Genomic DNA, 55,431 nt, shown 5'->3' with positions numbered 1-55,431 from the left:
CGCTCGAACGGGGCATCGAGATCCTCAGAGCCTTCCGGCCCGGCGTCGACACGCTCGGCAACGGCGAGATCGCGGAGCGATGCGGCTTGCCGCGATCGACGGTCAGCCGTCTGACACGAACGCTGGTCAATTCCGGGATGCTCGACGAAGTCCGTCACCAGCGGGCCTACCGCCTTGCCGCGTCCGTCATCAGCATCGGTCACGCGATGCGGACGGGATCACCCGTGCTCAACGCCATCGGACCGACGATGCGGGCCGAATCGGCCAAGCGCCGGCTCAACGTCGGGTTAGCTACCGCGGATCGAACCATGATGGTTTATCTGGAATCGATCCGCTACAGCCCGCGCGCGGCGCTGCGCAACGTGGTCGCCGGCCAGCAGGTGCCGATGGAATTGACGTCGCTGGGCCGCGCCTACCTCGCCGGCATTGCAGAGACCGAGCGCGAGCGATTGCTGAAGCAGTTTAGGCGGCGCAGCGCAGCAGCCACCAAGGCGCTGCTTGCGGACGTCAGGAGATCGATCAGCTCCGTCGAGCGCGAGGGCTATTGTGCCGTGTCCTGGCAGCCCGCCGTTCTCGCCGTCGCAACGCCGATCGTGCTGGATGGGCTTCCGGTCTACGCACTCAACATGAGCCTGCAGAATGTCGACCGCTCCGATGCGCTGGCGAGCGAGATGGGCGCGTACCTCAACGCCTTTGCGGCCAAGTGCAAGGAGGTGCTGGCGGGCCGTGAACCCGAATGACGCGATGACCGACGAAGTCGGGCGCTACCGCATCTTCGTGGCACCTGCTGCTGTCGAGCGAAACATGAGAAAGCAAACGTCTTTGGTGGTTCTCGTTGCGGCCCTGCCGCTGCTGTCGGGATGCGGACAGCGGGTGCCGGAGGACAAGGCCGCCTTTGTCGGCGAATGGCACGCGCGGGCGATGGACGTCGAGCTGACCAAGGACGGGATCGTGCACTACAAGCGCGTCACGGACGGCACCGCGATCGGCGAGGTCACGACAACGATCAATGCGCCGCTGCGGCGGTTCGAAGGCGATAATTTCGTCGTCGGAATTCCGTTCCTGTCCACGACATTCGAGGTGTCCACGCCGCCTCACCAGGAGGCGGGGACATGGAAGATGGTCGTCGACGGCTTGGAGCTGACCCGCGCTCCCTAGCTTTGTGCTGGCATGCCGACGACCGGGCGCGATGCTTTGTGGTGGCGCCAAACGAGAGGCCTTCGATGGATGTCAGACGAAGGATGCCTCATCCCGCGCTTCGCGGCGTCGCGAAAATTGCCAGAGGCCTTGCCGAGGCGTTCTCTGACGACATGCGCATCCGTCAGGCGGATGAGCAGATCCCTGCGGCTGCCACCCAGATCGAGGTCCACGACTTTCACGGAGACGGCGTGGTGTTCGACGAAGCCGGCGTCAAGGTCACCGCGTTTGCGGTCGACCATGGTGACCTGATCAAGCCATCGGTGGGTTATCGGATCGACTATGGTGCACGATCTGTGACGATTTCAGGCGACACCAAGTTCAACGAAAACCTGATCAGGCATGCGGCGGGAACGGATCTCTTGATCCACGAAGTTTTTGCGATGTCGGAGCAATTGGCAAAATTGCCGCAGCTCAAGCCGGTCGCGGCGCATCACACTTCGCCCGAGGAGGCCGGCACGGTTTTTTCGCGCGTCAAGCCAAAGCTCGCCGCTTATTCGCACATCGTTCTGCTCGGAACGGAATTGCGCGAGCTCTTGTCCAGGACACAAGGCACTTATCAAGGGCCGCTGGAGGCCGGAGAGGACCTCATGCGCTTCACGATCGGTGACCGCGTGGTCGCAACAAGATGGCAAGCTGAGCTTCGCAAGTACCCGGATTAGCTCGCGCTGCGCGACCGGCTTCGTCGGCTCGTGGCCTTGACCGCGCCGAGTGCCCACATTCTGGCCATGCCGAGCGAGCGCGCGCCGTCGCCCGTCACTGCCCCTGATATTCGGCCCAGCAATCCGCCGTCTCATAGACGCGGACCGCCCACAGCTGTGGAAGGCTCGGCTTCAACCGGTCCCAGATCCAGATCGCGATATTCTCGGCGGTCGGGTTCTCGAGCCCTTTGACCTCGTTCAGGCAGTGATGATCCAGCGCGTCCAAGATGTCGGCGAAGCACTTTTCAATATCGAAGAAATCAGCGACGAAACCGGCGTGCGGATCGACCGGCCCGTCCAACTGGACCTCGACCCGGTAGGAATGACCATGCAGCCGGCGGCATCGATGGGTCTCGGGCACGTTCGGCAGCCGATGCGCCGCCTCGAACTTGAACGCCTGCGATATCCTCATCCCGCTCCTCACACGGCGTCGCCATCCGGTCTCGGGCCCGTCTGGCGACCAGATGCTGCTTTGTCCTGACCTGCGTCGAAGAATGGCGCGCCCGGAACGATTCGAACGTCCGACCCTCAGATTCGTAGTCTGATGCTCTATCCAGCTGAGCTACGGGCGCGTGCTTCGCAAACAGCGCGGGCATAGCCCGCGACGCAGCCCCCGGCAAAGCCGGAGGGGGTGCGAAAGAGCGCTCTGACTAACCGCTCTTGTCCCGGTTGGCAAGGTCCGGGATGGGGAGATTTTGCAGGGAAATGACGGCTTGAATGTCATTCCGGGGCGATGCGCAGCATCGAACCCGGAATCTCGCGCCAAACCTCCGGATTCCGGGTTCGGCGCTTTGCGCCGCCCCGGAATGACGGAAAAATCGGCCTCTGGCCGACTAGGCCCTCGCCCGCTCGTTGCGGATGGAGAGGAGCTCCACGGGGCGGTCGGGAATGACGATGCGGAAGGTGGCGCCGATGGTGCCTTCGACGAGGTGGATATCGCCGCCATGGGCGCGGACCAGCTCGGCGGCGATGGCGAGGCCAAGACCGCTGCCGCCGGGACGCCCGGAGGTCTGGAACGCCTCGAACAGATGGTCCCTCGTCTTCTGAGGCACGCCGGGACCAGTGTCGGAGACCTCGATGATCGCGACGGCGCCTTCGCGTTTTCCGGTGATCCGGATCTGCTGCGGGCCGCCGTCGCCGGAGGAATGACTCTCCAGCGCCTGGGCGGCGTTGCGGACGAGGTTGAGCAGCACCCGGAACAGCTGATCAGGATCGGCATCGATCGCCAGCCCGCGCTCGATCGCGGCGACCCAGGCGATCGAGGCATCGGAGGCGAGGCCTGCGGTCTCGCGCACCTCCAGCACGACAGGCTCGATCAGGATCATGCGGCGGTCGGGCGCAGCCTCCTGGGCGCGGCCGTAGGACAGCGTCGACTGGCAGAAGGCGATGGCGCGCTCGAGCGAGCGCACCAGCTTGGGCGCGAAGCGTTGCACCCGCGGATCCGGCACGCTGGCGAGCTGATCCGACAGCAGCTGGGCCGAAGCCAGCAGATTGCGCAGATCGTGGTTGATCTTGGACACCGCGAGACCAAGCGCGGCGAGCCGGCTCTTCTGATGCAGCATCGACATCAGATCGCGCTGCATGTCCGACAATTCACGCTCGGCGACCCCGATCTCGTCGCTGCGCTGGCTCGGCACGATGATTCCCGCCGAGCTTTCGGGGTTCTCGTGGAACCCGACCAGGCTCGCGGTCAGCCGCCGCATCGGGCGCACAAAGAGATAATGAAGCGCGAGATAGACGAGGCCGGCGGTCAGCGCCGCGATGATCAGCGCAACCACCACGACGTTGCGGGAGAAACGATACATCTGCTGCCGCAGCGGCAGCTCGTCGGTCACGATCTCGATGAACTGGGCCGTGCCGACGCCGGGTCCGACGATCCGGATGGCCTGGTTGCCGGTCTCCAGCATCATCCGGAACGAGCCGGTGATCGCCTCCCACGCCGTCATATCGCGCAGGTCGATGTCATGCTCGATGGCGGCCGGAATGTTGTCGCTGGCGAGCAGCCGGCGCTGCTGGCCCATCTTGATGGCGACGGCGCGGGCATTGATGCTCTTCAGGATCTGGCGCGACAGCGAATCGGGAACCATGCCGAGCGGCGCCGCATCCAGCACCAGCGCCGCCGTGTTGGCCGCCGCGACGCGGTCGTTCAGCCGGTTGACCCAGAAGTTGGCGATGGCGGGGACATAGAGCAGGCTGGCCGCGATCATCACCAGGGGAACGGTCAGCAGCAGCAGCTTGCCCGACAGCCCGAGCCCGCGCGTTCCGCGGGAGCGCATCGCCGGCTGGTCCGGCTGATCCTGATCCTGGACCGGCTGGAGGTCTGTCGCTGCCACGGAATTCGCCCTCGCTGCCTTTGGCGTGTGAAGGATTGGCGGTAGGAAGATGCGGCCCGACCCCGTTCCGGTCAAATTACGGATCGCTAATCTGCCGAGGTGGGATGTAGGCGCTGATATCGCTACTCGCCACCTCAAGGGTTAAAAACCTCGCACAAACAGCGATATTCACGAAAATCGCGCGCTTGTGCGGCGTTGACGAAAACAAGGCGCTCGCTTATAAGCCGCGCAAATTGTCCGCGATGACCCGGTGCGACGCCGGGAGCGGCTCTCTAGGGGCCGGAAAGGGCCCGTTTTGGGCCGCATCTTCCGGACTTTATCATCAATTCTACAGGCAAATTGCCCGGTCAGCGGAGAAAAACCCGTGAAGCGGACTTATCAACCCAGCAAACTGGTGCGCAAGCGCCGTCACGGCTTCCGTGCCCGTCTCGCCACTGCCGGCGGCCGCAAGGTTCTCGCCGCCCGCCGCGCCCGCGGTCGTAAGCGTCTGAGCGCCTGAGCCAGACCCCCTTTTTGGGATTTCATCATGGATCGGCTGAGGCAGCGGGCGGATTTCCTCGCCGTTGCCAATGGCGCGCGGGTGAACAGTCCCGCGTTCGTCCTGCAAAGCCATCCCCGCGATGACAGCGGCCCGATCCGGATCGGCTTCACCGTTACCAAAAAGAACGGCAACGCCCCCGAGCGCAATCGCATCCGGCGCCGGCTTCGCGAATTGGTGAAGCGGCTCGATCCGGTGTCGATGCAGCCCCATCATGATTATGTGCTAGTCGGCCGAAGGGACGCGCTCTCGCGCCCCTTCGCCACCATGCTCGACGATCTGCGCATAGCGTTCACGAAGCCCGCGCGGCATATGGCCAAAGGACCCGCGAAGGGACGCGGCCCGAGGACCGACCGTACGAGGTCCAGTCCAGCTCCTGCTGCCAGCCGCAAACCGGATTGATGACGAGACAATAGTGATGACCGACAATCGCAATACCATCCTCGCCGTCATTCTGTCGGGCCTCGTCCTGATCGCCTGGCAGTATTTCTACAACGTGCCGGCGATGGAGAAGCAGCGCGCCCAGCAGCAGACCCAGGCCGAGCTCCAGAAGGGCACGCCGCAGCCGACCGCGTCGGCAACGCCGGGCAGCACGCCGCAGCAGCCAGGCAACGCGGCTCAGCCGGCAACGCCGGGCGCGAGCCAGCAGGCCCAGCCGGTCGTTGCGCGCGACGCCGCGATTGCAGCCAGCCCGCGCGTCAAGATCGAGACGCCGCGGATTGCCGGCAGCATCGCGCTGAAGGGCGGCCGCATCGACGACATCGCGCTGGTTCAACACCGCGAGACGGTCGACCCGAAATCGCCGCCGATCATCCTCTACTCGCCCTCGGGCACTGCCGAGCCTTACTATGCCGAGTTCGGCTGGGTGCCGGCGACGGGCGTGACGGCGAAGCTGCCGGATGCGCAAACCGTCTGGCAGCAGGACGGCAGCGGCAGCCTGACGCCGACGACGCCGGTGCTGCTGAAATGGGACAATGGCGAGGGCCTCGCCTTCCGTCGCACCATCTCGGTCGACGACCATTATCTCTTCACCATCAAGGACGAGGTGAGCAATGTCGGCAATGCGCCCGTTACGCTCTATCCGTTCGCGCTGATCTCGCGCCACGGCGCACCGCAAGTCTCTGGCTACTACATCCTGCATGAAGGCCTGATCGGCTATCTCGATGGCTTGCAGGAATATGCCTACAAGAAGATCGACGAGACCAAGTCGGTGAACTTCAAGACCACCAATGGCTGGCTCGGCATGACCGACAAGTACTGGGCCTCGGCGCTGCTGCCGGACACCAATGCGCAGCTTCAGGCGCGCTTCTCGTCGAACCCGGTCGGCAACGTCCACACCTACCAGACCGATTATCTGCTCGACCCCGTCACCGTCGCCATCGGCGGCTCCGCGACCGCGAATGCGCGCCTGTTTGCCGGCGCCAAGGAAGCCGGCGTGGTCGGCATCAATTTCCCGCTCGCAGGCCACGGCGGCTACAACAAGGAGCTCGGCCTCAACCATTTCGATCTCTTGATCGACTGGGGCTGGTTCTACTTCATCACCAAGCCGATGTTCCTCGGCCTCGACTTCTTCTACCGCCTCTTCGGCAATTTCGGCATCTCGATCCTGCTCGTGACCGTGATCGTGAAGCTCCTGTTCTTCCCGCTGGCGAACAAATCCTACGCCTCGATGGCGAAGATGAAGTCGGTCCAGCCACAGCTGCAGGCGCTGAAGGAGCGCTTCCCCGACGACAAGGTGAAGCAGCAGCAGGAGATGATGGAGATCTACCGCAAGGAGAAGATCAATCCGGTCGCCGGCTGTCTTCCCGTGGTGATCCAGATCCCGGTGTTCTTCTCGCTCTACAAGGTGCTGTTCGTCACCATCGAGATGCGGCAAGCGCATTTCTACGGCTGGATCAAGGACCTCTCGGCGCCGGATCCGACCAATCTGTTCACGCTGTTCGGCCTGATCCCATTCGATCCGACCACGATTCCCGTCTTCGGCCACTACCTCGCGCTCGGCATCTGGCCGATCATCATGGGCATCACGATGTGGTTCCAGATGAAGCTGAACCCGACGCCGCCGGATCCGACCCAGCAGATCATCTTCAACTGGATGCCGCTGATCTTCACCTTCATGCTGGCGGGCTTCCCGGCGGGCCTCGTGATCTACTGGGCCTGGAACAACACCCTCTCGGTGGTCCAGCAGAGCTACATCATGCGCCGCAACGGCGTGAAGGTGGAGCTATTCGACAATCTCAAGGCGACGTTCGCGAGGAAGGCGACGTAATCGTCATTGCGAGGAGCGAAGCGACGAAGCAATCCAGAAATTCTCCGCGGATACATTTCTGGATTGCTTCGCTTCGCTCGCAATGACGCGGGGAAACAGCGAGCCTTCGCATGACCGACGACAAAGATGCGAAGCTGATCGAGGCCGGACGAAAGCTGTTCGCCCGCGACTGGCAGTTCATCTGGGCCTCGCCTTCGATCCAGACGCTGCCGCCGATGGCGGGGCTGGAGGTCGCCTTTGCCGGACGCTCCAATGTCGGCAAGTCGAGCCTGATCAACGCGCTCACGGGGCGCAACGCGCTGGCGCGCACCTCGCACACGCCGGGCCGCACCCAGGAGCTGATCTTCTTCGAGGTCCCAGGGAAGACCGACCTGCGTCTCGTCGACATGCCCGGTTACGGCTATGCCAAGGCGCCGAAGAGCCAGGTCGCGTCCTGGACCGAGCTGATCCACAAATTCCTGCTCGGACGCGCCTCGCTCGCCCGCGTCTACGTGCTGATCGACGCGCGTCATGGACTCAAGGACGTCGATCTCGAAGTCCTGGGGACGCTCGATCGCTCCGCCGTCAGCTACCAGATCGTGCTGACCAAGGCCGATCAGGTGAAGGCGTCCGAGTTGCAAGCGCGCATCGCCGAGACCGAGGCTGCCCTCGCCAAACATCCGGCCGCATTCCCGAACGTGCTTGCGACATCGTCGCGCAGCTCGACCGGCATGGAGAGCCTGCGCGCCGCGATGGCGAAGCTGCTGGAAGAGCGGAGCAAGTAATGGTGGCCCATCGCCTCTTGGTAGGGCTTGCCGGATTGATGGGCGCCGCCGGCGTCGCGCTGGCCGCGGCCTCCGCCCACGGCGCGGATGCGAGCCGGCTTGCCACGGCGAGCGCCATGCTGCTGTTTCATGCAACGGCCATACTTGCGACCACTGCCCTGCTCGCACGCGGCCTTCTGCATGGCGGAATTGGCCTCAACGCCGCGTTCGGCTTCGTGATCGGCGCCGCGCTGTTCGCGGGCGACCTCACCGTGCGGCAATATGCCGGGCATTCGCTGTTTCCCTACGCGGCGCCGACGGGTGGAACGGTGATGATTTTGGGATGGCTGGCGGTGACGTTGGCCGCGGTGGTGGCGCGGAAATAGGTCTCGTGCCCCGGACGCAGCGCTTCAGCGGTGCGCTGCCGAGCCGGGGCCCATGCGCCTTTCTGGGTCCCGGTTCAGCGGCGCGTCACCATAGCGCGTCGAAGACGCGCGTGAACGCGCTTTTGGTGCCGCACCGCGTCCGGGACACAGAATCGAATATCAGCCACACTTTGCGCCCCGCCCGCCAATCGGATAGAACGCGCACCGACCGTCCCGCCAGCGAGACCGCGACATGACCGACATCTCTCCGCTCGACCAGGCCCGCATCCTGTCCGAAGCGCTGCCGCACATGCAGCAATATGACGAGGAAACCATCGTCATCAAGTATGGCGGCCATGCCATGGGCGACGAGGAGACCGCCAAGAACTTTGCCCGCGATATCGTGCTGCTCGAGCAGACCGCCATCAATCCCGTCGTGGTGCATGGCGGCGGACCTCAGATCGCGACCATGCTCAAGCGTCTCGGCATTCAATCGGAGTTCGCCGCCGGCCTGCGCATCACCGATGCCGCGACCATCGAGATCGTCGAGATGGTGCTCGCTGGTTCCGTCAACAAGCAGATCGTCGGCTACATCAACGAGGCCGGCGGCAAGGCCGTCGGGCTGTCGGGCAAGGACGGCAACATGGTGAAGGCGTCGAAGACGACGCGCACCATCATCGATCCGGGCTCGAACATCGAGAAGGCGATCGACCTCGGCTTCGTCGGCGACCCCGAGAAGGTCGATCTCACGCTGCTCAATCAGCTGATCGGCTACGAGCTGATCCCGGTGCTCGCGCCGCTCGCAACCTCCAAGGAAGGCCAGACGCTGAACGTCAACGCCGACACCTTTGCCGGTGCGGTCGCCGGCGCGCTGAAGGCCAAGCGCCTGTTGCTGCTCACCGACGTGCCGGGCGTGCTCGACAAGTCGAAGAAGCTGATCCCGCAATTGTCCGTCAAGGACGCGCGCAAGCTGATCGCCGACGGTACCATTTCCGGCGGCATGATCCCGAAGGTCGAGACCTGCATCTACGCGCTGGAGCAGGGCGTCGAAGGCGTCGTCATCATCGACGGCAAGATGCAGCACGCCGTGCTGCTCGAGCTCTTCACCAATCAGGGCACGGGAACGCTGATCCACAAGTGAAGCGCGAACGCGAGCAGCGGAAAAAGGTCGTCATGCCCGGACTTGTTCCGGGCATCCGCGATCTTTCCACTGGGGGCAAAGACGTGGATGGCCGGGACAAGCCCGGCCATGACGGGCGGAGAAAGCCGAGGCATCGTCGCTCCCTCCTCACCCGCTTTCTGATGACGCTGCCGGCGGCCGTCGTGTCGTTCGTGTTCTCCGCCGCCCCCGCCTTCGCCGACCTCAAGATCTGCAACCGCATGTCCTATGTGGTCGAGGCCGCGATCGGCATCGACGACAAGGCGGCGACCGCGACGCGCGGCTGGTTCAGGATCGATCCAGCGACCTGCCGCGTGGTGGTGCAGGGCACGCTGATCGCCGACCGCATTTTGCTCAACGCCCGCGCGCTCGGCGTCTACGGCGCGTCCCCGATCCCGCAGAGCGGCAGCGACATGCTCTGTGTCGCGCAGGACAATTTTGTCATTGCGGCGGCCCGGCAATGCCGCAGCGGCCAGGCCCAGGCCGCGTTCACGCAAGTGACGCCGACGCAAGGCGCGGACGGCAACCTCGTTGCCTATCTCGCCGAAGATTCCGAATATGACGACGAGCAGGCACGGCTTGCCGGCATCCAGCGGCTCTTGGTGATCGCAGGCTATGACGCAGCGCCGATCGACGGCGTCGACGGGCCGAAGACGCAAGCCGCGCTGGCCGCGTTCCTGAAAAGCCGCGGCTTGTCGCCGGACATCGTGGGCTCGCAAAACTTCTTCAAGAGCATGGTCGATGCGGTCCAAACGCCGTCTGCGACCGGCCTCACCTGGTGCAACGACACGCCGCACAAGGTGATGGCGGCGATCGCGACCGACGACGGCAAATCCGTGACCAGCCGCGGCTGGTATCGCATCGATCCCAAGACCTGCCTGCACCCCGATGTGACCGGCCAGCCGAAGCAGATCTTCAGCTTCGCGGAAGCGGTCGACGCCGACAACCGGACGGTCAAACTGAAGGATCGGCCACTGAATTGGGGCGGCGACAGGCAGCTGTGCACGCGCGAGACCAAGTTCGAGACCAATGAGCAGACCGATTGCGGCGCGCGCGGATTTTCGGCAACGGGCTTTGGCGCGGTCGACATGTCGAGCGGCGGCAAGACGCTGCGGTTTGCCGTGCCGTGATGGTGTTTGGGTGATTGAAGCGCTGGCGCAAAGAACTCCGCTGTCGTCCCTGCGAACGCAGGGACCCATAACCCCAGGGAGCAGTCGTGGCGCGAGGTGGCAACTCCGAGTCTTCGCCAAACCACTTCCTGTGGTTATGGGTCCCGGATCGGCGCTCCGCCCTGGACAACGCTACGCGTTGCCAAGAGCTGCGCTTGTCCGGGACGACAGCGGAGAGTGGGCAACGCTTGCGTGTAACCAGTAGAGACCTGCAATGACCCCACCCCGCAGCTTCAGCCACGTCGACACCTGGGTGTTCGACCTCGACAACACGCTTTATCCGCATCACGTCAATCTGTGGCAGCAGGTCGATGCGCGGATCGGGGAGTTCGTCTGCAACTGGCTGAATGTCGGCCCGGAGGAAGCGCGTAATATCCAGAAGGATTACTACCGGCGCTTCGGCACCACCATGCGCGGCATGATGACCCTGCATGGCGTTTCCGCCGACGACTATCTCGCCTACGTCCACAAGATCGATCACTCGCCGCTGGAGCCGAACCCGGCGCTCGGCGAAGCCATCGCTAAATTGTCGGGCCGCAAGCTGATCCTGACCAACGGCTCGGTCGACCACGTCGATGCGGTGCTGGCGCGTCTTGGCCTCGGCTCGCATTTCGACGGCGTGTTCGACATCATCGCCGCCGAGTTCGAACCGAAGCCGGCGGAGCAGACCTACCGGAAATTCCTCTCCGACCATTCGGTCGACCCGACCCGCGCCACGATGTTCGAGGACCTCGCCCGCAACCTCACCGTCCCGCATGAGCTCGGCATGACCACGGTGCTGGTGGTGCCGGATGGAACGAAGGAGGTGGTGCGGGAAGACTGGGAACTGGAGGGCCGGGACGCCGCCCATGTCGACTACGTCACCGATGATCTGACGGGGTTTTTGGCTGGGTTGTCCCACCCAACGTAGCCGTCATACCCCGCGAAGGCGGCTATCCAGTAATCACCAGCATCTCGATTCATCACGACGGCTGCGGCGTACTGGATCACCCGCTTTCGCGGGTGACGATACCGAACCAAGCTTGACTCTCCCGGCTCAAATCCCGAAAAAGCGCTCCAATTCACGCGAAACCACGCCCGCCCAGAGGAAGTCCCGATGTCCCTTGCAGCCCTCGAATCCACCATCAACAGCGCCTTCGAGGCGCGCGAGACCCTCTCGACGTCGACCAAGGGCGAGATGCGCGAGGCCGTGAACCAGGCGCTGGAGACCTTGGACAAGGGTGAGGCGCGCGTTGCCGAGCGCGGCGCTGACGGCAAGTGGAAGGTCAATCAATGGCTGAAGAAGGCCGTGCTGCTCTCGTTCCGCCTCAACGACATGGGCGTCATTCCCGGTGGCCCCGGCCAAGCGACCTGGTGGGACAAGGTGCCCTCGAAGTTCGAAGGCTGGGGCGAGAACCGTTTTCGCGACGCCGGCTTTCGCGCGGTGCCGGGCGCGGTCGTTCGCCGCTCGGCCTTCATCGCCAAGAACGTCGTGCTGATGCCGTCCTTCGTCAATCTCGGCGCCTACGTCGATGAGAGCACCATGGTCGACACCTGGGCCACCGTCGGCTCCTGCGCGCAGATCGGCAAGCGCGTGCACATCTCCGGCGGCGCCGGCATCGGCGGCGTGCTCGAGCCGCTGCAGGCCGAGCCCGTGATCATCGAGGACGATTGCTTCATCGGCGCGCGCAGCGAAGTCGCCGAGGGCGTGATCGTGCGCAAGGGCGCGGTGCTGGCGATGGGCGTGTTCCTGGGAGCCTCGACCAAGGTCGTCGACCGCGAGACCGGCGAAGTCTTCATGGGCGAAGTCCCCGAATATTCGGTGGTGGTGCCCGGCGCCCTGCCCGGCAAGCCGATGAAGAACGGCCAGATCGGACCCAGCACCGCCTGCGCCGTCATCGTCAAGCGCGTCGACGAGCGCACGCGCTCGAAGACCAGCATCAACGAGCTGCTGCGGGATTGAGACTCTCTCCCCCTCTCTCCGTTCTTACGGGGTGAGGGGCCTCTCTCCACATGCGAGATCGTCGAGAGACCTGTACCCCCTCACCCGGATTGCTTCGCAATCCGACCTCTCCCCGCAAGCGGGGCGAGGTGAAGAGAACCCGTTCGAACCCCCTCTCCCCCCATCGCGACCAATCTTCGGGCGGCCCGCGCCGCCCGGAGCTTCTCGCATGGACTGGACCTGGTACCTCTTCCGCTTCGACGGCCGCATCAACCGCGCTTTGCTGTGGCAGGCGCTGCTGATTGTCGCACTCCTGGCGGGCTTGCTCGAGATCGCAGGTCAAGTCATCGGGATCGTCGGAGGAACCAGATCCACCCTGAAGCTCGGCATCGAGCTGGATTTCGACTTCGGTCTCGACGACCTCTTCAAGCTGGTCGATCCGCGCGCCTCCCACTCACGGGCATCCACCGACCTCGCGACCGCAATCCTCAAGACGTCCGGCATGGCCCTGTTCTTCTGGATTTATCTCGCGACGGCGGTCAAGCGACTGCACGATCGCAACAGAAGCGGCTGGTGGATCAGCCCGTTCTTCTTCATACCCGGCCTATTCAACCAGTTCTCCGATCTCCTGCCCAAATCAAGCTGGATGCTTTCGCTCAACCTAGCCGCCGCGCTCCTATGGCTGTGGGGCCTCTTCGAAATGTTCTGCCGGTCGGGCACCTCGGGCCACAACCGGTTCGGCCCCGATCCGCTCCTTGAGATCGACGACAGCGCGGCATCGCCCGCGCCCCCTGCGAAAAGTTGGGACCAGAGCCGCGAGATCGAAATTGTCCCGCCCAGTGCTAGCCCACCCGGCGGCATGCATGTTAAGCGGGGCGCATGACTGATGCTCTTTCCATTGCCCGCGATCTCATCCGCTGCCCCTCGGTAACCCCGGCCGACGCCGGTGCACTCGGGGTGCTCGAAAAAACCCTCGGTGCCGCAGGCTTCATTTGCCACCGCGTGACGTTTTCCGAAGCCGGTACCGCCGATGTCGACAACCTCTATGCGCGGATCGGCACCGAAGGTCCGCACATCACCTTTGCCGGCCATACCGACGTGGTGCCGCCGGGCGACGAGAGCGCCTGGAGCGTCGGCGCGTTCTCGGGCGAAGTGAAGGACGGCGTCCTGCACGGCCGCGGCGCGGTCGACATGAAGGGCGGCATCGCCTGCTCGGTCGCGGCGGTGCTGGAGCATCTCGCCGCCAACGGCGGCAAGCCGCGCAGCGACGGCAAGGGCTCGATCTCGTTCCTGATTACCGGCGATGAAGAAGATGTCTCGATCAACGGCACCATCAAGCTGTTGCAATGGGCCGCCGAGCGCGGCGAGAAGTTCGATCATTGCGTGCTCGGCGAGCCCTCCAATGTCGAGACGCTCGGCGACACCATCAAGGTCGGCCGCCGCGGCTCGCAATCCGGCACGCTTTTCGTCGACGGCGTGCAGGGCCATGTCGCCTATCCGCACCGCGCCTCCAATCCGGTGCCTGACATCTCGCGGTTGATCGTGGCGATCTCCGACGAGCCGCTCGACCATGGCAGCGCGCAATTCCAGGCCTCCAATCTCGAATTCACCTCGGTCGACGTCGGCAACAAGGCGAGCAACGTCATCCCCGGCGAGGCCCGCGCCAAATTCAACATCCGCTACAACGACAACCACACCCAGGCGTCCTTGCGCGAATTGGTCGAGACGCGCCTCGCCAAAGCCTGCGGCAACCGCATCAAGGCCCGCATCGTCTGGGAGCCCTCGAACTCCAACGTATTCGTCACCAAGCCCGGCCCGTTCACCGATCTCGCGGTCTCCGCGATCGAGGAGGTGACGGGGCGCAAGCCGGAGCTGTCGACATCAGGTGGCACGTCGGATGCGCGCTTCATCTCCAGCTATTGCCCGGTGATCGAGTTCGGCCTGGTCGGGCAGACCATGCACCAAGTCGACGAGCGCGTGCCGGTGACCGATCTGGAGAAGCTGACGAAGGTCTATCGCGGGATTTTGACGCGGTATTTTGGGTAGGTCCCCATCGGCACCCAGATCTCCGCCGTCATGCCCGGGACAAGCCCGGCCATGACGCCAGAGATGGCATCAGGCGCTAATAATCCACCTTCATCAGATACAGCCCCTCCGGCGGCGCCACGATGCCGCACGCGGCGCGGTTGCGTGCGGCGAGCGCTGCGGAGAGATCGTCGGCGGTCCAGCGGCCTTCGCCGACCCAGACCAGCGAGCCCACCATCGAGCGGACCTGGCTGTGCAGGAACGAGCGCGCCGAGGTGACAATCGTGATCTCGCGGCCATCGCGCATCACGTCGAGCTGATCGAGCGTCTTCTCCGGCGACTTGGCCTGACACTCGGTGTCGCGGAAGGTGGTGAAATCGTGCTTGCCGAGCAGGCGCTGCGCGGCCGCATGCATCGCCTCGGCATCGAGCTTACGCGGCACGCGCCAGGCGTGGCCGGCGTCGAGGGCGAGATTGGCGCGGGTGTTGATGAGGCGATAGCGGTAGTGCCGCTTCACGGCCGAGAAGCGCGCCTCGAAACTATCGGGCACGATGTCGGCTTCGAGCACCGCGATCGGGTGCGGGCGCAAATGCGCGTTGAGCCCGTCGCGAAACCGGCCCGGCGGAAACTGCTTGTCGACGTCGACATGCGCGACCTGGCCGCGCGCATGCACGCCGGCATCGGTGCGCCCCGCGCCATGGACCCGAGCGTCGACACCGATCATTGCTTTCACGGCCGCTTCCAGCGCGCCCTGCACCGAGGGCAGCGTCTCCTGCACCTGCCAGCCGAAAAACGGTGCGCCGTCATATTCGATGGTGAGCTTGTAGCGGGGCATCAACCGAACCGCATAGGCGGCTTGACGGGCACACCGCGTAAAAAGTCCGCGGCCTGCATTCGGGCCTTGCCTTCGCGCTGCAGTTCGAGAATGCGGATCGCGCCGTCACCGCAAGCAATGGTGAGATGCTCGTCGAGCACTTCGCCGGGAGCGCCCGAACCTTTCGCCAATTCGCAGCGCAGGATTTTCACGCGTGCATTCTCGCTGACGCCGGCGAGCTCGGCCCAGGCACCAGGAAACGGCGACAGGCCGTGGACGTGACGCAGCACGGCATGCGCGGGCTTGGTCCAGTCGATCCGTGCCTCGGCCTTGTCGATCTTGGCGGCATAGGTGACACCGTCCTCGCTCTGCTTCTTGAGTTGAAGACCGCCGCGAGCGAGCGCGGCCATCGCGCGCACCATCAAATCGGCACCGAGTCGGGACAGGCGATCATGCAGATCGACCGCAGTCATGGTGTCGGTGATCGCGAGGCGCTCGGCCATGGCGACGTCGCCGGTATCGAGACCGACATCCATCTTCATCACCATCACGCCGCTCTCGGCATCGCCTGCCATGATCGCGCGGTTGATCGGCGCAGCGCCGCGCCAGCGCGGCAGCAGCGAAGCGTGCAAATTGTAGCAACCGAGCTTTGGCGCATCGAGGATCGCCTGCGGCAGGATCATGCCGTAGGCGACGACGACGGCTGCATCGGCGTCGAACGCACGAAACTCGTCAAGCGCTTCGGGAGTCTTCAGCGTCTTCGGCGTCAACACGGGCACGCCGAGTCGTCGCGCGGCCTCCTCGACCGGGGTCGGTTGCAATTGCAGACCGCGCCGCCCGCCCGGCTTCGGCGCGCGGGTATAGACGGCTGCGATCTCGTGGCCATGCGCGACCAGCTCAAGCAGCGTCGGCACGGAGAAATCAGGCGTGCCCATGAAGATCAGGCGAAGGGACATGTGGCAGCGTTCGGTTAAGAGTTCCGGTTCTCCGTCATGCCCGGGCTTGTCCCGGGCATCCACGTTCTTGGCGGTACAGGAAGCAAGGCGTGGATGGCCGGGTCAAGCCCGGCCATGACGGCTGGGAAAAATGACGCCCTACTCCGCGCGCTTGGCGGCTTTCTCGAATTTCTTCATCACGCGGTCGCGCTTGAGCTTCGACAGATAGTCGACGAACAAGACGCCGTTGAGATGGTCGATCTCGTGCTGGATGCAGGTGGCGTAAAGGCCTTCGGCGTCCTCTTCGTGCACCTTGCCATCGAGATCGGTGAAGCGCACGCGCACTTTCGCAGGGCGCTCGACCTCCTCGTAATATTCGGGGATCGAGAGGCAGCCTTCCTCGTAAACGGACAGTTCCTCGGAGGAGGCGATGATCTCGGGGTTGATGAACACGCGCGGCAGCGGCTTGGTCTCGCCGTTCTCGTCGCGTTTGGCGAGGTCCATGGTGATCAGCCGCAGCGGCTGCGCGACCTGGATCGCGGCGAGGCCGATGCCGGGCGCGTCGTACATGGTTTCAAACATGTCGTCGGCAAGCTTGCGGATCTCGGCCGTGACCTTCTCGATCGGCTTGGAGACCAGACGCAGCTGCTTGTCGGGCAGGATGATGATTTCTCTGAGGGCCATGGCCGCGATTTAAGCCCCATGCCGGATGCGGTCAATGCGGCGAGGAACCCCGTTAACTCCTCGCTAACCATAAAACTTCAGCTTTCGTTAACCATAAAGATTAGGGGGCGGTCGACCCACAGGCGTTCGCTATTCGTTCGTGCCCCCCGGCGAATCGGCTAGAACGGTCGGCATGAACGAGATCATTTTCACGTTGGGCGACTGGCCGGTGCGCACGATCGACGCGCTGATCGGCTTCGGTGCGCTCGTCCTCATCCTGCTGGTGGTAATTGCGGTGGCGATCGCGCGATCCGGGCGGCGCGGCGCGGAACTCGCGATGGCGCACGCGATCCGGGCCGACGAGCTCGAGGAGCGCCTGAGTGAGGTGCTGCGGGCCCAGAGCGAATCCTCCGGCCGGGTCGATGCGATGACCCAGGCGCTGGCGGGACGTCAGGCCGAGATGGCGCGGGCGGTCAATGAGCGGCTGGATTCGGTGACCCATCGCGTCGGCCAGTCCATGGAACACTCCACCCGCAACACCATGGAGAGCCTGCGCGCGCTGCATGAGCGGCTCGGCATCATCGACAGCGCGCACAAGAACCTCACCGATCTCACCACCCAGGTGACGACCTTGCGGGATGTGCTCGCCAACAAGCAGTCGCGCGGCGCCTTCGGCCAGGCGCGGATGGAGGCGATCGTCCAGGACGGGCTGCCGAAGGGATCCTACGAGTTCCAGTTCACGCTCTCGACCGGCAAGCGGCCGGATTGCGTCGTGTTCCTGCCGGACCAGCGCCCGCTCTGCATCGACGCCAAGTTTCCGCTGGAGGCGATGACGGCGCTGCACGACGCCCGCAGCGACGAGGAGCGGCGCGTGGCCACGCAGCGGCTGCGCGGCGACGTGATGAAGCATGTCAGCGACATCGCCGAAAAATATCTCGTCACCGGCGAGACCCAGGAGATGGCGCTGATGTTCGTGCCGTCGGAATCGGTCTACGCCGAGATCCACGACGGTTTCGACGACGTGATCCAGAAGGCCTATCGCGCCCGCGTCGTGCTGGTGTCGCCCTCGCTTTTGATGCTGGCGATCCAGGTGATGCAGCAGATCATGAAGGACGCGCGCATGCGCGATGCCGCCGACCAGATCCAAACCGAGGTCATCAAGCTCGGCGACGATCTCGGCCGCCTGCGCGAGCGCGTGGTCAAACTGCAGAAACATTTTTCCGATGCGAACGAGGACGTCCGCCAGATCCTGATCTCCGCCGACAAGATCGAGAAGCGCGCAGGACGCATCGAGGAGCTCGATTTCAGCAAGGCGGATGCGCCGGAGGGACCGCGGCTGGTGGCGGCGGCTCCGGGCGAGCTGTTTCCGCGGAAGCTCCAGGCGGGGGAGTGAATTTAAGGCACACTGTCGTCGCCCGGCTTGACCGGGCGACCCAGTATCCCAGAGACGGCAGATGGGCGCACGCGGCTACTACGCTTACATCCTCGCCAGCACGATCGGCGGCACGCTTTACATCGGCGTGACGAACGATCTCATCCGCCGTGTGGCGGAACACAAATTGCAGCTGATTGAGAGCTTCACGAAAGAATACGGCGTCGTGAAGCTGGTCTATTTCCGGGCAATTCGACGATCCCGAGAATGCGATCAAGCGAGAGAAGCGGCTAAAGAGTGGAAGCGCGACTGGAAGATCGCGCTGATCGAGAAAGACAATCCAGACTGGAACGACCTCTATCCGGGGATCGCGGGTCCTCCATAACTTCGGCCTCTGGGATACTGGGTCGCCCGGTCAAGCCGGGCGACGACAGCTCACCTGTAGGGCCAGAATCTGCTAACACCACCCCATGACCGCCCCTGACGCGACCTCCTCCGCCGCGACCGATGCTCCCGCCGCCTCCTGGCGCGACAGCCTTGCCGTGTACCTGCAGCCGCGGGTGCTGATCGTGCTGTTCCTCGGCTTCTCCTCCGGCCTGCCGCTGGCGTTGTCGGGCTCGACGCTGCTGGTGTGGATGCGCGAGGCCGGGGTCGACCTGAAGACCATTGGGCTGTTCGCGCTGGTCGGCACGCCCTACACACTGAAATTCCTGTGGGCGCCGCTGGTCGACGCGCTGCATGTGCCGCTGTTCACCCGCGCGTTCGGGCGGCGGCGCGGCTGGCTGCTGTTCTCGCAAGCCCTGCTGATCGTCGCGATCCTGCTGCTGGCAATGACCGACCCCGGGCGCTCGCCGTTCTATGTCGCGCTCGGCGCGCTGCTGGTGGCGACGACGTCGTCGACGCAGGACATCGTGGTCGATGCCTTCCGCGTCGAGAGCCTGCCCGAGAGCGAGCAGGCCGCCGGCATGGCGGCTTACGTCGCCGCCTACCGCATCGGCATGCTGGTCTCGACCGCAGGCGCGCTGTTCATCGTCTCGGGCTTCGAGAGCACGGGCATCACGCGCACATCGGCCTGGATGTGGGGCTATATCGTGATGGCGGCGATGGTGCTGATCGGGACGATCACCGCACTGGTCGCGACCGAGCCCGAGCAATCGGTCCAGGCTGAAGCTGCGACGAAAACAGAGACCGCGTTCACGCGGGTGCTGCACGCGGCGATCGGGGCTTTCTCGGAGTTCCTGTCGAGGAAAGACGCGCTCGCCGCGCTTTCCTTCGTCGTGCTGTTCAAGTTCACCGACGCCTTTTCCGGAACGATGACCGCGCCGTTCGTGATCGACCTCGGTTTCACCCGCAACGACTATGCGGCAATCGTGAAGGGCGTCGGCCTCGCCGCCACGCTGATCGGCGGCTTTGCCGGCGGCTTCGTCGCACGGCGTTACTCATTGGCGACATCGCTCTGGATCGGCGGCGTGGTGCAGGCGCTGGCCAATCTCTCCTTCTCCTGGCTCGCCATCGTCGGCACCAATCAATGGGCGCTGGCGTTCGCCATCTGCGCAGAGAATTTCACCAGCGCCGTCGGCACCGTGATCTTCGTGGCCTACCTTTCGGCGCTGTGCCAGAACCCGCTGCACACGGCGACGCAATATGCGCTGCTCACCGCGCTCGCGGCGGTGGGGCGGACCTATCTGTCGTCAGGCGCCGGCTTCGTCGCGGAGACGACCGGCTGGCCGCTGTTCTTCGTGATCTGTGTGCTGGTGGCGATCCCGAGCCTGATGCTGCTGGCCTGGTTGCAGAAGCGTGGGCATTTCGAGGCGCTGGGGCCGGTGAGGGTGTAGGCTCCCGTCTCTCCTTCGTCATTGCGAGCGAAGCGAAGCAATCCAGAATAGCTCCCCGGAAATAGTCTGGATTGCTTCGTCGCAAGGGCTCCTCGCAATGACGGCGGAGAGAGTTGCGCGGACCGCCCCCCCTACTGCTTCCTGATCAGGCTCCACTTCGTGATCACGGCCTCGCTCATCTGGCCGGCATCGCTGGCGCAGGCGATCTCGTCTACCTTGACGGAGATTTCCTTGCCGACGAACGATTTCAACTGCGTGGCCTGCGCGTCGCTGGAAGTGACGAGCTGGAAGGTCTCAGGGCCGGTCTCGAGATTGCACAGCCCGTTCGGCGCCGGCAGGCGGCGCGGTTCGGAGGTGATCTGATACATCGGAACCCGCTTGCCGTTCTTGCCGTCGCGCACCTTCATCGCGTTCAGCTCGCCCGACAGCACGTCGCCATTGTTGATCGGCTTGCCGGGTTTCGACGGCAGCGGAGCCTCGTCGCCCTGCTGCGCGGAGATGGCCGGGCTCACCAGCATCGCCATCGTCGCGACCAAAGCCAATCGTGTGGCGAAAAGTTTCGTCATGTCGTTCCGTTCCGTGAGATCTTTGGATTGCTAGAACAGGGTGCGCTGCCGCATCGCTGCCGATAGCGTACCTTCGTCGAGATAATCAAGCTCGCCGCCAACGGGAACTCCGTGGGCGAGCCGCGTCACCTTCACATTGGCGTCCTGAAGCAGGTCGGTGATGTAATGCGCCGTGGTCTGACCGTCGACCGTCGCATTCAGCGCCAGGATGATTTCGTGCACCTGCGCATCGTGGGCGCGCGCAACCAGCGCGTCGATGGTCAGATCCTGCGGGCCGACGCCGTCGAGCGGCGACAATGTCGCGCCCAGCACATGATAGCGCCCTTGAGTCGCATTGGCGCGTTCCAGCGCCCAGAGATCGGCGACGTCGGCCACGACGACAATGATGGCAGGATCGCGCTTCGGATCGGTGCAGACGGTGCAGGGGTTTTGCGTGTCGATGTTGCCGCAGGTCTTGCAAACCTGGACCTTGTCCAGCGCCACTTGCATGGCCGAGGCCAGCGGCATCATCAGCGCTTCGCGCTTCTTGATCAGGTGCAGCGCCGCGCGCCGCGCCGAGCGCGGACCGAGGCCCGGCAGCCGTGCGAGCAGCTGGACCAGCCGTTCGATTTCGGGACCTGCAACAGCGCCCATATTATTGGCCGAACAACCCCGGCGGCAGGCCGAGCCCACCAGTGAGAGTTTGCATCTTCTCCTGCATGGCGGCCTCCGCCTTGCGGCGCGCATCGCCCATGGCGGTGACCAGCAGGTCTTCCAGCACCTCGCGCTCTTCCGGCTTCATCAGCGACGGATCGATCTTGACGGCCTTGACGTCCATCTTCGCGGTCATGCGCACGGCAACGAGGCCGCCGCCGGAGATGCCCTCGACTTCCACGTTGGCGAGTTGCTCCTGCATCTCCTGCATCTTGGATTGCAGCTGCGCCGCCTGCTTCATCATGCCGAGAAAATCAGCCATCGGTGTCTGTCCTTGAAAGCTTGGCTCAGAGATCGTCGCCGTCGAAATCCTCTAGCGGATCGTCGCTGCCATAGTCGGTGTTTATATTGGACTCCGGCGTCTCGGGGGCAAGCCTGCGGACCTCGACGACCTTCGCGCCGGGGAAACGCGACAGCACCTCCCGCACGCGCGGATCGGCCTCCGCGGTACGCGCATGCTCCTGTTTGGCCGCCTGGTTCACCGAGCGCAGCGTCGGCTGGCCCTGCTCGTTGGAGACGATGATGGTCCAGCGCCGGCCGGTCCACAGCTCGAACTTCTTCGCAAGCTCCGAGATCATGGTCTTGGAGGCGTTGGGTTCGAGCGCGACTTCCAGCCGGCCCTCCTCGAAACGGACGAGGCGCATGTCGCCTTCGAGCGCGCCCTTGGTCATGAGATCGCGCTTCTGCCCGGCCAGCGCAACGAGCTGGGTGAAGCTCGTGACGCGCAGCTGGGGCGCGGCGCCTTGCGGATCCGGTGCGGACGCGGCCATCTGCGGCCGGGCGCCGCCGCCGAACGCGGTCGGCGGCGATGTCGGCATGCGCACGGGCGCAGCCGACACCGGCGCGGCGGAGGCCACCGGGGCGGCCGGCACGCTGCTGCGCGCAGCTCCGCCGCCGCTCACGACCGGCGATCCGCCCCCGTTCTGCTCCAGCATCCTGATCGCTTCGTCCGGCGTCGGCAGGTCGGCGACATAGGCGATGCGCACCAGCACCATCTCGGCGGCCGCGGCGGGGCGCGTCGCGGCCTGCACCTCGGTGATGCCCTTGAGCAGCATCTGCCACATCCGCGACAGCACGCGCATCGAGATCTTCGAGGCGAATTCCCTCGCGCGCACGCGCTCTGTCTCGCCATAGGCGACGTTGTCGGCAGTCGCCGGCACGATCTTCACGCGGGTGACGAAATTGACGAACTCGGCCAGATCCGAGAGCACCACGATCGGGTCGGCGCCGACATCGTACTGGTCGCGGAACTCCTTGAAAGCCGCCGCGATGTCGCCGCGCGCCAGCGAATCGAAGAGGTCGATGACGCGGGTGCGGTCGGCAAGACCCAGCATCTGCCTGACGGCGTCGGCCTTCACAGTGCCCGCCGCATGCGCGATCGCCTGGTCCAGCAACGACAGCGAATCGCGCACCGAGCCTTCGGCGGCGCGCGCGACGATGCCGAGCGCCTCCGGCTCGATCTCGACGTTTTCCTTCGCCGCGATATTGGCGAGGTGCTTCATCAGCACGTCGGCCTCGACGCGGCGAAGATCAAACCGCTGGCAGCGCGACAGCACCGTGACCGGAACCTTGCGGATCTCAGTGGTCGCGAACACGAATTTGGCGTGCTCCGGCGGCTCCTCGAGCGTCTTCAGGAAGGCGTTGAACGCCGCCGTCGACAGCATGTGGACTTCGTCGATGATGTAGACCTTGTAGCGCGCGCTGGCCGGCGCATAGCGCACGCTGTCGTTGATCTGACGGACGTCGTCGACGCCGGTATGCGAGGCCGCGTCCATCTCCAGCACGTCCATGTGCCGGCTTTCCATGATCGCCTGGCAATGCACGCCCAGTGTCGGCATGTGGATGGTCGGGCCCTTCACCGAGCCATCCGGCATCTCGTAGTTGAGCGCACGGGCCAGGATGCGCGCGGTGGTGGTCTTGCCGACACCGCGGACGCCGGTGAGGATCCAGGCCTGCGGAATGCGCCCGGTTTCGAACGCATTGGAGACGGTTCGGACCACGGCCTCCTGGCCGATCAGATCGTCGAATGAGGAGGGACGGTATTTGCGCGCCAGCACCCGGTAAGGCGCGTTGCCGGCCGGGCCGGCGCTGTCGGGATTGGGAGGGGCGCCAGCGTCGGTCATCGGTCGATCCGCAATGAAATGTCTCTTGGCCGGCTTTTGCGGAAAGGAGCGCGCTGGCGGCAGGTGCCGCCGGCGCTGGTTCGCTCGAAAAACAGGTAGGAGACTGACGAGCGACCCGATCCGGACCTCGTTAGGGCTGCTTCCTTCCGGACCTGACCCGGTTGGCGAGTGGCTCGTCCACCGCCAATCTCCCGATCCCTATTTGGGGCCAAAAGGGGCGGAAAGCAAGCGGGGTCTGGGGCTGTTCCCACGGCCGCTGGGGGCTTCCGGCCCGAATCGCTCCGCTCCGCCCCTTCGGGCCTGTTTCTCAGCGACGGAAGCGCGTGGTTTACCCGACCTGGCGCATACGGACCACGACGCATACGCATGTTGTCTGGGGGCGTGGTCTCTGCGACGGTAAGAATCAATCCAGAGAAGCCTTCATGCCCGAACCCGCCTGGTCGCTGCACTCCCGCCTGAAAGAGGACACCATCGATATCGGCGATTTGCCGCTGTCCAAGGTCCTGGTCATCAAGGACGCGCATTACCCCTGGCTGCTGCTGGTGCCGCGGCGGCCCGATACGGTCGAGATCATCGATCTCGACGAGGTGCAGCAGGCGCAGCTGATGACCGAGATCTCCCGCGTCTCGCGCGCGCTGAAGGAGATCACCAAATGCGACAAGCTCAATATCGCGGCGCTCGGCAACCTCGTGCCGCAGCTTCACGTCCACATCATCGCGCGCCGCACCAGTGACGCCGCCTGGCCGCGGCCGGTCTGGGGCGTGATGCCGCCATTGGCGCACGACGCCGCAGAGGTTCAGAATTTCATCAGCGTGCTTCGCCGCAAGATCTGGTTGGGTTGAAAGAACGATAATGTCAGCATTCGACGCATTTCCGCCGGGGCAGCCGGCCTTCGTCACCAACATCCTCGATCGCGCCGCGCATCTGCGGCGCGACGACGAGAAGCTGTTCGCGATGGAGCAGAAGCCGAGCTCGCGCGCCTATGTCGTCTATCGCGACTCGCTGCTGGTGAAGCGCGAGGGCGACAAGGTGCGCGCGCTGCTCGCGATCGACGAGGCGCTCAAGTGCGGCGCCAATCCCGGCACGATCTTCCTCGGCCTGCGCGACGGCGCCGCGATGTTCGGCATGGGCCTGTCGCAGGCCGCCGCCGAGAAGCTGGTGGGGCGCGAGGACTACACATTGACGGAGCTGCGCGGCATGGCGATGCAGGGCGCGATCCCTCCCGACCAGCTCTCGGCGATCGCGATGGCGAAATCGATGGTGAGCTGGCACCAGCGCCACGGCTATTGCGCCAATTGCGGCACGCGCAGCGCGATGAAGGAAGGCGGCTGGAAGCGCGACTGTCCGGCTTGCAAGGCCGAGCATTTTCCGCGCACCGATCCGGTCGTGATCATGCTGGTCGCCTCCGGCGACAAGTGCCTGCTCGGCCGCCAGAAGCAGTTTCCGGCAGGGATGTATTCGTGCCTCGCCGGCTTCGTCGAGGCCGCCGAGACCATCGAGGACGCGGTGCGCCGCGAGATTCTGGAAGAATCCGGCATTCGCTGCACCGACGTGCAATATTACATGACCCAGCCCTGGCCCTATCCATCGTCGCTGATGATCGGCTGCAGCGCGCGGGCCGTGAGCGAGGACATCGTCGTCGATCGCATGGAGCTGGAAGACGCGCGCTGGTTCACGCGCGAGGAGGCCGCCCTGATGCTGACACGGACGCATCCGGACGGGCTCGCCGGCCCGCATCCCTTCGCCATCGCCCATCACCTGCTCGGCCGCTGGGTCCACGACAAGAGCTGACCACCGATGGCGCACCTTAAGGCCGCGCCGCGCATCCTCTGCATCGGCATTCCCGTGCGCGACCTCACCTTTCGGGTCGAGGCCGTCCCCGCGCGCGGCAGCAAGGCCAACGCCACGCATCTCGCCGAGATCTGCGGCGGCAACGCGCTCAATGCCGCAATCGCCATTGCACGGCTTGGCGGCCGCGTCGCGTTCGCGGGCCCCATGGGCGATGCGCGGGAGATGTCGAGCGGCTTCATTCTCGCGCAGATGGCGCAGGAGGGCATCGACACCACGCACATCGTGCGCATGCCCGATGTGACCACGCCGGTTTCCGCGATCATGATCGACGCGACAGGTGAGCGGACGCTGACGATCTATCGCGATCCCGGTCTGTGGACGATCAAGCTGCCCGACGCCGACGACCTGCTTACGGACTGCCGCGCGGTTCTGGTCGAAAGCCGCTGCGCATCGTTCTGCGTGGACCTTTGCGCCGAGGCACGCCGGCGCGGCATTCCCGTCATCGTCGGCGTGACGGCGGCATCGCACCTGCTGTTCGCCAGCGAGCAGGTGCAGGAGACCGCTGGCATTGCCGACGACGGCGAGGCCTTGAGGCGCTTGGCCGTGCTGACGCCCGCCTTTCTCGCGGCCACCCGCGGCCCGAATGGCACGATCTGGCTGAACGAGACGGGCGAGCTGGAGGAGACCGCGGCCTTTCCGGTCGAGGCGGTCGATACGCTTGGCGCCGGCGACGTCTTCCATGGCGCTTTCGCGCTTCGCCTCGCCGAGGTCGAAGGGGTACGGGAGGCGCTGCGATTCGCCGCGGCCACCGCAGCGCTGAAATGCACCCGCCATGGCGGCGGCCAAGCCGCCCCGCAACGCCTTGAAGTTGAAGAGCTTTTACGCGACGTCCGAATAGCGCCGGCCGGCATTGAGCCGCGATAATGGGCTTGCTATAGAAATATTTTCTCTATATCAGGGAAATAGAACCCTGAAATGGAACAAAGTTCTTCAAATGACCGACCTTGCTGTCCAACCTCCCGAGACCAGCCGCCGCCTCGATGCCATCGACCGTAAGATCCTGATGGTGCTGCAGGAGGATGCCTCGCTGTCCGTCGCCGAGATCGGCGACCGCGTCGGCCTGTCCTCGACCCCCTGCTGGAAGCGCATCCAGCGCCTGGAGGCCGATGGCGTGATCCTCAAGCGGGTCGCCCTCGTCGACCAGAACAAGATCGGGCTCGGCATCTCCGTGTTCGTGTCGGTCGAAAGCTCCGACCATTCCGACGCCTGGCTGAAAAAATTCGCCGAAGCCGTCAGCGCCATGCCCGAGGTGATGGAGTTCTATCGCATGGCCGGCGACGTCGATTACATGCTGCGCGTCGTGGTCGCGGACATGCAGGCCTATGACGTGTTCTACAAGAAGCTGATCAGCGCCGTGCCGCTGAAGAACGTCACCTCGCGCTTCGCGATGGAGAAGATCAAGTCGGTGACGGCGCTGCCGATCCCGGCGGTGGTGGCGGCGTAGGCTCACCGCACGAAAGGTGTCATCGCCCGGTTTAACCGGGCGATCCAGTATTCCAGAGACGTCAGTGATCGAGCCGAGAAGCCGGGGCGTACTGGATGCCCCGGTCAAGCCGGGGCATGACGGCGGAGTTTTACGGCGGTGTTGTGCTCCCCTGACGCTCCTCAAATCTTCTGATTGTACTCGCCGACTTCGGGATGGTTGCGCAGCACGCTGTTCACCATCTCGAACATGTCGTGCATGCGCTGTTCCGAGACCGGGCTCTCCACCACCACGACAAGCTCGGGCTTGTTGGAGGAGGCGCGCACCAGACCCCAGCTGCCGTCCTCCACCGTGATGCGGACGCCGTTGACGGTGACGAGATCGCGGATCGCCTGGCCGCTGATCTTCGCACCCTTGGCCTGCAGGCCTTCGAAGTGCTTCACCACCTTGTCGATGACGCCGTACTTGGTCTCGTCGGCGCAATGCGGCGACATGGTCGGCGACGACCAGGTCTTTGGCAGCGCCTCCTTCAGATCCGCCATCGACTTGCCCGGCGCGCGGTCGAGCATGTCGCAGATCGCGATCGCCGAGACCAGGCCGTCGTCATAGCCGCGGCCGAACGGCTTGTTGAAGAAGAAATGGCCCGACTTCTCGAAGCCGGCGAGCGCGCCCATCTCGTTGGTGCGGCGCTTCATGTAGGAATGGCCGGTCTTCCAATAGGCGACCTTGGCGCCCTGCCTCTGCAGCACGGGATCGGTGACGAACAGGCCGGTCGATTTCACGTCGACGACGAACTGCGCATCCTTGTGGATCGCCGACATGTCGCGTGCCAGCATCACGCCGACCTTGTCGGCGAAGATCTCCTCGCCAGTATTGTCGACGACGCCGCAGCGGTCGCCGTCGCCGTCGAAGCCGAGGCCGACATCGGCCTTGTGGTGCAGCACCGCATCGCGGATCGCGTGCAGCATCTCCATGTCTTCCGGATTCGGATTGTATTTCGGGAAGGTGTGATCGAGCTCGGTGTCGAGCGGGATCACCTCGCAGCCGATCGCCTCCAGCACCTGCGGCGCGAACGCGCCGGCGGTGCCGTTGCCGCAGGCCGCGACCACTTTCAGCTTGCGCGTCAGCCTCGGACGGGAGGTGAGATCGGCGATGTAGCGCGCCGGATAATTCTCGTGGAATTGGTAGGAGCCGCCCGCCTTGTTCTTGAATTCGGCATTGAGCACGATCTCCTTCAGCCGCGTCATCTCGTCGGGGCCGAAGGTGAGCGGACGGTTGGCGCCCATCTTCACGCCGGTCCAGCCGTTGTCGTTGTGCGAGGCCGTCACCATGGCGACGCAGGGCACGTCGAGATCGAACTGCGCGAAATAGGCCATCGGCGTCACCGCGAGCCCGATGTCGTGCACCTTGCAGCCCGCGGCCATCAGGCCGGAGATCAGCGCGTATTTGATCGAGGCCGAATAGCCGCGGAAATCGTGGCCGGTGACGATCTCCTGCTTGACGCCGAGCTCGGCGATCAACGCGCCCAGCCCCATGCCGAGCGCCTGCACACCCATCAGGTTGATTTCCTTCTGGAACAACCAGCGCGCGTCGTATTCACGAAAGCCCGTCGGTTTCACCATCGGCTCGGATTCGAAGGCGTAGGTGTTGGGCAGCAATACGGATTTCGGCTTCGGGAACATTGAGACGGTCTCGTAAATGGGGGGCAGATGCAGCCTTAGCGAATGCCAGGCCACAGCGGAAGGCGGGAATGCAGGCTTATGGCCGATAATTGCGGCAGTTTGGTAACGAAGAAACGTTACCGCGAGGGCGGTCGAGGCAAAGAGATGTCTTTGGAATGAATTGCCGCTGATCGCAACAGGCTCTGCCTATTGCTCCAACACCATCTGGCCGTTGGAATATTCGAAGCGCTTCAGGCGGGACAGGAAGGAGAGGCCGAGCAGGTTCTCCGACAATGCCGCGTCGGGCAGCACCATGGCATCGACGTCGCGCACGATGAGGCCGCCGACATCGAGCATGGCGATGCGGGTGCGCGCGGCCTTGATGATGCCGTTGGCGGTGGAGACGGTGGCATTGTATTCGCTGCGCGAGGGACGCAGGCCGAAGCGGGCCGCCGAGCTCTCATTCAACGCAACCACGGACGCGCCGGTGTCGACCATGAAGCCGATGCGCTGGCCATCGATCCGGCCCTCGGTCTGGAAATGGCCACGGCCATCGCGGGAAATGGCGAGGCTGCGGCCCCCGGCCGGCGCGGTCGCCGCAACGGCGACCGTCGTGCGCGGCGCCGACGTGGCGGAAGCCGAACTCATCTTGTCCGCCATCTGCGCCATGAAGGTGCCGAGGCCGATCATGACGGCTGCGATAATCATTATGTTACGCATCACACCACTTCCGAGCCGAAAGCTCGATTTCACCACGCGAGACGCCCGTCCGCGAGCGGAGCCACGCCGGAGCCCGTGTCATTTTGATGAAAAGGATGAGCGGACGGTTAATGGGCTGGCGCGTTTCTCACGTCCCGCGCGGCTTCGCCCGCCGGGTTGGCACGGCGCTCGCCGGATCGTCCGGCCAGGGATGGCGCGGGTAGCGGCCGCGCAGGTCGGAGCGCACCGCGCTGTAGCTGCCGCGCCAGAAGCCTGGGAGATCACGCGTCACCTGCACCGGGCGCTGTGCCGGCGATAGCAGCTCCAGCACCAGCGGCACCTTGCCGGCGGCGATCGAGGGATGGGTGTTGAGACCGAACAATTCCTGCAGCCGCACCGCGATGGTCGGCCCCTGCTCGGCCTCGTAGTCGATCGCGAGCACGCTTCCGGTCGGCGCCTCGAAATGCGTCGGGGCCTCGCGGTCGAGCCGCGCGCGCATCTCCCAGGGCAGCAGCGCCATCAGCGCATCGGAAAGATCGCCGGGGGAGATCTCCTTCAGCGCGATCTTGTCGTAGAGCGCCGGCACCAGCCAATCGTCGCGCCGCGCGATCAGCCCGTCATCCGACAGGTCGGGCCAGCTGTCGCCCTCGGCCTTGCGCAAGAACATCACGCGGTCGCGCCATTGCTTGGCCGCCTTCGACCACGGCAGCCGGTCGAGACCGGCGGCGATCAATCCATCGGCGAGAATGCGCGCGGTGTCCTCGGACGGCGACAGTGCGAGGGTGGCTTCCGACAGCGTGATGGCATGGAGCGCGCGCTTGCGCCGCGCGCGCAGCGCCATCGCGCCGCGATCGAACGAAATCTCGTCGACGGTCTCGATGTGCTCGGCAAAATGCCGCTCGATCTCGTCCTCGGTGATTTGCGCGGCGAGCAGGATGCGGCCGCTCGCGGCCGTGCCCGTCATCTCGCCGATCGCGATATAGGGCGCGCGGGCGAGCGAGGAGGTCTGCTCGACGGCGGCGCCCCGGCCGTTGGCAAGCACAAAGCTGCCATTGCCGCGATTGCGCGCGACGCGGTCCGGGAACGCATAAGCGAGCATCAAACCGGTTGAGAGATCCTCCTGCGGCCCGGCCTTCTCCGAGGCCGCCACCTGCGATGCCCAGCGCCGCGCCAGGTCGCGCGCGCTCGCAGCGCGCGGCGAGCGGTCACGGCGAAACTGGTCGCGCCGATGCTCGAGATCGACGCTGTCGCCGCCAAGGCCGCGTTCGGTGATAATGGCCGCGATCTCAGCGGCGGCCTCGCCCTCGCCGGCACGATGCGAATCCACGATCATGCGCGCCAGCCGCGGCGGCAGCGCCAGCGCGCGCAGGCTTTTTCCCTCTGCGGTGATGCGGCCGTCGCCATCGAGTGCATTGAGCTCGGCGAGAAGGCTCTTGGCTTCCTTCCAGGCCGGCGCAGGCGGCGGGTCGAGGAACGACAGCGCGGTGGGGTCGCTGACGCCCCATTGCGCGAGATCGAGCACCAGCGATGACAGATCCGCGCTGAGGATTTCCGGCTGGGTGTAGGGCGCCAGCGAGGTCGTCTGCGGCTCGTCCCAGAGCCGATAGCAGACCCCCGGCTCGGTGCGGCCAGCGCGACCTCGGCGCTGGTCCACCGCCGCGCGTGAGGCACGCACGGTCTCGAGTCGAGTCAGGCCGATGTCGGGCTCGTAGCGCGGCACGCGAGCGAGCCCGGAATCGACTACGATGCGGACACCTTCGATCGTCAGCGAGGTCTCCGCGATCGATGTGGCCAGCACCACTTTTCGCGAGCCCTTCGGAGCCGGTGCAATGGCGCGGTCCTGCACGGCGGCATCGAGCGCGCCGAACAGCGGCACGATCTCGATCGAAGCGTCCTGCACGCGCTCACTGAGAAAATTCTGGGTGCGGCGAATTTCGGCGGCGCCCGGCAGGAATGCCAGCACCGAGCCGCTGTCGGCGCGCAGCGCAGAAGCAATCGCTTCCGCCATCTGCCGCTCCACCGGCGCGTCCATCTTGCGGCCGAGATAGCGCGTCTCGACCGGGAAGGCGCGGCCCTCGCTTGCGACGACGGGCGCCTCCCCGAGCAGCTTTGCCACGCGCGCGCCGTCGAGCGTCGCCGACATCACGAGGATGCGTAGATCCTCGCGCAGGCCGGTTTGCGCGTCACGCGCCAGCGCGAGGCCGAGATCGGCATCGAGCGAGCGCTCGTGGAATTCGTCGAACAGGATGGCGGCAATGCCGGACAGTTCGGGATCGTCGAGGATCTGGCGGGTGAAGATGCCCTCGGTCACCACCTCGATCCGCGTGGCGCGCGAGATCTTCGAGCCGAAGCGGACGCGATAGCCGACGGTCTCTCCAGCGCGTTCGCCCAGCGATTTGGCCATGCGGTCGGCGCTGGCGCGCGCCGCGATACGGCGCGGCTCCAGCACGATGATCTTCTTATCCTTCGCCCAGGGCGCATCGAGCAAGGCCAGCGGCACGCGTGTGGTCTTGCCGGCGCCGGGCGGCGCCACCAGCACGGCGGCATTATTGGCCTCCAGCGTGCGCGAGAGCTCCTCGAGCACGGCATCGATCGGGAGGGGCGTGTCGAAACTGCGGGGCAAGGAATCATCCCGTCGTCATGCCCGGCCTTGTCCCGCCTGCGCGGCCGAAGTCGCTTCGGCGGGGCGAAGGCCCGTGCATCCACGTTCTTTCATCTGGCAGTGAACAAGACGTGGATGGCCGGGACAAGCCCGGCCATGACGGCTTCGTTCAAGAAGAATGTGTTACGATCAGCCCTGCACCGGCGGACGACCGATGCTCTCGTACACGAAGCCGGCGGCAGCCATCTCCTCGGGGCGGTAGATATTGCGCAAGTCGACGACGACGGGCTGCGCCATGACACTTTTCAGCCGGTCAAGATCGAGCGCGCGGAACTGCACCCATTCGGTGACGATGACGAGCGCATCGGCACCTTGCGCGCAGGAATAGGCGTCCTCGCAATAGGTGATGTCAGGCAGCTCGCCCTTGGCCTGCTCCATGCCGACGGGGTCGAACGCCTTGACCTTCGCGCCCATGTCGATCAGCCCGGTCACCAGCGGGATCGACGGCGCATCGCGCATGTCGTCGGTGTCGGGCTTGAAGGTGAGGCCGAGCACCGCGATGGCCTTGCCGCGCAGCGAGCCGCCGAGGGCCTGGCTCACCTTGCGTGCCATCGCGCGCTTGCGGTTTTCGTTCACGGCCAACACGGATTCGACGATGCGCAAGGACACGTCATAGTCCTGCGCGATCTTGATCAGCGCCTTGGTGTCCTTCGGGAAGCACGAGCCGCCGAAGCCCGGGCCGGCATGCAGGAACTTGGTGCCGATGCGGTTGTCCAGGCCAATGCCGCGCGCGACCTCCTGCACGTTGGCGCCGGCTTTCTCGGAGAGATCGGCGATCTCGTTGATGAAGGTGATCTTGGTCGCCAGGAAGGCGTTTGCCGCGTATTTGATCATCTCGGCGGTGCGACGTTCCGTGAACATCAGCGGCGCCTGATTCAGCGACAGCGGCCGGTAGATGTCGCCCATCACCTTGCGGCCGCGCTCGTCGGAGGTGCCGACCACGACGCGATCGGGAAACTTGAAGTCGCGGATCGCCGCGCCCTCGCGCAGGAACTCGGGGTTCGAGGCGACCACGACGTCGGCGTTGGGATTGGTCTCGCGGATGATGCGCTCGACCTCGTCGCCGGTGCCCACAGGCACGGTCGACTTCGTCACCACGACGGTGAAGCCGGAAAGCGACTGCGCGATCTCTTTCGCGGCGGCGTAGACGTAGGACAGATCGGCGTGGCCGTCGCCGCGGCGCGAAGGCGTGCCGACCGCGATGAAGACGGCATCGGCGTCGGCGACCGGCTTGGAGAGGTCGGTGGTGAAGTCGAGCCGCTTCGCCCTGACGTTGGTCGCGACCAGCTCGTCGAGCCCGGGCTCGTAGATCGGGATCTCGCCGCGGTGAAGCGCCGCGATCTTCTTCTCGTCCTTGTCGACGCAGGTGACGTCGTGACCGAAATCAGCAAAGCAGGCTCCGGACACCAGTCCCACATAGCCCGTGCCGATCATCGCGATACGCATGGAAATCCCTGTTCTAGATTGGTTAACGAAAACGAAACCCCGACGCGGGGCGGTTTAGCATTTTCCCGCGGGGAAGGAACAGTCCGCATGCAAAAAAGCGGCATGGGAATTGAACGGTAAAGAAGTCGGAAACCGCTGCGGCCCCACACTGCTCCACACCCGGACAGGACGGGCGGAACACGCCTCGAAAAGAGACACCATGGCACCATCAGGCACAATCGCAGGAAGCGTAGGCACCAAAGCCCCTTCCGCCGCCCGTGTCGACTGGGTCGACTACGCCAAAGGCATCTGCATCATCATGGTCGTGATGATGCATTCGGTGCTGGGCGTCGAGCTCGCCGCGGGCGAGACCGGGTTCATGCATGTTGCCGTCGCCTTCGCAAAGCCGTTCCGGATGCCGGACTTCTTCCTGATCTCGGGCCTGTTCCTGGCGCTGGTGATCGACCGGGACTGGCGGACCTATCTCGACCGCAAGGTGGTGCATTTCGCCTATTTCTATGTCGTCTGGGTGACGATCCAGTTCGGCTTCAAGGCGCCTTCTTTCGCGGCGGAGACGAGCTGGCATCACGTCGGCCTGCTGTATCTGGAATCCTTCGTCGAGCCGTTCGGCACGCTGTGGTTCATCTATCTGCTGCCGATCTTCTTCGTCGTCACAAAATTGACACGCAAGGTCCCGCCGCTCGCGATCTGGCTGGTCGCCGCCGCGCTGGAGACGGTCCGCATCTCGACCGGCTGGACCGTCATCGACGAGTTCTGCTCGCGCTTCGTCTATTTCTATTCGGGCTATCTGTTCGCGCCTTACGTGTTCGCGCTGTCGGATCGGGCGCGCAAGCATCCGGCGCTTGCGCTCGCATCGCTCGCGACCTGGGCGCTGGTCAATGCCGGCCTCGTCATGGTGGGGGCCAGCGAATGGAAGCTCGTCTCGCTGCTGCTCGGCTTTGCCGGCGCCTGCGCGATCATCACGATGGGCACGCTGCTGGCACGCGCCCAATGGATGAACGCCTTGCGCTTCTGCGGCGAGCATTCGATCGTGATCTATCTCGCCTTCTTCCTGCCGATGGCGGCGACACGGACGCTGCTGCTGCGCACGGGCGTCATTGCCGACATCGGCACCGTGTCGCTGATCGTCACCATCGCCGGGGTGATCGGGGCGCTGCTGATTTGGCAGGCCGCCTTGCTGTTCAACGCGCGCTTCCTGTTCGAGCGGCCGGATGCGTTCTGGATCGCGCCGAGGAAGGCGGGGCCGGTGTTGCAGGCGGCGGAGTAGCTCGCTGTCGTCGCCCGGCTTGACCGGGCGACCCAGTACGCCGAGACGCCAGTGATTGTGCCGAGAAGCCGCGGCGTACTGGATTCCCCGCCTTCGCCGGGAATGACAGTGGGGATAGTGGCGCCACCGTGCCAAAAATCCCCCTCTCAAGGCTGTCAAAGCCCGCAAAAATTCATACATTGCGGCCATGCCCAAAACCTCTCCGAAGACCACCGCCAAAGCCGACACCAAGGCCGCGTCCAAAGCCGCCGACAACAAGCCTGCTGCCAAGGCAACCGCCGCGCCAGCTGCTGCCAAACCGGTTGCAGCGAAGGCCGCCGGCAAGGGCGACCACGTGTTCCTGGTCGACGGTTCCTCCTACATCTTCCGCGCCTATCACGCGCTGCCGCCGCTGAACCGCAAGTCCGACGGGCTGCAGGTCAACGCCGTGCTCGGCTTCTGCAACATGCTGTGGAAGCTGCTGCGCGACATGCCGGAAGACAACCGTCCGACGCATCTCGCCATCATCTTCGACAAGTCGGAGATCACCTTCCGCAACAAGATCTATCCCGAATACAAGGCACACCGGCCGCCGGCGCCTGACGACCTGATTCCGCAATTCGCCCTGATCCGCGAGGCGGTGCGCGCCTTCGACCTGCCCTGCCTGGAACAGACCGGCTTCGAGGCCGACGACCTCATCGCGACCTATGTGCGGCAGGCCTGCGAGCGCGGCGCGAGCGCGACGATCGTGTCGTCGGACAAGGACCTGATGCAGCTCGTGACCGATTGCGTCACCATGTACGACACCATGAAGGATCGCCGCATCGGCATCCCCGAAGTGATCGAGAAGTTCGGCGTGCCGCCGAACAAGGTCGTCGAGGTGCAGGCGCTGGCCGGCGATTCCACCGACAACGTGCCCGGCGTGCCCGGTATCGGCGTCAAGACCGCGGCGCAGCTGATCACCGAATATGGCGACCTCGACCAATTGCTGTTCCGTGCCGGCGAGATCAAGCAGCCCAAGCGGCGCGAGGCGCTGCTGGAGAACGCGGACAAGGCGCGGATCTCGCGCAAGCTCGTGCTGCTCGACGACAAGGTGGAGCTGGACGTACCGCTCGACGACCTCGCCGTCCACGAGCCGGACCCGCGCAAGCTGATCGCCTTCCTGAAGGCGATGGAGTTCACCACGCTGACGCGGCGCGTGGCCGAATATTCGCAGATCGATCCGGCCAATGTCGATGCCGACCCCGGCTATGCCCGCGGCGCCAGCGTGTTCACGCCGCTGCCAGCGTCGGACGTCGTGCCCGCACCGGGGACCGGCGCATCGGCGCAAGCCGCACCTGGCCAGCCCAACAAGTCAGCTGGCAAGGAGGACAAGGCTGCGAGCCCGAAAGGCGCGCCGATCTCGCTCGCCGCCGCGCGTGAAGAGGCGCTGCGCAAGCTTCCGGTCGACCGCAGCAAGTATCAGGCGATCAAGACGCTGAGGGAACTCAACGCCTTCGTCGCGCGCATCCATGATGCCGGTCATGTCGCGATCGAGACGAGAGCGAATTCGATCGACCCGATGCAGGCCGATTTCTGCGGCATTGCGCTGGCGCTGGCGCCGAACGATGCCTGCTACGTGCCGCTGGCGCACAAGCAGTCTGGCAGCGGCGCCGGCCTGTTCGACACGGGCCTCGCGCCCGATCAGGTCAAGCACGCGGATGCCATCGAGGCGCTGCGACCGGTGCTGGAATCGGCCGGAATCCTCAAGATCGGCTTCGACGTCAAGTTCACCGCCGTCATGCTGGCGCAGCACGGCGTCACCTTGCGCAACATCGACGATGCGCTCCTGATCTCCTACGTGCTCGATGCCGGCCGCGGCTCCCATGCGCTGGAGCAGCTCGCCGAGCGCTGGTTCGGGCATGCCATGATGAAGGAGGGCGAGCTGCTCGGCAGCGGCAAGGGCAAGATCACCTTCGACCAGGTGCCGATCGACGAGGCCGCCGCGCTGTCGGCCGAAGGCGCCGACGTCGCCTTGCGGCTCTGGCGCGTGCTGAAGCCGCGCCTCGTCGCCGAGCACATGACCACCGTCTACGAAACGCTGGAGCGGCCGCTGGTGTCGGTGCTCGCGCGCATGGAGCGGCGCGGCATCTCGATCGACCGCCAGGTGCTGTCGCGGCTGTCCGGCGACTTCGCCCAGACCGCAGCGCGCGTCGAGGCCGAGATCCAGGAGATCGCGGGCGAGCCGGTCAATGTCGGCAGCCCCAAGCAGATCGGCGACATCCTGTTCGGCAAGATGGGACTATCAGGCGGCACCAAGACCAAGACCGGCGCGTGGTCGACCACCGCGCAGGTGCTGGACGAGCTCGCCGAACAGGGCCACGACTTCCCGAAGAAGATTCTGGAGTGGCGCCAGGTCTCGAAACTGAAATCGACCTACACCGACGCGCTGCCGACCTATGTCAACCCGCAGACCCATCGCGTGCACACCACCTACGCGCTGGCGGCGACCACGACGGGCCGGCTGTCCTCGAACGAGCCGAACTTGCAGAACATCCCGGTGCGCACCGAGGACGGCCGGAAGATCCGCCGCGCCTTCATCGCCACGCCCGGGCACAAGCTAGTCTCCGCCGACTATTCGCAGATCGAGCTCAGGCTGCTCGCCGAGATCGCCGACATTCCCGTGCTGAAGCAGGCCTTCCGCGACGCCCTCGACATTCACGCGATGACTGCCTCCGAAATGTTCGGCGTGCCGATCAAGGGCATGCCGAGCGAGATCCGCCGTCGCGCCAAGGCGATCAATTTCGGCATCATCTACGGCATCTCGGCCTTCGGCCTCGCCAACCAGCTCGGCATCGCCCGCGAGGAAGCCTCGGCCTACATCAAGAAATATTTCGAGCGCTTCCCCGGCATCCGCGCCTACATGGACGAGACGCGCGACTTCTGCCGCAGCCACGGCTACGTCACCACGCTGTTCGGCCGCAAATGCCACTACCCCGACATCAAGGCCTCCAACGCCTCGGTGCGCGCCTTCAACGAGCGCGCCGCGATCAACGCGCGCCTGCAGGGCACTGCCGCCGACATCATCCGCCGCGCCATGACGCGGGTGGAGGATGCGCTCGCCGCAAAGAAGCTGTCGGCGCAGATGCTGCTGCAGGTGCACGACGAATTGATCTTCGAGGTGCCGGACGCCGAGGTCGAGGCGACGCTGCCGGTCGTGCAGCACGTCATGCAGGACGCGCCGTTCCCGGCGGTCCTGCTATCGGTGCCGCTGCACGTGGATGCGCGCGCGGCGAACAATTGGGACGAGGCGCACTGAGCTCTTCTTTACCTCTCCCCGTAAGAACGGGGCGAGGGAGCGCACCGAATGCGCGGCGAGATACTGAATTGTCCTCCGAGCAATTGCGCGATGGCTCCGCGAGGTCCCGCATATTAGAACCGCGGCATCTCCCGCAGCGGTCACCCCATGCCTCACACCTCCGCCCTGCTCGGCTTCGCCCTCGTCTGCCTCGGCCTCGTGCTCACGCCTGGGCCGAACATGATCTATCTGATCTCGCGCTCGATCACGCAGGGGCCGGCGGCGGGCATCGTCTCGCTCGGCGGCGTCGCGCTCGGCTTCGTGTTCTACATGCTGTGCGCGGCGTTCGGCATCACGGCGCTGCTGCTCGCCATTCCCTTTGCCTATGACGCGCTGCGCTTTGCCGGCGCCGGCTATCTGCTCTGGCTCGCCTGGCAGGCGGTGAAGCCGGGGGGGCGCTCGCCGTTCCAGGTCAGAAAGCTCGCCATCGACAGCCCGCGCAAATTGTTCGCGATGGGCTTCGTCACCAACCTGCTCAATCCGAAGATCGCGATGCTCTATCTGGCGCTGCTGCCGCAGTTCATCGATCCCGCCACGGGCAGCGTGCTGACGCAGTCGGTGGCGCTCGGGGCGATCCAGATCGCGATCAGCGTCAGCGTCAACGCGATGATCGCGCTGGCCGCCGGATCAATCGCGCTGTTCCTGGCGAACCGGCCGAGCTGGATGCTGGTGCAGCGCTGGCTGATGGGCACCGTGCTGGCCGGGCTCGCGGTGCGGATGGCGGTTGAAGCGAAGAAGGTGTGAGGCACACTGTCATGCCCCGGCTTGACCGGGGCATCCAGTACGCCGCAGCCTCTCGGCTGAATCACCGCCGTCTCTGGAATACTAGGTCGCCCGGTCAAGCCGGGCGACGACAGCGTCAGCTCAATCCAGCTTCGCCTCCATGCCCCGCTTCACCGCCGGACGAGCCATCAGGGCCTCATACCAGCGCTTGACGTTGGGGAAGTCGGCCAGATCAACCTTGTGGCGAGGGTGGCGCCAGGCCCAGCCCAGGATGGCAAAATCGGCAATCGAGAGGTCGCCGGCGACGAAGTCGTGGTCCGCCAGTCGGCGGTCGAGCACGCCGTAGAGCCGGCGCGTCTCCGCCATGTAGCGCTTCAGGCCGTAGGCGCGGTCCTGCTCGTTCTCGAGTGCGATAAAATGATGCACCTGGCCGGGCATCGGGCCGAAGCCGCCCATCTGCCACATCAGCCATTCGTAGACGGGGATACGCGCGGAAAGCGATTTCGGCAGGAATTTGCCGGACTTTTCACCGAGATAGAGCAGGATCGCGCCGGATTCGAAGATGCTGATTGGCTTGCCGTCCGGACCTTCGGCGTCGACGATGGCGGGGATCTTGTTGTTCGGGGACAGCTTCAGGAACTCGGGCGCCATCTGCTCGCCCTTGGTGATGTTCACCGGGATCACCGTGTAGGGCAGCCCCATCTCCTCAAGCGCGACCGAGATCTTGCGGCCGTTCGGCGTGTTCCAGGTGTGCAGCTCGATGGTCATTCCCATTTCCTTCCCGAGGAGGCGTCGCGCCCGATCTGAGCTCTCAACTACTCCAGATGGTTGCGGCCCCACAACCGGCGGCCCGGGATGGCCGATCCCTGTTGACGAGGGACGCTCCCTCTGGAATGTCGCAGCCGTCGCGGATAAATTCCGCCTCCTCCAAAAAGCTGTTCGAGGGACCGCCGTGTCGAAATCCGCCTCCCGCGCCCGCCTGTTCGAAATCATCCGCCGGCGCTCATTCGGCCGCGGCGAGGTGACGCTCGCGTCGGGCCGCAAGAGCGATTTCTACTTCAACCTCAAGCCGACCATGCTCGACCCTGAGGGGGCGACCCTGCTCGCCGAGCTCACTTACGAGGCGTTGAAGGACGACAATCTCGATTTCATCGGCGGCCTCGAGATGGGCGCGGTGCCGCTCGCCGGGGCGCTGGCGCAGATCTCCTGGATCAAGGGCCATCCGATCGCGGCGTTCTTCGTACGCAAGAAGCCGAAAGAGCACGGCGCGAAGCTCGCGATCGAGGGCCTGCCAAAGGGCGAGACGCTGGCAGGCAAGCGCGTCGTGATCGTCGAGGACGTCACCACGACAGGTGGCTCGGCGATGAAGGCGGTGGAATCCGTGCGCGAGACCGGCGCCGAGGTGGTGCTGGTGCTGACCATGGTCGACCGCGAGGAAGGCGCCACCGACACGTTCGGCGCGGCCGGCCTGCCGTTCCGCTCGCTGTACAAGGCCTCGGAGTTCTTGAAGGCTTAGAGCTCTCGTGTCCCGGGCGCGGCGCAGCGTTCCGGCGATGCGCAGCATCGTCCGGTACGGTGCGACGCTGAACCGGGACCCAGCTTGCTCACCATCGGCAGGGGCCCCGGCTCTGCAGCGCACCGCTGAAGGAGCGCGGCGCTGCGTCCGGGGCACGAGACCAACTCTCCCTCAACCGCTCATTTACCATCGCGCTCTATGGTGAATCATGTGCTGAGATCCCCTGGGGTCCCGGTCGGTTTGATAGCGTCGGGTGGAGTGAGCGTTGCGTACAGTCCTGTCCCATGCGCGCCGGCGGCGTCGCGCGATGCTTGTGGCCGCCACGCTTGCGGCACCGCTGCTCGCGGCTCCAGCCCCGGTTTCGGCCGAAGGCCTGTTCGACTTCTTCTTCGGCGGCATGCAGCAGCAGCGTCCGCAGCGCGAGGTGCCGCAGCAGGCGAGCTCCTACGCCGATCCCTTCACCGGGCAACAGAACGCCGCAACCCCGCAATATGTGCCACCGACCCGCGCGGCAGCGGCCGGCGGCTCCGGCCCGGCCTTCTGCGTGCGCAGTTGCGACGGCAAATATTTTCCGCTGATGCGCGGCCTCGCCTCGCCCGCGCAGATGTGTCAGGCGTTCTGTCCCGCCACCGCGACCAAGGTCTATTTCGGCTCCTCGATCGACGGTGCCGCCTCACAGACCGGCGAGCGCTACGCCGACAGCGAGAACGCGTTCGCCTACCGCAAGGCGTTGCGCGCCGATTGCACCTGCAACGGCCGCGAGCCGGTCGGCCTTGCTCCGGTCGATCTCGCACTGGACTCCTCGCTGAAGGCCGGCGACGTGATTGCCACCACTGACGGCCTTGTCGCCTATACCGGCATCCGCGTCGGCAACGATCAGGCGGCGGACTTCACCCCGGTCGCCTCCTATCCCGGCCTCACCGCCCAGGTCCGCGCCCGCCTCGGCGAAATGAAGGTGGCGCCGGTGCGGGCAGAGACGGTATCGGCGGACACGCCTGCTGCGGAGATCGTGCGTGAGACGCTGCCCAATGTGACGGCGCCAAAGACGACGGCGCAGAAATCGGCGAAGCGGGCGGGGCTGGAGTAGCTCTCGTGTCCCGGACGGCGGCGCAGCGCGAAGCGATGCGACGCTGAGCCGGGACTCAGCTCTTCTGGGCCCCGGCTCTGCAGCGCACCGCTGGCGCGATGCGCTTTGTCCGGGGCACGGCGATCACCTTCCGATGATCACCCCGATCACGTTCGGCGCCGCCAGATATTTCTCCTCGATCGCCGCGCGCGCAGCGGCGCGGTTCTCCGGCGTCAAGAGGCCGCGCTTCTCGGCCAGGATCATCCAGCAAAAACCCCACCAGTCGGTCAGCATGCCCTGATCGCCAACGAGGTCATAGCCCTGCTCGGCCGCGAAGATGCGCGCCTGCGCTTCGTCCAGCGTGTCGAGAAACAGATGATCCTCGACCGAGAACAGATCGTCGCTGACGTCATCGATGGTGTAGCCCCAGATCGACTGGCACACCGCGTTGAACTCGCGGTCGAACTGGTCGTCGTCGATCCTCTGGCGCCGCGCCGCCTGATGCAGCCGCGACAGCGAGCGCGCGAAATCGGCGATCCGGGTGAGGGCAAATTGATCGAAGGCGATGGTGGACATCTAGTCCTCGCAAAGTCTGACAGACGCTAGATATTGTGTCGGCATTGCGCCGAATCACAATGATATATCAAAGACTTGCTAAAGTGTTCTTAATTTGTTCCGGACTCGACAAGGATCGCCGCTAAGCTCGTCTCGGATCGCGGAATCGAAAGGGGCCGCCTCGCAGCGACCCCTTGCCGGTTACAATCTTGTTCGGGATCAGAAATTCCAGCCCCGGCAAGCGTCACGCTAGAGCCGGCAACAGACTTGGGCGATTCCGGAAAACTACCGAACGCAGTGCTGTCCTAATTTCCGCGGGGCTCAATAGCAGCGCGAGGCCGCAATGGCGTGGACGCGGCGGTCGCCGAGCAGATGGGCGACGAAGCCATTGGCCGGAAAGATCTTTGCGAATGCCGCGTCGCGGATGCTGAGGCCGCCGGCATAGGCGCCGAACGCCGGCATCACCGCGCGCATCCCATCGGAGGCGAAGCAGCGGCGCTCCATCGAACGGCCGCGCGCGGAGACGCGCGCTTTGGGATGGAGATGGCCGGCGATCTCGCCGTGTGCACCGGTCGGCTCGTGACGGAAGGTGATCGGGCCGATCGCGACCTCGCCCGTGACGGTGCCGCCAAGATCGCGCGGCAGCGCCGGATCGTGGTTGCCGGAGATCCAGATCCAGTCGCGCCCGGTCTGCAGCGCGGCGACGGCATCGCGATCCTCTGCGGACAACCGCTCATGCGCGCTACGATCGTGAAAACTGTCGCCGAGCGCGATGACAATGCGCGGGTCATGGCGGGCGATCACCGCAGCGAGACGGCTCAGCGTCGCAGCGGTATCGTAAGGCGGCAGCAGCACGCCGCGCATGGCGAAGCTGGAGCCTTTCTCCAGATGCAGGTCGGAGACGACGAGCAGGCGCTGCTCGTCCCAGAACAGCGCGCCGGACAGATCGGCGGCGAAAGTCACATCGCTGATAGTGACGGTGGACACGCGCATGTCGTCGACATCCCCCGAAACCTGCGCCCCTGCCCTCACGTCGAAACCTGCTTCTATCCCATCGCCTCTTTGACGAGCTCATCGGCGGCTTCGGCCAAGAGCTCGTCTGCAGCTTCGCCATAAACTGACTCGCGGCCGATTTCCAGCATGACGGGGACGGCGAGCGGCGAAACGCGGTCGAGTTCCCGGAGCGTGATGCGCCCCTGGATGCGCATCAGCATGTCGCTGAGGCGGCGCAGATCGAGCAGGCCGGTGGCGGCATCGGCGCGCGCGGCGCGCAGCAGGACGTGATCGGCCTGGTGCTTGCGTAGCACGTCATAGACGAGATCGGTCGAGAACAGCACCTGGCGGCGACTCTTCTCTTCGCCGGTGTGGCGACGCGCGATCAGGCCGGAGATGATCGCGCAATTGCGGAAGGTGCGCTTCATCAAAGCCGATTCGGCGAGCCAGGCTTCGAGATCGTCGCCGAGCATATCGGGGTCAAACAGCGCGTCGAGGTCGATGCGGCCGTCGCGGATCATGACGGACATGTCGCCGAGCGCCCAGACCGCGATTGCGTATTCGTTGGCGACGAAGCCGAGCGGCCGGGCGCGGGCGCGCTCCAGGCGGCGCGTCAGCAGCATGCCGAGAGTCTGGTGCGCGAGGCGGCCTTCGAACGGATAGCAGACCAGATAATGCTTGTTGGCGCGCGGAAAGCTCTCGACCAGAAGCTCGCGCACCGCCGGCACGCGCGAGACGTCCTTTTGCAGCGACAGCCAGTCGCGCACCTGCTCCGGCAAGCCGCCCCACGCGCGGCCGTCATCGAGCAGGCGGCGCACGCGCTCGGCGAGATAGGTCGAGAGCGGAAACTTGCCGCCCATATAGGACGGCACCTTCGGGTCCTTGTCATGGGCCCGCGAGACGTAGACCTGATCCTCGACCAGGGTCTCGTAGCGCACCACTTCGCCCGAGAACACGAACGTATCACCGGGGCTCAAGCCCTCGATGAAGGCTTCCTCGATCTCGCCGAGCAGCCGGCCGCCGCGCGCAATCACGCCGGTCGATCCGCCTGCTTTTCCTGCACCGCCGGCGCGCGAGCGCACCAGCCGTACCTTTAGCATGTCGTCCTCGACGATGGTGCCGACATTCATCCGGTAGCTCTGCCGCACCTTGGGATTGGCGACGCGCCAGCGCCCTTCCTTGTCCTGCTTGATGCGGGCGAAGCGCTCATAGGTCTTCAGCGCGTAGCCGCCGGAGGCGACGAAATCGACGACGTCGTCGAAATCCTGCCGCGACAGATCGGCGTAAGGCGCGGCGGTGCGAACCTCGGCATAGAGTTCATCGGAGAGGAACGGCTCGCCGCAGGCACAGCCCAGCACATGCTGGGCCAATACGTCGAGCGCCCCCGTGCGCAAGGGCGGCGTGTCCTGCGCGTTCTCGGCGATGGCGTCGATGGCGACGCGGCACTCCAGCACTTCGAAACGGTTGGCTGGCACCAGTACCGCGCGCGAGGCCTCGTCGAGACGGTGATTGGCGCGGCCGATCCGCTGCATCAGGCGCGAGGAGCCCTTGGGCGCGCCGATATTGACGACGAGATCGACATCGCCCCAGTCGACGCCGAGGTCGAGCGAGGAGGTGCAGACCACGCCGCGCAGCCTGCCCGCCGACATCGCGTCTTCGACCTTGCGACGCTGGGCGACGTCGAGCGAGCCGTGATGCAGCGCGATGGCGAGGCCGTCGTCGTTCATGCTCCAGAGATTCTGGAACAGCATCTCGGCCTGACTGCGGGTGTTGACGAAGATCAGCGTGGTCTTGTTCGCCTTGATCAGCTCGTAGATCTCAGGGAGCGCGTGGCGCGCGCTGTGGCCGGCCCAGGGCAGGCGCTCGCGCGTGTCGAGCATCTCGACCTCGGGCGGCGCGGCACCGCCGGCGACGACGATATCGGCGGCTCGCTCCTGGCCGCCAGGCTGCGGCACCAGGAAGCGCGCGAGCTGCTCCGGCTCGGCCACGGTTGCCGACAGGCCGATCGCGCGCAGCTGTGGCGCCAGCCGCCACAGCCGCGCGAGCCCAAGCGAGAGCAGATCGCCGCGCTTGGACGTCACCAGCGCATGCAATTCGTCCAGCACGATGCGCTTCAAGGAGGAAAACAGAAACGGCGCGTCGTCGGAGGACAGCAGCAGCGCAAGCTGCTCGGGCGTCGTCAGCAACACGTCCGGCGGATAGCGGCGCTGCCGCTGGCGCCGTGACACCGGCGTGTCGCCGGTGCGGGTTTCGACCTTGATCGGCAGCGCCATCTCCGCGATCGGCCGCTCCAGGTTGCGCGCGATGTCGACCGCCAGCGCCTTGAGCGGCGAGATGTAGAGCGTGTGCAGGCCGCCGGAACGTTGCACGCTGCGGCCGGTGGAGACGAGGCTTTGCTTCGCACCCGCCTTCCGTTCGGCCGCCTCGGTCGACAGCTCCACCAGGGTCGGCAGAAATCCCGCCAGCGTCTTGCCGGCGCCGGTCGGTGCGATCAGCAGGGCGCTAGCGTCCTCACGCGCCTTCTCCAGCAGCGCCAATTGATGCGCGCGCGGCGACCAACCCCGGGCCACGAACCATTGCTGGAAGCGGCTTGGCAGCAGCGTGGTCGGCTCGACCGATGTTTGGAGGGTACGGGGCGGCACAACATGACAGGTAAGCCGTAGGGATGGCTTCGTCGAGGGGGCCTGCCCTCCCGGCCCGCACGAGGAGGGTTATCGCATATGAAGACTATCTCTGCGGCCATCCTTCGAGACGCCCGCCTTCGGCGGGCCCTCAGGATGAGGACGGAGTGTGCGGCACCAGTTTCAACAGTCCGCGATGCCGCTGAGCCTCATCCTGAGGAGACCGCGAAGCGGCCGTCTCGAAGGACGAGGCGCGCGCTCCGGAGCCGCTGAGACCATATGCGTCACCCTCCCCGCCTGCGCAACGAAGGTCCGCAGTCTTCTGCCCCGGCCGGCACCTGATCGAGGAATCCGGTCACGCTTCTGATGCGGCCGTCCTTCAGCACGGCGAAATCAGTGCCCTTGATCGGGCTATCGGCGCCGTCGGGACCGAGTCCCCAGGAAAAGCGGATGTGGTCGCCGAAGCCGTTGGGCTCGCCGATCAGGCGGAATTTGAAATCGGGAAAGCGCTGCTGCACGCCGGCGACCAGCGCCTCGATGCCGTCGCGGCCGTCGCCCTTCATCAAGGGATCGACATAGCTCGCATCATTCGTCCAGTTTTCGCTGAGCAGCTCGCGGCGTCGGGCGGCGGTGCGCTCGTTCCAGAGCTCGATGTAGCGGCGGGCGATGGTGACGGGGTCGGTCATGGTGCTCTCCTTCGATGGCGCCGTATTCGGCTCACCGTCACTATCGGAGGTTCACGCGCGTCGATCGATTACCTCGCAGGTCATCGCTGCGCAAAAAAAGAGCGCGATGATGTTGTCATCGCGCTCCGTTCGCATGGAATTGGTCGTGAAGACTACTTCGCCGCCGTCACCATGATCTCGACGGTGTATTGCGGCGCCGCCAGCTTGGCTTCGACCGTGGCGCGCGCCGGGGTATTGCCGGGCGACACCCAGGCGTCCCACACCGCATTCATCTCGCCGAAGGTCTTCATGTCGGTGATGTAGATCGTGGCCGAGAGCAGCTTCGACTTGTCGGTGCCGGCCTTGGCGAGATGACTGTCGATGGTCGCCAGGATGTCCTGGGTCTGCTTCGTCACGCTTTCGCCGGCGGCCTTGGTAGCGACGACGCCGGCGAGATAGACGGTGTTGCCGTGCACGACGACCTGGCTCATGCGCGGGCCGGTTTCAAAACGCTCAATGCTCATTGGGATCTCCTCACTGGAATGGCGGCCCTGTCTAGCCCAGCACCTTGCGCTCTGCCACCCCCGGTACGCATGCGTGGCCCGGCACGCATGCGTGGCCGAACGCGCATGCATGTCCAGTCAGATTTACATCCCGGTCGGGCGATGAGTGGCGCAGCGCGGGATGCGGTTAGACCACCGCCTTTGCGGCCGACCGGCCGGCGTTGCGGCCCGAGAACAGGCAGCCGCCGAGGAAGGTGCCTTCGAGCGAGCGATAGCCGTGCACGCCGCCGCCGCCGAAGCCGGCGGCTTCGCCGACCGCGTAGAGGCCGGGAATGACGCTGCCCTCGCCGCCGAACACGCGGGACTCCAGGTCGGTTTCGAAGCCGCCCAGCGTCTTGCGGGTGAGGATGTTGAGCTTGACCGCGATCAGCGGCCCCTGCGCGGGATCGAGGATCCGGTGTGGGGAGGCGGTGCGGATCAGCCTGTCGCCGATATAGCGGCGCGCATTGTGGATGTTCATCACCTGCGCATCCTTGACGTAAGGATTGGCGATCTCGCGGTCGCGCGCCTCGATCTGCGTCCTGATATGTTCGAGCTTGAGGAGGTCGCTGCCGGCAAGCTTGTTCATCTCCGCAACAAGATCCTCGATCTTGTCGCGGACGATGAAGTCGACGCCATGGCTTTTGAACGCCTCCACCGGCGCCGGCGCGCCCTTGTTGGTGGCGCGGCGCAAGGTCATGCGCCAGCTCTTGCCGGTCAGGTCAGGGTTCTGCTCCGAGCCCGACAGCGCAAACTCCTTCTTGATGATGCTCTGGGTCAGGATGAACCAGGAATAATCATAGCCCGTCGACATGATGTATTTGAGCTGGCCGAGCGTGTCGGAGCCGGGGAAGAGCGGCGCCGGCAGCCGCGTGCCTGTTGCGTCGAACCACATCGAGGAAGGGCCTGGCAGGATGCGGATGCCGTGTCGCGGCCAGATCGGTGACCAGTTCTGGATGCCCTCGACATAATGCCACATGCGGTCGCGGTTGATCAGCCGCGCGCCTGATGTCTCCGTGATGCCGATCATGCGGCCGTCGACATGATCGGGCACGCCGGAGATCATGAATTTCGGGGGCTCACCGAGCCGCTTAGGCCAGTTCTGCCGGACCAGTTCGTGATTGCCGCCGATGCCGCCGGACGCGACGATCACGGCCTGGGCCTTGAGCGCGAACTCGCCGATCACGTTGCGCGAAGAGCTCTTGCCGCGCTCGACGCTATCAGGCGCGAGGACGGCACCACTGACGCCATCCACCGTGCCGTTGGTGATCGAGAGCGCGTCGACGCGATGGCGGAACTTGAAGATCAAGCGGCCGCTCTTCATCGCCTCGCGCGCGCGGCGCTCGAACGGCTCGACGATACCGGGCCCGGTGCCCCAGGTGACGTGAAAGCGCGGTACCGAATTGCCGTGTCCCATCGCGTCGTAGCCGCCGCGCTCGGCCCAGCCGACCACGGGAAAGAAGCGATGGCCCATCGCCCGCAGCCAGGCGCGCTTCTCGCCGGCCGCGAATGCGACATAGGCCTCGGCCCATTGCCGCGGCCAGAAATCCTCGTCGCGGTCGAAGCCGGCGGCGCCGATCCAGTCCTGCATGGCGAGGTCGAAGCAATCCTTGATGCCGAGCCGGCGCTGCTCCGGCGAATCGACCAGGAACAATCCGCCGAACGACCAGAAGGCCTGGCCGCCGATCGACTGCTCGCCCTCCTGGTCGACCACGATCACGCGCTTGCCCGCGTCGGCAATCTCGGTGGCGGCCACGAGGCCCGACAGTCCCGCGCCGACGACGATGACGTCTGTTTCCTCAGCCATGCATGTCCCCCTCCATGAGTTCCCCCCCTGTAATTGCCCGGATTGAAGCCAGCGGTTGTAACTGAGATCAAGGGCATGGCGCGCAAGACATCGTTAACTTGTTCCAGTCTGGGATAAAGACCCCTCGAGTGCAGCGCGGACGCAACACTGGATTTGAATTTGTTTTGGGCCAGCCGGGCTGCCTAGACAAAACCTTGGTTACGACGGACGCTAGCCGTGCATCACCACCTGACACGCAGATTCGAATTCGACTGGGGCGGGGAACAATGAAGTTTCTGACGGGGTTGCTTGCGGCGGTTCTGTTGATCGCTGGCATGGGGGCTTCTCACGCGGTGGTTCGGATCGCGGATGACCGCGGTGGCCGGATTGGAACCTACGTCGACAGGTATCAGGACCTGCGTCAATCAGGCGAGACCGTCATCATCGACGGTCTGTGCGCCTCCGCCTGCACCATCGTCCTCGGCGCCATCCCGCATGACCGCATCTGCGTGACCTCGAGCGCGACGCTCGGCTTTCACGCCGCCTGGGATTTCGGCAGCAATGGCCGCGCCGTCACCAATCCCGAGGCGACCCAGATGCTCTATGCGATGTACCCCTCGCAGGTGAAGCGCTGGATCAGCCAGCGTGGCGGCCTCACCCCGCACATGTTGTTCCTGAAGGGCAAGCAACTCCAGACCATGTACAAGCCCTGCTACCTGGACGCGCAGGCTTCGACCATCAAGCCGTCCCGCCGGCCCCTCCCGCAAGGGGACCAGATCGAATCCGCCCGGGGCCAGCTCGCGCGCTGACATTCTCGGCCTGACTGGATCGTTCCGGCCCCCCTGCGGCTTGTCCGCAGGCGGGCCAAAGCTTATCTGAAGGTGTCCTATCTAGAAGGCTTGGGAACCGGGGCCTTTCGCCCTCGATCGTTGTCATGGCTCAACCACTGCACCCGACGCATCCGTTACAGGACAATTCGTCCACTGCCGGCCGGACGCCGCCCGTGCTGCTGTTGTCGGGCGCGGCGACCTGTGGATTGCTCGTGCTCGGCGCGCTGGCGCTGTGGTTCCACTACGGCACGCAGATGTTCTTCGAAATGATCAGGACCGGTTTCGCCGCCTGCTTCTGATTCGCGACAGGAAGTTTTCCGCTCATGAGCTCCGCCACCCGTCCGCTGGTGATCGCGACCGCCTTCGCCGCAAGCCTCGTTGTCGGGCTCCTGATCATGTTCTGGGCCATGGGCGGGGTCAGCAAGGTGGCACAACCGGCCGCGATCGGCGGCCCGTTCCAGCTCACCGACCAGAACGGCAAGGCCGTCACCGACAAGAGCCTCAAGGGCAAGCCGACCCTGATCTTCTTCGGCTACACCCATTGCCCAGACGTCTGCCCGACCTCGTTGTTCGAGATCTCGGAAGTGCTGCGCGCGATGGGCAAGGATGCCGACAAGGTCAATGCCATCTTCATCTCGGTCGATCCCGAGCGCGACACGCCGGCGACCATGAAGGAGTATCTGTCGAGCTTCGATCCGCACCTCGAGGGCCTGTCCGGCGATCCCGCCGTGACCGCCAAGGTCATCACCTCCTACCGGGTCTACGCCAAGAAGGTCCCGACCAAGGACGGCGACTACACCATGGACCACACCGCGCTGATCTACCTGATGGACCGCGACGGCCGCTTCGTCTCGCCGTTCAACCTGAAACGGACTCCGGAAGAAGCCGCGGCGGATTTGAAGAAGTATCTCTGAGAACTGGTCAACCTGCCGCGAACTCCGCTGCAACCTCCCCCGCTCACGGGGGAGGGAGCGTACCTTCGCCTTGGCCGCATTTCAGCTCGCGTTCCCGCCGGGATGGTCTATAACGCCCTCCGATCCCAACGAAATTCGTTCATTTCCGGCCGATGGCTCCATCGCATCAAGCGAAATCGATTAAATCTGCCCGTAGCTTGCTGACGGGGCTGGCTGTCGGCGCCTGCCTGCTCACGGGCCTGTCCGCCGCAAGCGCCCAGGCTCCCGCCAAACGGCCCCCGGCGGCGCCTCAGGCGACGCCGCAGGTCTCGCCCCAGGCCGCTCCACAGGCCGTGCCCGGCTTCTGGGACCCCAGGCGGCGGCCGGAACGGCCGGACCTGTCGCGCCTGACCGTGATCCGCTTCCTGACCGAGACCGACTATCCGCCGTTCAACTACACCGGCGCCGACGGCAACCCGGCCGGCTTCAACGTCGATCTCGCGCGCAGCCTGTGCGAGGAGATCAAGGTCACCTGCACGGTGCAGATGCGCCGCTTCGAGACGCTGGTCGACGCGCTCTCTTCCAACCGCGGCGATGCCATCATCGCCTCGATGGCGGTGAGCCCGCAACTGCGTGCCCGGGTCGACTTCACCGATCCCTATTATCGCGTGCCGGCGCGCTTCGCCTCGCGCAAGGACGCGGTGATGCCGGAGATCCGGCCGGAATATCTCGAGGGCAAGAAGGTTGGCGTCATCGGCGGCTCCGCGCACGAGGCGTATCTGAAGGCCATGTTCACCGACGCGGAGCTGCATGCCTATCCCAGTGACGAGGCGATGCGCGCCGCGTTGCGCAAGGGCGAGGTCGATTTCATCTTCGGCGACGCCATCTCGCTGGCGTTCTGGATCAACGGCACCGATTCCGGCGATTGCTGCGCCTTCTCCGGCGGCCCCTTCGTCGAGAGCCGTTTCTTCGGCGAAGGCATCGGCATCGCCGTGCGCAAGGGCAACGACGTGCTGCGCCAAGCCCTGAACTGGGCGCTGTTCCGCGTCTGGGAAAAAGGCCGCTACACCGACCTGTGGCTGCGCTATTTCTCGGTGAGCCCGTTTTAACGTCGTCGTCGCTCTCTCCGCCGTCATTGCGAGGAGCCCTTGCGACGAAGCAATCCAGACTGTCACCGCGGAAGCAGTCTGGATTGCTTCGCTTCGCTCGCAATGACGGTGCAAGAGGCAATACCGTCCACGAAATTGCATTCTGCCCGGAAATCGCTATTTTCCGCGGCCCGGAGGCCCTTCTCGATGTCCGTTATCGATCCCAGCATGAGCCCGAGCGATCTGCGTGCGCTCGCCGAACAATCCAACGCCTGGCCGTTCGAGCAGGCGAAGGCCATTGTCGCGCGGCTGAAGAAGAGCCCGAAGGACGAGGTGTTGTTCGAGACCGGCTACGGGCCGTCCGGCCTGCCGCATATCGGCACGTTCGGCGAGGTCGCGCGCACCTCGATGGTGCGCCATGCCTTCCGCGTGCTGACCGAGGACAAGATCAAGACGCGCCTGCTCGCCTTCTCCGACGACATGGACGGCTTCCGCAAGGTGCCGGACAACGTCCCCAACAAGGAGATGCTGGCGGAGCATCTCGGCAAGCCGCTGACGCGGGTGCCGGATCCGTTCTCCAACGAGTACCCCTCGTTCGGGCACCACAACAACGCACGCCTGCGCGCCTTCCTCGATCATTTCGGCTTCGACTACGAGTTCGCGAGCTCGACCGACTACTACACGTCAGGCCGCTTCGACGCGACGCTGCTCAAGATGCTAGCTGCCTACGACAAGGTGATGGACATCATCCTGCCAACGCTGGGCCCCGACCGACGCGCCACCTATTCGCCGTTCCTCCCCATCAGCAAGACGTCAGGCGTCGTGCTGCAGGTGCCGATGATCCGCCGCGACGTCGCGGCCGGCACGGTGACCTATGTCGACCCCGATACGAACGAGGAAGTCGAGACATCAGTCACCGGGGGCAACGTCAAGTGCCAGTGGAAGGCCGACTGGGCGATGCGCTGGGTCGCGCTCGGCGTCGACTACGAGATGGCCGGCAAGGATCTGATCGACTCCGTGAAGCTGTCCGGCGCGATCGCGAGAGCGCTCGGCGCCACGCCGCCGGAGGGTTTCAACTACGAGCTCTTCCTCGACGAGAAGGGCCAGAAGATCTCGAAGTCGAAGGGCAATGGCCTCACCATCGACGAATGGCTGCGCTACGCCTCGCCGGAATCGCTGTCACTGTTCATGTATCGCGAGCCGAAGGCGGCCAAGCGGCTGTATTTCGACGTCATCCCGCGCAACGTCGACGACTATCAGCAGTTCAGCGACGGTTTTGCCAAGCAGGACGGCAAGCAGCAGCTCGGCAATCCGGTCTGGCACATTCACAACGGCAAGCCGCCGAAGGGCGACATGCCCGTCACCTTCCAGCTGCTGCTGACGCTGGTGTCGTCGTCGAACGCGGAGAATGCCGAGACGCTGTGGGGCTTCATCGGCCGCTACCGCCCCGGCGTGTCGCCGCAGACGCATCCGAAGCTCGACGCGATGGTCGGCTATGCCATCAACTATTACCGCGACTTCGTGGCGCCGACGAAGCAGTTCCGCGTGCCGACGGACACCGAGCGTGCAGCGCTGCAGGATCTGCGCGATGCGCTCTCGCAGCTTGCGCCGGACGCCTCGGCCGAGGACATCCAGAACGTCGTCTACGAGATCGGCCGCCGCGAGCCGTTCCTCGACCAAGTCAAGAAGGGCAAGGACGGCCGCCCCGGCGTCACGCTGGACTGGTTCAACATGCTTTATCAGGTGCTGCTCGGCCAGGAGAAGGGCCCGCGCTTCGGCTCCTTCGTCGCGGTGTATGGCGTGCAGAACGCGGTGAACATGATCGACGGCGCGCTGGCGCGGAGTGCGTAAGGCTGCGACATTCTCCATCGTCGTCCCGGCGAACGCCGGGACCTAGAACCCCAGAGAGAGGTTAGGCGAAGATTCGTAGTTGCGCTTGAGTCGGGATGAAGACCGCCGCTCTTCGATAGATCACGCGGCATGGGTCCCGGCGTTCGCCGGGACGACAGTGTGGTGTGGAGCGCCACCTCAAATCGACCGCAGCACATACCGCCGGTTGTCCTTCTGCACCGGGCGCGCATTCATCGGGTAGAGCTTTGCGAACGCGGCGACGTCGGCGGCCGAAACCTGGATCGGGGTGGTCAACAGCAGCCATTCGACCACTTCCGAGCACGGCGGCGTCGTCAGCGAGCCGGGATAGCGGAAATAGCTGAGCTTCGAGGGCAGCAAAGCGTGCGGATCGATGCCGGCATCGGCCTTCACCGCCGGGCCTTCCGCCGCCGGCATGGTCTTGACGATCTTGCCGAAGGCCGGATTCGCCCTGCCCTCGGCCATCAGCACGCCGACCACGGCGAGCCCGCCGGCCTCGTTGCGATGGACGAAATGCGCCTCCATCGGAAAATTCTTGCCGCCGATCATGTGCTCGCTCGGCCGGTGGAAGTGCACCTGAAGCAGCTTGTACTTGACGTCGCCGAGCATCAACGTGCTGCCCTCGGCGAAGTTGAGCTGGATCGTGTGCCCGTTGTTGACGATGGTGTCGGCGCTCTTGCCCCAGTTCAGCTTCAGAACCGGCAATTGCGACTTGATCGTCCCCTCGATGTCGATCGGCGATTGCTGCAGGCCGACCGCGCAGGCCTTGTTGGCTGCGTCGAGATCGCCCCATTTGGCCGGACCACCGGCGCCTTCATAACTCCAATGCGCGCCTTCGGCGGCGAAAGCCGGCTTGCACAGCGGACAAAGCGCAAGACCGGCGAGAGCCTTCAATGCGTGACGGCGATTCATCATATTCCCCTAAGATAAAGCTGGAGCCGTAATATCGGCGGCAACCTATGCGAGAGGGCCGCTGAGTCGCAATGGCGATCGGGATGAAATGGGGCCCGCATGAATGCGGATCACGACGCCGTCAAGGTCACGGTCACTGGCTGGTCCACACGATCCGCGCGATCCACGCCACATCGCCTGCCGCCATCGTGCGCACGGCCTGCGACGCATCGAGCGGCTGCAGCTCCAGTGCCTTCGCGGCGCGGCGCCTCAGCGTTGCGATCGTCACCTCGCCCGTCTTGCTTCTCACCACCACGCGATCGCCCTTGCGGATCGGCGCGCCCGGCGAAACCAGCACGATGTCGCCGCCGCGGTAGACCGGGGCGAACGCATCGCCGGAAATCTCCAGCGCAAAGGTGTGGCCGTCCTCGGTGGCGGGAAGCGCGGTTGCGGTCCAGCCCTTTCCCGAGGGAAGGCCGGACTCGTCGAACGCGCCGCTCGCACTGGCCAGCGCAAAGTCGAGCATCGGGACCGAGCGCCCGTCGCCCGTGTCATCGTTGTCGATCAGCCTCGCAAAGCTTTCGATCGAGGAATCGGCGGCCGCCAGCGCCTTTGCGATCGATTCAGTCGAGGGCCAGCGCTCGCGGCCGTCCGAGGTGACGCGCTTGGACCTGTTGAAGGTGGTGGGATCGAGCCCGGCGCGCTTGGCAAGGCCGGACGGCGACAGACCGGCGCGCGCCGCCAGCCGATCCAGCGCGACCCAGATCTGGTCGTGCGTCAGCATCCTCTGCGCTTTGGCCTGTCTGACCATGGAAGGTCCAGCCCGTCGCAACCCAGGAAAATTGTCCTCAAATCAACCGGTTTTCTGTTTTTCGCGCAAGGGGCGATGGGAGAAGGCGTTTTCAAGCGAAGCGGGGACCGGTTCGCGACAAGAAAATGCGTCAAAACCGGAATTGAGAGCCCCGTTCCGATTTCATCGGAACGGAAATGGCTCTAAGTCTTGAGTTCGGCAGAGCCGGCCTTTACGGTCGCGCCGGGGTTTTGAAGACCCGCAACAGACGAAAAAACCCAAAAGACTCAAAGAGCAAACAGGACTGCGCAAGCGGTGGTCAAGATCTACAAAATCTGTCCGGCCTCGGCCTGGCGCGAGGCGGAACGGCAGGGTGTCTACCGCGGCAGCGCGGACGATGCGCGCGACGGTTTCATCCATTTCTCGACCGCCGCCCAGGTTCCCGAGACCTTGCGCAAGCACTATTTCGGGCAGCGTGCGCTGTTCCTGGTCGAGGTCGACGGCGACGCGCTCGGCAGCGAGCTGCGCTGGGAGCGCTCGCGCAATGAGGAGCTGTTTCCGCATCTCTATGGCGAGCTCGATCTCGGCGCCGTCATCGCGGTGATGAACCTCAACATCCGCTCCGACGGCGGCCACGACGTTCCGGAGCTTGCCCCGTGATCCGCGCTTTCGACGCCTTTTCGCTGCCGGTGCTGCGCTGGCTCGATCCGGAAGACGCGCATCGCCTGGCGATCCAGGGCCTGCGCTTCCTGCCGCCGGTCAAGCCGCGCGCGGACGATCCCAAGCTCGCGATGCGCGCCTTCGGGCTCAACTTTCCCAATCCGATCGGCATGGCCGCCGGCTTCGACAAGAGCGCG

General features: G+C 65.1%; 53 protein-coding genes, 1 tRNA gene, 1 other RNA gene and 2 pseudogenes (1 of these 57 cut by a window edge). 33 read left to right on the top strand and 24 right to left on the bottom strand.

Annotated features, from left to right (window positions below):
* The 3 genes from UNPA324_RS12000 to UNPA324_RS11990 all read left to right on the top strand — a co-directional run.
* Nucleotides 1-740 carry the 3' portion of an IclR family transcriptional regulator gene (locus UNPA324_RS12000; protein ID WP_141938834.1) on the top strand. It extends 46 nt beyond the left edge of the window, so the window shows 740 of its 786 coding nt (coding positions 47-786); its start codon lies beyond the left edge, outside the window; it ends in the stop codon at nt 738-740.
* A gap of 4 nt (nt 741-744) precedes the next feature.
* The gene (locus UNPA324_RS11995; protein WP_246667163.1) at nt 745-1,158 is read left to right on the top strand and encodes a hypothetical protein; all 414 of its coding nucleotides are present in this window, start codon (nt 745-747) and stop codon (nt 1,156-1,158) included.
* 65 nt (nt 1,159-1,223) lie between these two features.
* On the top strand, nt 1,224-1,859 hold the full coding sequence (locus UNPA324_RS11990) for an MBL fold metallo-hydrolase (RefSeq protein ID WP_181769368.1): 636 nt from the start codon (nt 1,224-1,226) through the stop codon (nt 1,857-1,859).
* A gap of 94 nt (nt 1,860-1,953) precedes the next feature.
* Here UNPA324_RS11990 and queD read toward each other — a convergent pair whose 3' ends face one another.
* The 3 genes from queD to UNPA324_RS11975 form a co-directional block, all read right to left on the bottom strand.
* On the bottom strand, nt 1,954-2,310 hold the full coding sequence (queD, locus tag UNPA324_RS11985; protein ID WP_141934748.1) for a 6-carboxytetrahydropterin synthase QueD: 357 nt from the start codon (nt 2,308-2,310) through the stop codon (nt 1,954-1,956).
* A gap of 83 nt (nt 2,311-2,393) precedes the next feature.
* A tRNA-Arg gene (locus UNPA324_RS11980) sits at nt 2,394-2,470 on the bottom strand.
* Nucleotides 2,471-2,731: 261 nt separating this feature from the next.
* Nucleotides 2,732-4,231 (bottom strand): ATP-binding protein, encoded by a 1,500-nt coding sequence (locus tag UNPA324_RS11975; protein WP_128919187.1) that lies wholly within the window; start codon nt 4,229-4,231, stop codon nt 2,732-2,734.
* Nucleotides 4,232-4,595: 364 nt separating this feature from the next.
* Between UNPA324_RS11975 and rpmH the strand changes: the two genes are divergently transcribed.
* From rpmH to dapE, 11 genes are all read left to right on the top strand, one after another.
* Complete coding sequence (rpmH, locus tag UNPA324_RS11970; protein WP_008542748.1) at nt 4,596-4,730, top strand: 50S ribosomal protein L34; 135 nt, start codon at nt 4,596-4,598, stop codon at nt 4,728-4,730.
* A gap of 27 nt (nt 4,731-4,757) precedes the next feature.
* On the top strand, nt 4,758-5,171 hold the full coding sequence (gene rnpA / locus UNPA324_RS11965; protein ID WP_128919186.1) for a ribonuclease P protein component: 414 nt from the start codon (nt 4,758-4,760) through the stop codon (nt 5,169-5,171).
* Nucleotides 5,172-5,187: 16 nt separating this feature from the next.
* Nucleotides 5,188-7,038 (top strand): membrane protein insertase YidC, encoded by a 1,851-nt coding sequence (gene yidC / locus UNPA324_RS11960; protein ID WP_164936222.1) that lies wholly within the window; start codon nt 5,188-5,190, stop codon nt 7,036-7,038.
* Nucleotides 7,039-7,148: 110 nt separating this feature from the next.
* Nucleotides 7,149-7,802 carry a ribosome biogenesis GTP-binding protein YihA/YsxC gene (gene yihA, locus UNPA324_RS11955; protein WP_141934747.1) on the top strand — a complete coding sequence of 218 codons (654 nt, stop codon included), beginning with the start codon at nt 7,149-7,151 and terminating at the stop codon, nt 7,800-7,802.
* Nucleotides 7,802-8,167: a DUF423 domain-containing protein gene (locus tag UNPA324_RS11950; protein WP_128919183.1), complete on the top strand. Its 366-nt coding sequence runs from the start codon at nt 7,802-7,804 to the stop codon at nt 8,165-8,167. Before yihA ends, UNPA324_RS11950 begins: the two co-directional genes overlap by 1 nt.
* 232 nt (nt 8,168-8,399) lie before the next feature.
* Nucleotides 8,400-9,287 carry an acetylglutamate kinase gene (gene argB / locus UNPA324_RS11945; protein WP_128919182.1) on the top strand — a complete coding sequence of 296 codons (888 nt, stop codon included), beginning with the start codon at nt 8,400-8,402 and terminating at the stop codon, nt 9,285-9,287.
* A gap of 32 nt (nt 9,288-9,319) precedes the next feature.
* Nucleotides 9,320-10,435: a DUF1036 domain-containing protein gene (locus UNPA324_RS11940; RefSeq protein ID WP_502705453.1), complete on the top strand. Its 1,116-nt coding sequence runs from the start codon at nt 9,320-9,322 to the stop codon at nt 10,433-10,435.
* A 253-nt stretch (nt 10,436-10,688) separates the two neighbouring features.
* Nucleotides 10,689-11,384, top strand: coding sequence for a pyrimidine 5'-nucleotidase (locus tag UNPA324_RS11935; RefSeq protein WP_141934745.1), 696 nt, complete (start codon nt 10,689-10,691; stop codon nt 11,382-11,384).
* A gap of 186 nt (nt 11,385-11,570) precedes the next feature.
* Entirely contained in the window at nt 11,571-12,416 is an 846-nt protein-coding gene (gene dapD, locus UNPA324_RS11930; protein ID WP_141934744.1) for a 2,3,4,5-tetrahydropyridine-2,6-dicarboxylate N-succinyltransferase, read from the top strand.
* Between the two features lie 208 nt (nt 12,417-12,624).
* Nucleotides 12,625-13,278: a DUF805 domain-containing protein gene (locus UNPA324_RS11925; RefSeq protein ID WP_141934743.1), complete on the top strand. Its 654-nt coding sequence runs from the start codon at nt 12,625-12,627 to the stop codon at nt 13,276-13,278.
* Entirely contained in the window at nt 13,275-14,441 is a 1,167-nt protein-coding gene (gene dapE, locus UNPA324_RS11920; protein WP_128919177.1) for a succinyl-diaminopimelate desuccinylase, read from the top strand. Before UNPA324_RS11925 ends, dapE begins: the two co-directional genes overlap by 4 nt.
* A gap of 76 nt (nt 14,442-14,517) precedes the next feature.
* Here the strand turns inward: dapE and truA are convergent, their stop codons facing one another.
* The 3 genes from truA to def form a co-directional block, all read right to left on the bottom strand.
* Nucleotides 14,518-15,255 carry a tRNA pseudouridine(38-40) synthase TruA gene (gene truA / locus UNPA324_RS11915; protein WP_128919176.1) on the bottom strand — a complete coding sequence of 246 codons (738 nt, stop codon included), beginning with the start codon at nt 15,253-15,255 and terminating at the stop codon, nt 14,518-14,520.
* Entirely contained in the window at nt 15,255-16,190 is a 936-nt protein-coding gene (fmt, locus tag UNPA324_RS11910) for a methionyl-tRNA formyltransferase (RefSeq protein WP_141934742.1), read from the bottom strand. The genes truA and fmt overlap by 1 nt, the downstream gene beginning before the upstream one ends.
* 138 nt (nt 16,191-16,328) lie before the next feature.
* Nucleotides 16,329-16,853, bottom strand: a complete 525-nt coding sequence (gene def / locus UNPA324_RS11905) for a peptide deformylase (RefSeq protein WP_128919174.1) — start codon at nt 16,851-16,853, stop codon at nt 16,329-16,331.
* Nucleotides 16,854-17,025: 172 nt separating this feature from the next.
* On the opposite strand from def, the gene UNPA324_RS11900 reads away from it, so the two are divergent.
* The 3 genes and pseudogenes from UNPA324_RS11900 to UNPA324_RS11890 all read left to right on the top strand — a co-directional run bounded on the left by UNPA324_RS11900 (nt 17,026) and on the right by UNPA324_RS11890 (nt 20,039).
* A complete protein-coding gene (locus tag UNPA324_RS11900) occupies nt 17,026-18,225 on the top strand; it encodes a DNA recombination protein RmuC (protein WP_128919173.1) in 1,200 nt (399 codons plus the stop codon).
* Between the two features lie 61 nt (nt 18,226-18,286).
* Nucleotides 18,287-18,589 (top strand): annotated as a pseudogene (locus UNPA324_RS11895) (GIY-YIG nuclease family protein).
* An 85-nt stretch (nt 18,590-18,674) separates the two neighbouring features.
* A complete protein-coding gene (locus UNPA324_RS11890; protein ID WP_128919172.1) occupies nt 18,675-20,039 on the top strand; it encodes an AmpG family muropeptide MFS transporter in 1,365 nt (454 codons plus the stop codon).
* Between the two features lie 131 nt (nt 20,040-20,170).
* On the opposite strand, the gene UNPA324_RS11885 is transcribed toward UNPA324_RS11890, so the two are convergent.
* From UNPA324_RS11885 to ffs, 5 genes are all read right to left on the bottom strand, one after another.
* Nucleotides 20,171-20,605, bottom strand: a complete 435-nt coding sequence (locus UNPA324_RS11885) for a hypothetical protein (protein ID WP_128919171.1) — start codon at nt 20,603-20,605, stop codon at nt 20,171-20,173.
* 30 nt (nt 20,606-20,635) lie between these two features.
* Entirely contained in the window at nt 20,636-21,238 is a 603-nt protein-coding gene (recR, locus tag UNPA324_RS11880) for a recombination mediator RecR (protein ID WP_097661786.1), read from the bottom strand.
* A gap of 1 nt (nt 21,239) precedes the next feature.
* On the bottom strand, nt 21,240-21,560 hold the full coding sequence (locus UNPA324_RS11875; RefSeq protein ID WP_141934740.1) for a YbaB/EbfC family nucleoid-associated protein: 321 nt from the start codon (nt 21,558-21,560) through the stop codon (nt 21,240-21,242).
* Between the two features lie 25 nt (nt 21,561-21,585).
* Nucleotides 21,586-23,421 (bottom strand): DNA polymerase III subunit gamma/tau, encoded by a 1,836-nt coding sequence (locus UNPA324_RS11870; RefSeq protein WP_141934739.1) that lies wholly within the window; start codon nt 23,419-23,421, stop codon nt 21,586-21,588.
* Nucleotides 23,422-23,516: 95 nt separating this feature from the next.
* An RNA gene (ffs, locus tag UNPA324_RS11865) (signal recognition particle sRNA small type) lies at nt 23,517-23,613 on the bottom strand.
* Nucleotides 23,614-23,843: 230 nt separating this feature from the next.
* On the opposite strand from ffs, the gene UNPA324_RS11860 reads away from it, so the two are divergent.
* The 4 genes from UNPA324_RS11860 to UNPA324_RS11845 all read left to right on the top strand — a co-directional run bounded on the left by UNPA324_RS11860 (nt 23,844) and on the right by UNPA324_RS11845 (nt 26,716).
* Complete coding sequence (locus UNPA324_RS11860) at nt 23,844-24,263, top strand: HIT domain-containing protein (RefSeq protein WP_128923005.1); 420 nt, start codon at nt 23,844-23,846, stop codon at nt 24,261-24,263.
* 10 nt (nt 24,264-24,273) lie between these two features.
* Nucleotides 24,274-25,212, top strand: a complete 939-nt coding sequence (gene nudC, locus UNPA324_RS11855; RefSeq protein WP_141934738.1) for an NAD(+) diphosphatase — start codon at nt 24,274-24,276, stop codon at nt 25,210-25,212.
* Nucleotides 25,213-25,218: 6 nt separating this feature from the next.
* Nucleotides 25,219-26,136: a PfkB family carbohydrate kinase gene (locus tag UNPA324_RS11850; protein ID WP_141934737.1), complete on the top strand. Its 918-nt coding sequence runs from the start codon at nt 25,219-25,221 to the stop codon at nt 26,134-26,136.
* A gap of 70 nt (nt 26,137-26,206) precedes the next feature.
* Nucleotides 26,207-26,716, top strand: coding sequence for an Lrp/AsnC family transcriptional regulator (locus UNPA324_RS11845; RefSeq protein WP_128923002.1), 510 nt, complete (start codon nt 26,207-26,209; stop codon nt 26,714-26,716).
* A 161-nt stretch (nt 26,717-26,877) separates the two neighbouring features.
* Here UNPA324_RS11845 and UNPA324_RS11840 read toward each other — a convergent pair whose 3' ends face one another.
* The 4 genes from UNPA324_RS11840 to UNPA324_RS11820 form a co-directional block, all read right to left on the bottom strand.
* A complete protein-coding gene (locus UNPA324_RS11840) occupies nt 26,878-28,377 on the bottom strand; it encodes a phosphomannomutase/phosphoglucomutase (RefSeq protein ID WP_128923001.1) in 1,500 nt (499 codons plus the stop codon).
* Nucleotides 28,378-28,563: 186 nt separating this feature from the next.
* The gene (locus UNPA324_RS11835; protein ID WP_181769366.1) at nt 28,564-29,076 is read right to left on the bottom strand and encodes a TIGR02281 family clan AA aspartic protease; all 513 of its coding nucleotides are present in this window, start codon (nt 29,074-29,076) and stop codon (nt 28,564-28,566) included.
* A gap of 127 nt (nt 29,077-29,203) precedes the next feature.
* The gene (gene hrpB / locus UNPA324_RS11830; RefSeq protein ID WP_181769365.1) at nt 29,204-31,678 is read right to left on the bottom strand and encodes an ATP-dependent helicase HrpB; all 2,475 of its coding nucleotides are present in this window, start codon (nt 31,676-31,678) and stop codon (nt 29,204-29,206) included.
* A 168-nt stretch (nt 31,679-31,846) separates the two neighbouring features.
* Entirely contained in the window at nt 31,847-33,163 is a 1,317-nt protein-coding gene (locus tag UNPA324_RS11820; RefSeq protein WP_128922998.1) for a UDP-glucose dehydrogenase family protein, read from the bottom strand.
* 199 nt (nt 33,164-33,362) lie between these two features.
* On the opposite strand from UNPA324_RS11820, the gene UNPA324_RS11815 reads away from it, so the two are divergent.
* The 3 genes from UNPA324_RS11815 (at nt 33,363) to UNPA324_RS11805 (ending at nt 38,490) form a co-directional block, all read left to right on the top strand.
* Nucleotides 33,363-34,430 (top strand): acyltransferase family protein, encoded by a 1,068-nt coding sequence (locus UNPA324_RS11815; protein ID WP_141934735.1) that lies wholly within the window; start codon nt 33,363-33,365, stop codon nt 34,428-34,430.
* Between the two features lie 187 nt (nt 34,431-34,617).
* Nucleotides 34,618-37,707, top strand: a complete 3,090-nt coding sequence (gene polA / locus UNPA324_RS11810) for a DNA polymerase I (protein WP_141934734.1) — start codon at nt 34,618-34,620, stop codon at nt 37,705-37,707.
* Nucleotides 37,708-37,854: 147 nt separating this feature from the next.
* The gene (locus UNPA324_RS11805) at nt 37,855-38,490 is read left to right on the top strand and encodes a LysE family translocator (RefSeq protein ID WP_128922995.1); all 636 of its coding nucleotides are present in this window, start codon (nt 37,855-37,857) and stop codon (nt 38,488-38,490) included.
* A gap of 120 nt (nt 38,491-38,610) precedes the next feature.
* On the opposite strand, the gene UNPA324_RS11800 is transcribed toward UNPA324_RS11805, so the two are convergent.
* Complete coding sequence (locus tag UNPA324_RS11800; protein WP_128922994.1) at nt 38,611-39,237, bottom strand: glutathione S-transferase family protein; 627 nt, start codon at nt 39,235-39,237, stop codon at nt 38,611-38,613.
* A 184-nt stretch (nt 39,238-39,421) separates the two neighbouring features.
* Here UNPA324_RS11800 and pyrE point away from each other — a divergent pair, with 184 nt between their 5' ends.
* Together pyrE and UNPA324_RS11790 are read left to right on the top strand one after the other, a co-directional pair.
* Nucleotides 39,422-39,985 carry an orotate phosphoribosyltransferase gene (gene pyrE, locus UNPA324_RS11795; RefSeq protein ID WP_018320808.1) on the top strand — a complete coding sequence of 188 codons (564 nt, stop codon included), beginning with the start codon at nt 39,422-39,424 and terminating at the stop codon, nt 39,983-39,985.
* Nucleotides 39,986-40,292: 307 nt separating this feature from the next.
* Nucleotides 40,293-41,072 (top strand): DUF2865 domain-containing protein, encoded by a 780-nt coding sequence (locus tag UNPA324_RS11790; RefSeq protein WP_164936698.1) that lies wholly within the window; start codon nt 40,293-40,295, stop codon nt 41,070-41,072.
* Between the two features lie 123 nt (nt 41,073-41,195).
* Here the strand turns inward: UNPA324_RS11790 and UNPA324_RS11785 are convergent, their stop codons facing one another.
* From UNPA324_RS11785 to UNPA324_RS11760, 6 genes are all read right to left on the bottom strand, one after another.
* Nucleotides 41,196-41,627 (bottom strand): hypothetical protein, encoded by a 432-nt coding sequence (locus UNPA324_RS11785; RefSeq protein WP_128922993.1) that lies wholly within the window; start codon nt 41,625-41,627, stop codon nt 41,196-41,198.
* Nucleotides 41,628-41,927: 300 nt separating this feature from the next.
* Complete coding sequence (pdeM, locus tag UNPA324_RS11780) at nt 41,928-42,599, bottom strand: ligase-associated DNA damage response endonuclease PdeM (RefSeq protein WP_164936697.1); 672 nt, start codon at nt 42,597-42,599, stop codon at nt 41,928-41,930.
* 53 nt (nt 42,600-42,652) lie between these two features.
* Nucleotides 42,653-45,241, bottom strand: a complete 2,589-nt coding sequence (locus UNPA324_RS11775) for a ligase-associated DNA damage response DEXH box helicase (protein ID WP_128922991.1) — start codon at nt 45,239-45,241, stop codon at nt 42,653-42,655.
* 263 nt (nt 45,242-45,504) lie between these two features.
* Entirely contained in the window at nt 45,505-45,906 is a 402-nt protein-coding gene (locus tag UNPA324_RS11770; protein WP_141934733.1) for a nuclear transport factor 2 family protein, read from the bottom strand.
* Between the two features lie 152 nt (nt 45,907-46,058).
* Nucleotides 46,059-46,409, bottom strand: a complete 351-nt coding sequence (locus tag UNPA324_RS11765) for a RidA family protein (protein ID WP_128922989.1) — start codon at nt 46,407-46,409, stop codon at nt 46,059-46,061.
* Nucleotides 46,410-46,575: 166 nt separating this feature from the next.
* Nucleotides 46,576-48,234 (bottom strand): FAD-binding dehydrogenase, encoded by a 1,659-nt coding sequence (locus UNPA324_RS11760; protein WP_128922988.1) that lies wholly within the window; start codon nt 48,232-48,234, stop codon nt 46,576-46,578.
* A 266-nt stretch (nt 48,235-48,500) separates the two neighbouring features.
* Between UNPA324_RS11760 and UNPA324_RS11755 the strand changes: the two genes are divergently transcribed.
* From UNPA324_RS11755 to UNPA324_RS11735, 5 genes are all read left to right on the top strand, one after another.
* Nucleotides 48,501-49,022, top strand: coding sequence for a hypothetical protein (locus tag UNPA324_RS11755; protein WP_164936696.1), 522 nt, complete (start codon nt 48,501-48,503; stop codon nt 49,020-49,022).
* 125 nt (nt 49,023-49,147) lie between these two features.
* Nucleotides 49,148-49,342, top strand: a complete 195-nt coding sequence (locus UNPA324_RS11750) for a hypothetical protein (RefSeq protein ID WP_128922986.1) — start codon at nt 49,148-49,150, stop codon at nt 49,340-49,342.
* 24 nt (nt 49,343-49,366) lie between these two features.
* Nucleotides 49,367-49,957, top strand: a complete 591-nt coding sequence (locus tag UNPA324_RS11745) for an SCO family protein (protein ID WP_141934731.1) — start codon at nt 49,367-49,369, stop codon at nt 49,955-49,957.
* 152 nt (nt 49,958-50,109) lie between these two features.
* Complete coding sequence (locus tag UNPA324_RS11740; RefSeq protein WP_128922984.1) at nt 50,110-51,045, top strand: ABC transporter substrate-binding protein; 936 nt, start codon at nt 50,110-50,112, stop codon at nt 51,043-51,045.
* A gap of 186 nt (nt 51,046-51,231) precedes the next feature.
* Nucleotides 51,232-52,875 (top strand): lysine--tRNA ligase, encoded by a 1,644-nt coding sequence (locus UNPA324_RS11735; RefSeq protein WP_141934730.1) that lies wholly within the window; start codon nt 51,232-51,234, stop codon nt 52,873-52,875.
* Between the two features lie 177 nt (nt 52,876-53,052).
* Here the strand turns inward: UNPA324_RS11735 and UNPA324_RS11730 are convergent, their stop codons facing one another.
* Together UNPA324_RS11730 and UNPA324_RS11725 are read right to left on the bottom strand one after the other, a co-directional pair.
* Nucleotides 53,053-53,805: a carbonic anhydrase gene (locus UNPA324_RS11730; RefSeq protein WP_128922982.1), complete on the bottom strand. Its 753-nt coding sequence runs from the start codon at nt 53,803-53,805 to the stop codon at nt 53,053-53,055.
* A 133-nt stretch (nt 53,806-53,938) separates the two neighbouring features.
* Nucleotides 53,939-54,595, bottom strand: a complete 657-nt coding sequence (locus UNPA324_RS11725; RefSeq protein WP_128922981.1) for a S24 family peptidase — start codon at nt 54,593-54,595, stop codon at nt 53,939-53,941.
* Nucleotides 54,596-54,889: 294 nt separating this feature from the next.
* Here UNPA324_RS11725 and UNPA324_RS11715 point away from each other — a divergent pair, with 294 nt between their 5' ends.
* A complete protein-coding gene (locus tag UNPA324_RS11715) occupies nt 54,890-55,234 on the top strand; it encodes a DUF952 domain-containing protein (protein WP_128922979.1) in 345 nt (114 codons plus the stop codon).
* Nucleotides 55,231-55,431 (top strand): annotated as a pseudogene (locus tag UNPA324_RS11710) (quinone-dependent dihydroorotate dehydrogenase); the annotation flags it as partial. The gene UNPA324_RS11715 and the pseudogene UNPA324_RS11710, both read left to right, overlap by 4 nt.

This window comes from Bradyrhizobium sp. UNPA324 (genome assembly GCF_006658635.1).
In the GTDB taxonomy this organism is placed as follows: domain Bacteria; phylum Pseudomonadota; class Alphaproteobacteria; order Rhizobiales; family Xanthobacteraceae; genus Bradyrhizobium; species Bradyrhizobium nanningense.
This window is presented reverse-complemented; position numbering and strand designations above follow the sequence as displayed.

What these genes read in the sequence shown, in the direction of transcription:
- UNPA324_RS11995 (WP_246667163.1), top strand. Translation starts at nt 745, where the DNA reads ATGACCGACGAAGTCGGGCGCTACCGCATCTTCGTGGCACCTGCTGCT.
- UNPA324_RS11990 (WP_181769368.1), top strand. Translation starts at nt 1,224, where the DNA reads ATGGATGTCAGACGAAGGATGCCTCATCCCGCGCTTCGCGGCGTCGCG.
- queD (WP_141934748.1), bottom strand. Translation starts at nt 2,310, where the DNA reads ATGAGGATATCGCAGGCGTTCAAGTTCGAGGCGGCGCATCGGCTGCCG.
- rnpA (WP_128919186.1), top strand. Translation starts at nt 4,758, where the DNA reads ATGGATCGGCTGAGGCAGCGGGCGGATTTCCTCGCCGTTGCCAATGGC.
- yidC (WP_164936222.1), top strand. Translation starts at nt 5,188, where the DNA reads ATGACCGACAATCGCAATACCATCCTCGCCGTCATTCTGTCGGGCCTC.
- yihA (WP_141934747.1), top strand. Translation starts at nt 7,149, where the DNA reads ATGACCGACGACAAAGATGCGAAGCTGATCGAGGCCGGACGAAAGCTG.
- UNPA324_RS11950 (WP_128919183.1), top strand. Translation starts at nt 7,802, where the DNA reads ATGGTGGCCCATCGCCTCTTGGTAGGGCTTGCCGGATTGATGGGCGCC.
- argB (WP_128919182.1), top strand. Translation starts at nt 8,400, where the DNA reads ATGACCGACATCTCTCCGCTCGACCAGGCCCGCATCCTGTCCGAAGCG.
- UNPA324_RS11940 (WP_502705453.1), top strand. Translation starts at nt 9,320, where the DNA reads ATGCCCGGACTTGTTCCGGGCATCCGCGATCTTTCCACTGGGGGCAAA.
- UNPA324_RS11935 (WP_141934745.1), top strand. Translation starts at nt 10,689, where the DNA reads ATGACCCCACCCCGCAGCTTCAGCCACGTCGACACCTGGGTGTTCGAC.
- dapD (WP_141934744.1), top strand. Translation starts at nt 11,571, where the DNA reads ATGTCCCTTGCAGCCCTCGAATCCACCATCAACAGCGCCTTCGAGGCG.
- UNPA324_RS11925 (WP_141934743.1), top strand. Translation starts at nt 12,625, where the DNA reads ATGGACTGGACCTGGTACCTCTTCCGCTTCGACGGCCGCATCAACCGC.
- dapE (WP_128919177.1), top strand. Translation starts at nt 13,275, where the DNA reads ATGACTGATGCTCTTTCCATTGCCCGCGATCTCATCCGCTGCCCCTCG.
- truA (WP_128919176.1), bottom strand. Translation starts at nt 15,255, where the DNA reads ATGCCCCGCTACAAGCTCACCATCGAATATGACGGCGCACCGTTTTTC.
- fmt (WP_141934742.1), bottom strand. Translation starts at nt 16,190, where the DNA reads ATGTCCCTTCGCCTGATCTTCATGGGCACGCCTGATTTCTCCGTGCCG.
- def (WP_128919174.1), bottom strand. Translation starts at nt 16,853, where the DNA reads ATGGCCCTCAGAGAAATCATCATCCTGCCCGACAAGCAGCTGCGTCTG.
- UNPA324_RS11900 (WP_128919173.1), top strand. Translation starts at nt 17,026, where the DNA reads ATGAACGAGATCATTTTCACGTTGGGCGACTGGCCGGTGCGCACGATC.
- UNPA324_RS11890 (WP_128919172.1), top strand. Translation starts at nt 18,675, where the DNA reads ATGACCGCCCCTGACGCGACCTCCTCCGCCGCGACCGATGCTCCCGCC.
- UNPA324_RS11885 (WP_128919171.1), bottom strand. Translation starts at nt 20,605, where the DNA reads ATGACGAAACTTTTCGCCACACGATTGGCTTTGGTCGCGACGATGGCG.
- recR (WP_097661786.1), bottom strand. Translation starts at nt 21,238, where the DNA reads ATGGGCGCTGTTGCAGGTCCCGAAATCGAACGGCTGGTCCAGCTGCTC.
- UNPA324_RS11875 (WP_141934740.1), bottom strand. Translation starts at nt 21,560, where the DNA reads ATGGCTGATTTTCTCGGCATGATGAAGCAGGCGGCGCAGCTGCAATCC.
- UNPA324_RS11870 (WP_141934739.1), bottom strand. Translation starts at nt 23,421, where the DNA reads ATGACCGACGCTGGCGCCCCTCCCAATCCCGACAGCGCCGGCCCGGCC.
- UNPA324_RS11860 (WP_128923005.1), top strand. Translation starts at nt 23,844, where the DNA reads ATGCCCGAACCCGCCTGGTCGCTGCACTCCCGCCTGAAAGAGGACACC.
- nudC (WP_141934738.1), top strand. Translation starts at nt 24,274, where the DNA reads ATGTCAGCATTCGACGCATTTCCGCCGGGGCAGCCGGCCTTCGTCACC.
- UNPA324_RS11850 (WP_141934737.1), top strand. Translation starts at nt 25,219, where the DNA reads ATGGCGCACCTTAAGGCCGCGCCGCGCATCCTCTGCATCGGCATTCCC.
- UNPA324_RS11845 (WP_128923002.1), top strand. Translation starts at nt 26,207, where the DNA reads ATGACCGACCTTGCTGTCCAACCTCCCGAGACCAGCCGCCGCCTCGAT.
- UNPA324_RS11840 (WP_128923001.1), bottom strand. Translation starts at nt 28,377, where the DNA reads ATGTTCCCGAAGCCGAAATCCGTATTGCTGCCCAACACCTACGCCTTC.
- UNPA324_RS11835 (WP_181769366.1), bottom strand. Translation starts at nt 29,076, where the DNA reads ATGCGTAACATAATGATTATCGCAGCCGTCATGATCGGCCTCGGCACC.
- UNPA324_RS11820 (WP_128922998.1), bottom strand. Translation starts at nt 33,163, where the DNA reads ATGCGTATCGCGATGATCGGCACGGGCTATGTGGGACTGGTGTCCGGA.
- UNPA324_RS11815 (WP_141934735.1), top strand. Translation starts at nt 33,363, where the DNA reads ATGGCACCATCAGGCACAATCGCAGGAAGCGTAGGCACCAAAGCCCCT.
- polA (WP_141934734.1), top strand. Translation starts at nt 34,618, where the DNA reads ATGCCCAAAACCTCTCCGAAGACCACCGCCAAAGCCGACACCAAGGCC.
- UNPA324_RS11805 (WP_128922995.1), top strand. Translation starts at nt 37,855, where the DNA reads ATGCCTCACACCTCCGCCCTGCTCGGCTTCGCCCTCGTCTGCCTCGGC.
- UNPA324_RS11800 (WP_128922994.1), bottom strand. Translation starts at nt 39,237, where the DNA reads ATGACCATCGAGCTGCACACCTGGAACACGCCGAACGGCCGCAAGATC.
- UNPA324_RS11790 (WP_164936698.1), top strand. Translation starts at nt 40,293, where the DNA reads ATGCTTGTGGCCGCCACGCTTGCGGCACCGCTGCTCGCGGCTCCAGCC.
- UNPA324_RS11785 (WP_128922993.1), bottom strand. Translation starts at nt 41,627, where the DNA reads ATGTCCACCATCGCCTTCGATCAATTTGCCCTCACCCGGATCGCCGAT.
- pdeM (WP_164936697.1), bottom strand. Translation starts at nt 42,599, where the DNA reads ATGCGCGTGTCCACCGTCACTATCAGCGATGTGACTTTCGCCGCCGAT.
- UNPA324_RS11770 (WP_141934733.1), bottom strand. Translation starts at nt 45,906, where the DNA reads ATGACCGACCCCGTCACCATCGCCCGCCGCTACATCGAGCTCTGGAAC.
- UNPA324_RS11765 (WP_128922989.1), bottom strand. Translation starts at nt 46,409, where the DNA reads ATGAGCATTGAGCGTTTTGAAACCGGCCCGCGCATGAGCCAGGTCGTC.
- UNPA324_RS11760 (WP_128922988.1), bottom strand. Translation starts at nt 48,234, where the DNA reads ATGGCTGAGGAAACAGACGTCATCGTCGTCGGCGCGGGACTGTCGGGC.
- UNPA324_RS11755 (WP_164936696.1), top strand. Translation starts at nt 48,501, where the DNA reads ATGAAGTTTCTGACGGGGTTGCTTGCGGCGGTTCTGTTGATCGCTGGC.
- UNPA324_RS11750 (WP_128922986.1), top strand. Translation starts at nt 49,148, where the DNA reads ATGGCTCAACCACTGCACCCGACGCATCCGTTACAGGACAATTCGTCC.
- UNPA324_RS11745 (WP_141934731.1), top strand. Translation starts at nt 49,367, where the DNA reads ATGAGCTCCGCCACCCGTCCGCTGGTGATCGCGACCGCCTTCGCCGCA.
- UNPA324_RS11740 (WP_128922984.1), top strand. Translation starts at nt 50,110, where the DNA reads ATGGCTCCATCGCATCAAGCGAAATCGATTAAATCTGCCCGTAGCTTG.
- UNPA324_RS11735 (WP_141934730.1), top strand. Translation starts at nt 51,232, where the DNA reads ATGTCCGTTATCGATCCCAGCATGAGCCCGAGCGATCTGCGTGCGCTC.
- UNPA324_RS11730 (WP_128922982.1), bottom strand. Translation starts at nt 53,805, where the DNA reads ATGAATCGCCGTCACGCATTGAAGGCTCTCGCCGGTCTTGCGCTTTGT.
- UNPA324_RS11725 (WP_128922981.1), bottom strand. Translation starts at nt 54,595, where the DNA reads ATGGTCAGACAGGCCAAAGCGCAGAGGATGCTGACGCACGACCAGATC.